General features: G+C 42.9%; 52 protein-coding genes, 1 tRNA gene and 1 pseudogene (2 of these 54 cut by a window edge). 22 read left to right on the forward strand and 32 right to left on the reverse strand.

All coding sequences use genetic code 11. The features are described from left to right. From recN to nhaA, 9 genes are all read left to right on the forward strand, one after another. Positions 1 to 148 carry the final stretch of a DNA repair protein RecN gene (gene recN / locus ACO5E4_RS04535; RefSeq protein WP_485862212.1) on the forward strand. It extends 1529 nt beyond the left edge of the window, so only the last 148 of its 1677 coding nucleotides appear in the window; the start codon falls outside the window, past its left edge; the stop codon is at positions 146 to 148. A gap of 156 nt (positions 149 to 304) precedes the next feature. After that, positions 305 to 1063, forward strand: coding sequence for a beta-methylgalactoside transporter (locus tag ACO5E4_RS04540; protein WP_485862213.1), 759 nt, complete (start codon positions 305 to 307; stop codon positions 1061 to 1063). Positions 1064 to 1070: 7 nt separating this feature from the next. Beyond that, complete coding sequence (locus tag ACO5E4_RS04545; protein WP_485862214.1) at positions 1071 to 1622, forward strand: septation protein A; 552 nt, start codon at positions 1071 to 1073, stop codon at positions 1620 to 1622. A 3-nt stretch (positions 1623 to 1625) separates the two neighbouring features. Then, entirely contained in the window at positions 1626 to 2087 is a 462-nt protein-coding gene (gene yciA / locus ACO5E4_RS04550) for an acyl-CoA thioester hydrolase YciA (RefSeq protein ID WP_314955242.1), read from the forward strand. A 19-nt stretch (positions 2088 to 2106) separates the two neighbouring features. Then, the gene (locus ACO5E4_RS04555; RefSeq protein ID WP_308665402.1) at positions 2107 to 2403 is read left to right on the forward strand and encodes a YciI family protein; all 297 of its coding nucleotides are present in this window, start codon (positions 2107 to 2109) and stop codon (positions 2401 to 2403) included. Positions 2404 to 2497: 94 nt separating this feature from the next. Next, positions 2498 to 4729, forward strand: a complete 2232-nt coding sequence (locus tag ACO5E4_RS04560; protein WP_485862215.1) for a transglycosylase SLT domain-containing protein — start codon at positions 2498 to 2500, stop codon at positions 4727 to 4729. Positions 4730 to 4761: 32 nt separating this feature from the next. Further along, complete coding sequence (gene trpR / locus ACO5E4_RS04565; RefSeq protein WP_485862216.1) at positions 4762 to 5070, forward strand: trp operon repressor; 309 nt, start codon at positions 4762 to 4764, stop codon at positions 5068 to 5070. Further along, complete coding sequence (gene mtgA, locus ACO5E4_RS04570; RefSeq protein ID WP_485862217.1) at positions 5048 to 5821, forward strand: monofunctional biosynthetic peptidoglycan transglycosylase; 774 nt, start codon at positions 5048 to 5050, stop codon at positions 5819 to 5821. Before trpR ends, mtgA begins: the two co-directional genes overlap by 23 nt. 175 nt (positions 5822 to 5996) lie before the next feature. Then, entirely contained in the window at positions 5997 to 7163 is a 1167-nt protein-coding gene (nhaA, locus tag ACO5E4_RS04575; protein ID WP_485862218.1) for a Na+/H+ antiporter NhaA, read from the forward strand. Between the two features lie 40 nt (positions 7164 to 7203). Here the strand turns inward: nhaA and ACO5E4_RS04580 are convergent, their stop codons facing one another. The 6 genes from ACO5E4_RS04580 to ACO5E4_RS04605 all read right to left on the reverse strand — a co-directional run bounded on the left by ACO5E4_RS04580 (position 7204) and on the right by ACO5E4_RS04605 (position 11141). Then, entirely contained in the window at positions 7204 to 7419 is a 216-nt protein-coding gene (locus tag ACO5E4_RS04580) for an excalibur calcium-binding domain-containing protein (protein ID WP_485862219.1), read from the reverse strand. A 152-nt stretch (positions 7420 to 7571) separates the two neighbouring features. Beyond that, positions 7572 to 7657 (reverse strand) — tRNA-Leu (locus ACO5E4_RS04585). A 15-nt stretch (positions 7658 to 7672) separates the two neighbouring features. After that, a complete protein-coding gene (gene secG / locus ACO5E4_RS04590) occupies positions 7673 to 8023 on the reverse strand; it encodes a preprotein translocase subunit SecG (protein ID WP_006717383.1) in 351 nt (116 codons plus the stop codon). A gap of 160 nt (positions 8024 to 8183) precedes the next feature. Beyond that, positions 8184 to 10106 (reverse strand): DNA topoisomerase III, encoded by a 1923-nt coding sequence (locus tag ACO5E4_RS04595; protein WP_485862220.1) that lies wholly within the window; start codon positions 10104 to 10106, stop codon positions 8184 to 8186. A 27-nt stretch (positions 10107 to 10133) separates the two neighbouring features. Then, positions 10134 to 10736: a recombination mediator RecR gene (recR, locus tag ACO5E4_RS04600; RefSeq protein ID WP_021615662.1), complete on the reverse strand. Its 603-nt coding sequence runs from the start codon at positions 10734 to 10736 to the stop codon at positions 10134 to 10136. A gap of 75 nt (positions 10737 to 10811) precedes the next feature. Further along, complete coding sequence (locus tag ACO5E4_RS04605; protein ID WP_006717376.1) at positions 10812 to 11141, reverse strand: YbaB/EbfC family nucleoid-associated protein; 330 nt, start codon at positions 11139 to 11141, stop codon at positions 10812 to 10814. Positions 11142 to 11165: 24 nt separating this feature from the next. On the opposite strand from ACO5E4_RS04605, the gene ACO5E4_RS04610 reads away from it, so the two are divergent. The 6 genes from ACO5E4_RS04610 (at position 11166) to fecE (ending at position 16135) form a co-directional block, all read left to right on the forward strand. Then, entirely contained in the window at positions 11166 to 11339 is a 174-nt protein-coding gene (locus ACO5E4_RS04610; protein ID WP_314955262.1) for a hypothetical protein, read from the forward strand. Positions 11340 to 11349: 10 nt separating this feature from the next. After that, positions 11350 to 12420 (forward strand): metallophosphoesterase, encoded by a 1071-nt coding sequence (locus tag ACO5E4_RS04615; RefSeq protein ID WP_485862221.1) that lies wholly within the window; start codon positions 11350 to 11352, stop codon positions 12418 to 12420. A gap of 82 nt (positions 12421 to 12502) precedes the next feature. Then, a complete protein-coding gene (locus tag ACO5E4_RS04620; RefSeq protein ID WP_485862222.1) occupies positions 12503 to 13396 on the forward strand; it encodes a Fe(3+) dicitrate ABC transporter substrate-binding protein FecB in 894 nt (297 codons plus the stop codon). Then, the gene (gene fecC, locus ACO5E4_RS04625; RefSeq protein ID WP_485862223.1) at positions 13396 to 14385 is read left to right on the forward strand and encodes an iron-dicitrate ABC transporter permease FecC; all 990 of its coding nucleotides are present in this window, start codon (positions 13396 to 13398) and stop codon (positions 14383 to 14385) included. Before ACO5E4_RS04620 ends, fecC begins: the two co-directional genes overlap by 1 nt. Beyond that, a complete protein-coding gene (gene fecD, locus ACO5E4_RS04630) occupies positions 14385 to 15368 on the forward strand; it encodes a Fe(3+) dicitrate ABC transporter permease subunit FecD (protein WP_109058567.1) in 984 nt (327 codons plus the stop codon). Before fecC ends, fecD begins: the two co-directional genes overlap by 1 nt. After that, on the forward strand, positions 15368 to 16135 hold the full coding sequence (gene fecE, locus ACO5E4_RS04635; protein ID WP_005703849.1) for a Fe(3+) dicitrate ABC transporter ATP-binding protein FecE: 768 nt from the start codon (positions 15368 to 15370) through the stop codon (positions 16133 to 16135). The genes fecD and fecE overlap by 1 nt, the downstream gene beginning before the upstream one ends. 82 nt (positions 16136 to 16217) lie before the next feature. Here fecE and epmA read toward each other — a convergent pair whose 3' ends face one another. Beyond that, the gene (gene epmA / locus ACO5E4_RS04640; protein WP_485862224.1) at positions 16218 to 17189 is read right to left on the reverse strand and encodes an elongation factor P--(R)-beta-lysine ligase; all 972 of its coding nucleotides are present in this window, start codon (positions 17187 to 17189) and stop codon (positions 16218 to 16220) included. Positions 17190 to 17512: 323 nt separating this feature from the next. On the opposite strand from epmA, the gene frdA reads away from it, so the two are divergent. The 7 genes from frdA to ACO5E4_RS04675 all read left to right on the forward strand — a co-directional run bounded on the left by frdA (position 17513) and on the right by ACO5E4_RS04675 (position 28528). Continuing rightward, on the forward strand, positions 17513 to 19315 hold the full coding sequence (gene frdA, locus ACO5E4_RS04645) for a fumarate reductase (quinol) flavoprotein subunit (RefSeq protein WP_485862225.1): 1803 nt from the start codon (positions 17513 to 17515) through the stop codon (positions 19313 to 19315). 4 nt (positions 19316 to 19319) lie between these two features. Beyond that, positions 19320 to 20090 carry a succinate dehydrogenase/fumarate reductase iron-sulfur subunit gene (locus ACO5E4_RS04650; RefSeq protein ID WP_212510479.1) on the forward strand — a complete coding sequence of 257 codons (771 nt, stop codon included), beginning with the start codon at positions 19320 to 19322 and terminating at the stop codon, positions 20088 to 20090. An 11-nt stretch (positions 20091 to 20101) separates the two neighbouring features. Continuing rightward, positions 20102 to 20494: a fumarate reductase subunit FrdC gene (gene frdC / locus ACO5E4_RS04655; RefSeq protein ID WP_021615989.1), complete on the forward strand. Its 393-nt coding sequence runs from the start codon at positions 20102 to 20104 to the stop codon at positions 20492 to 20494. Between the two features lie 9 nt (positions 20495 to 20503). Beyond that, positions 20504 to 20848: a fumarate reductase subunit FrdD gene (gene frdD / locus ACO5E4_RS04660; RefSeq protein WP_485862226.1), complete on the forward strand. Its 345-nt coding sequence runs from the start codon at positions 20504 to 20506 to the stop codon at positions 20846 to 20848. Between the two features lie 213 nt (positions 20849 to 21061). Next, a complete protein-coding gene (putA, locus tag ACO5E4_RS04665; protein WP_485862227.1) occupies positions 21062 to 24514 on the forward strand; it encodes a bifunctional proline dehydrogenase/L-glutamate gamma-semialdehyde dehydrogenase PutA in 3453 nt (1150 codons plus the stop codon). 12 nt (positions 24515 to 24526) lie between these two features. Beyond that, complete coding sequence (gene putP / locus ACO5E4_RS04670) at positions 24527 to 26017, forward strand: sodium/proline symporter PutP (protein WP_485862228.1); 1491 nt, start codon at positions 24527 to 24529, stop codon at positions 26015 to 26017. Between the two features lie 261 nt (positions 26018 to 26278). Beyond that, positions 26279 to 28528 carry a nitric-oxide reductase large subunit gene (locus ACO5E4_RS04675; RefSeq protein WP_485862229.1) on the forward strand — a complete coding sequence of 750 codons (2250 nt, stop codon included), beginning with the start codon at positions 26279 to 26281 and terminating at the stop codon, positions 28526 to 28528. A 99-nt stretch (positions 28529 to 28627) separates the two neighbouring features. On the opposite strand, the gene rlmKL is transcribed toward ACO5E4_RS04675, so the two are convergent. The 25 genes and pseudogenes from rlmKL to ftsI form a co-directional block, all read right to left on the reverse strand. After that, complete coding sequence (gene rlmKL / locus ACO5E4_RS04680; protein WP_485862230.1) at positions 28628 to 30775, reverse strand: bifunctional 23S rRNA (guanine(2069)-N(7))-methyltransferase RlmK/23S rRNA (guanine(2445)-N(2))-methyltransferase RlmL; 2148 nt, start codon at positions 30773 to 30775, stop codon at positions 28628 to 28630. 139 nt (positions 30776 to 30914) lie between these two features. Beyond that, the gene (gene cpdA, locus ACO5E4_RS04685; RefSeq protein ID WP_314955363.1) at positions 30915 to 31742 is read right to left on the reverse strand and encodes a 3',5'-cyclic-AMP phosphodiesterase; all 828 of its coding nucleotides are present in this window, start codon (positions 31740 to 31742) and stop codon (positions 30915 to 30917) included. A gap of 66 nt (positions 31743 to 31808) precedes the next feature. Next, entirely contained in the window at positions 31809 to 32432 is a 624-nt protein-coding gene (gene nudF, locus ACO5E4_RS04690) for an ADP-ribose diphosphatase (RefSeq protein WP_485862231.1), read from the reverse strand. A gap of 234 nt (positions 32433 to 32666) precedes the next feature. After that, the gene (locus tag ACO5E4_RS04695) at positions 32667 to 33347 is read right to left on the reverse strand and encodes a M15 family metallopeptidase (protein WP_485862232.1); all 681 of its coding nucleotides are present in this window, start codon (positions 33345 to 33347) and stop codon (positions 32667 to 32669) included. Position 33348: 1 nt separating this feature from the next. Continuing rightward, positions 33349 to 34482 carry a succinyl-diaminopimelate desuccinylase gene (dapE, locus tag ACO5E4_RS04700; protein ID WP_048748859.1) on the reverse strand — a complete coding sequence of 378 codons (1134 nt, stop codon included), beginning with the start codon at positions 34480 to 34482 and terminating at the stop codon, positions 33349 to 33351. A gap of 124 nt (positions 34483 to 34606) precedes the next feature. Continuing rightward, positions 34607 to 36562, reverse strand: a complete 1956-nt coding sequence (locus tag ACO5E4_RS04705; protein ID WP_485862233.1) for a TonB-dependent copper receptor — start codon at positions 36560 to 36562, stop codon at positions 34607 to 34609. Between the two features lie 176 nt (positions 36563 to 36738). Then, entirely contained in the window at positions 36739 to 37134 is a 396-nt protein-coding gene (locus ACO5E4_RS04710; RefSeq protein WP_048748861.1) for a hypothetical protein, read from the reverse strand. A gap of 85 nt (positions 37135 to 37219) precedes the next feature. Then, positions 37220 to 37669 (reverse strand): hypothetical protein, encoded by a 450-nt coding sequence (locus tag ACO5E4_RS04715; protein ID WP_485862234.1) that lies wholly within the window; start codon positions 37667 to 37669, stop codon positions 37220 to 37222. A 78-nt stretch (positions 37670 to 37747) separates the two neighbouring features. Then, a complete protein-coding gene (locus tag ACO5E4_RS04720) occupies positions 37748 to 38092 on the reverse strand; it encodes an ArsC family reductase (protein WP_454906761.1) in 345 nt (114 codons plus the stop codon). An 83-nt stretch (positions 38093 to 38175) separates the two neighbouring features. Next, a pseudogene (gene htpG / locus ACO5E4_RS04725) lies at positions 38176 to 40059 on the reverse strand (molecular chaperone HtpG). Positions 40060 to 40192: 133 nt separating this feature from the next. Beyond that, positions 40193 to 41356 (reverse strand): chorismate mutase, encoded by a 1164-nt coding sequence (locus tag ACO5E4_RS04730; RefSeq protein WP_485862235.1) that lies wholly within the window; start codon positions 41354 to 41356, stop codon positions 40193 to 40195. A gap of 145 nt (positions 41357 to 41501) precedes the next feature. Then, positions 41502 to 41954: a hypothetical protein gene (locus tag ACO5E4_RS04735; protein WP_485862236.1), complete on the reverse strand. Its 453-nt coding sequence runs from the start codon at positions 41952 to 41954 to the stop codon at positions 41502 to 41504. 171 nt (positions 41955 to 42125) lie between these two features. Beyond that, the gene (gene lpxC, locus ACO5E4_RS04740; RefSeq protein WP_485862237.1) at positions 42126 to 43043 is read right to left on the reverse strand and encodes a UDP-3-O-acyl-N-acetylglucosamine deacetylase; all 918 of its coding nucleotides are present in this window, start codon (positions 43041 to 43043) and stop codon (positions 42126 to 42128) included. A gap of 42 nt (positions 43044 to 43085) precedes the next feature. Beyond that, positions 43086 to 44372 (reverse strand): cell division protein FtsZ, encoded by a 1287-nt coding sequence (ftsZ, locus tag ACO5E4_RS04745; protein WP_454906654.1) that lies wholly within the window; start codon positions 44370 to 44372, stop codon positions 43086 to 43088. Between the two features lie 87 nt (positions 44373 to 44459). Continuing rightward, positions 44460 to 45740: a cell division protein FtsA gene (gene ftsA / locus ACO5E4_RS04750; RefSeq protein WP_454906656.1), complete on the reverse strand. Its 1281-nt coding sequence runs from the start codon at positions 45738 to 45740 to the stop codon at positions 44460 to 44462. Positions 45741 to 45762: 22 nt separating this feature from the next. Further along, positions 45763 to 46530 carry a cell division protein FtsQ/DivIB gene (locus tag ACO5E4_RS04755; RefSeq protein ID WP_485862238.1) on the reverse strand — a complete coding sequence of 256 codons (768 nt, stop codon included), beginning with the start codon at positions 46528 to 46530 and terminating at the stop codon, positions 45763 to 45765. Beyond that, positions 46527 to 47456 carry a D-alanine--D-alanine ligase gene (locus ACO5E4_RS04760; protein ID WP_485862239.1) on the reverse strand — a complete coding sequence of 310 codons (930 nt, stop codon included), beginning with the start codon at positions 47454 to 47456 and terminating at the stop codon, positions 46527 to 46529. The genes ACO5E4_RS04755 and ACO5E4_RS04760 overlap by 4 nt, the downstream gene beginning before the upstream one ends. A 12-nt stretch (positions 47457 to 47468) precedes the next feature. Continuing rightward, the gene (gene murC, locus ACO5E4_RS04765; protein WP_485862240.1) at positions 47469 to 48899 is read right to left on the reverse strand and encodes a UDP-N-acetylmuramate--L-alanine ligase; all 1431 of its coding nucleotides are present in this window, start codon (positions 48897 to 48899) and stop codon (positions 47469 to 47471) included. A 59-nt stretch (positions 48900 to 48958) separates the two neighbouring features. Then, on the reverse strand, positions 48959 to 50023 hold the full coding sequence (gene murG, locus ACO5E4_RS04770) for an undecaprenyldiphospho-muramoylpentapeptide beta-N-acetylglucosaminyltransferase (RefSeq protein ID WP_485862241.1): 1065 nt from the start codon (positions 50021 to 50023) through the stop codon (positions 48959 to 48961). Positions 50024 to 50068: 45 nt separating this feature from the next. Further along, complete coding sequence (ftsW, locus tag ACO5E4_RS04775) at positions 50069 to 51259, reverse strand: putative lipid II flippase FtsW (protein WP_454905498.1); 1191 nt, start codon at positions 51257 to 51259, stop codon at positions 50069 to 50071. A 15-nt stretch (positions 51260 to 51274) separates the two neighbouring features. After that, positions 51275 to 52579 carry a UDP-N-acetylmuramoyl-L-alanine--D-glutamate ligase gene (murD, locus tag ACO5E4_RS04780; protein WP_485862242.1) on the reverse strand — a complete coding sequence of 435 codons (1305 nt, stop codon included), beginning with the start codon at positions 52577 to 52579 and terminating at the stop codon, positions 51275 to 51277. Between the two features lie 39 nt (positions 52580 to 52618). Next, positions 52619 to 53704, reverse strand: a complete 1086-nt coding sequence (gene mraY / locus ACO5E4_RS04785; protein ID WP_290521063.1) for a phospho-N-acetylmuramoyl-pentapeptide-transferase — start codon at positions 53702 to 53704, stop codon at positions 52619 to 52621. Then, the gene (gene murF / locus ACO5E4_RS04790) at positions 53698 to 55077 is read right to left on the reverse strand and encodes a UDP-N-acetylmuramoyl-tripeptide--D-alanyl-D-alanine ligase (RefSeq protein ID WP_485862243.1); all 1380 of its coding nucleotides are present in this window, start codon (positions 55075 to 55077) and stop codon (positions 53698 to 53700) included. Before murF ends, mraY begins: the two co-directional genes overlap by 7 nt. 8 nt (positions 55078 to 55085) lie before the next feature. Then, positions 55086 to 56552, reverse strand: coding sequence for a UDP-N-acetylmuramoyl-L-alanyl-D-glutamate--2,6-diaminopimelate ligase (gene murE, locus ACO5E4_RS04795; protein ID WP_485862244.1), 1467 nt, complete (start codon positions 56550 to 56552; stop codon positions 55086 to 55088). A 61-nt stretch (positions 56553 to 56613) separates the two neighbouring features. Then, on the reverse strand, positions 56614 to 57671 hold the 3' portion of the coding sequence (gene ftsI / locus ACO5E4_RS04800; protein ID WP_485862245.1) for a peptidoglycan glycosyltransferase FtsI. Its footprint extends 769 nt past the window's final position; the window shows 1058 of its 1827 coding nt (coding positions 770-1827); its start codon lies beyond the right edge, outside the window; its stop codon occupies positions 56614 to 56616.

The following is a 57671-nucleotide window of genomic DNA, read 5'->3' on the forward strand; positions in this document are numbered from 1 at the left end:
ATCGACCGTCGATCAAAAAACGGAAACAAAAATGACCGCACTTTCCCCACAACAACGGGTCAAGGCATTAGCAAAATTGTTAGGCGGAAGCAAAATTACGGATGCTGTATTAGCCAATGCACAAGAAATGCTAGATGCTGCTGCATAGGTGAGGAAGACAAAAAAATTGGGCAAATGACGCCCAATTTTTATATGGAAAAAACAATAAAATTGTTTTAATACAAATTTCCGTTTTTTTATGTTTTTATCCTGAAAGGTCAGTATAATTAGGCTCTTTTCTTTCACGCTTAATTAAGTAAATGAAATGCCGATAAACTTTACCCAAATTATTAAAGATAGCTTTCATTTCATGCAAAATGAAAAGCGAAACATCATCGTCTTGTGTGCTCTTTACTTTTTTGCCGATATCATCATGGTGTTGCTGCAGTCAGTGATGTTACCAAATGAAATTATTGTTTCTCTGTCAAACAACCAAATTTCTTCCGCTATCTCGGAAGAACAAGGCATCAATTTGGTGACTTTCTTTTTTCTTAAACAGTTTATTTATATTTTTATCAGTGCATGGTGTTTAGTCACCATTCATCAAATTAGCTTGCGACAATTCAGTACCGTTTTGCAGAGTTTTTCCGCGACACTGAAACGTATTTGGGGCGCTATGTTACTGAGCTTTTTGATTTTCATCCCAATTCTTGTGGGGCTCACAGAAGCGATGATCGCTATTCAACAAAAAATACAACCTTCCATTATTTCATTATTTGCAATGGTTATCGGCATTTGGCTCTATATTCGTCTTTGCTTGGCGCCGGTACATTATTTGCTAACAAACGACAGCATAAGCCATTCCGCTAAAATCACGTGGCGTGCTGCGATGGGGCGTGTGTCTGTATTATTTATCTTCTGCTTGCTGATTTATGTGCTGATCCCATTTGTGGAAAATTTTCTCACCGCCTTTTCAAGCAATGCCATCATGGCACTCATTAGCGGTATCCTGGTTGCGCTAATCAATGTATTTGCATTGGTTGTCACATACCGTTTTTATACGTTATTTATATCAAAGGCATAACATCAATATGAAACAATTACTTGAATTTATTCCCTTAATTCTCTTTTTTGCCGTCTATAAATTAATTGGAATTCGTGAAGCGGCAATCACCTTAGTGATCGCAACTATCGTGCAATTCATTATTTTAAAAGTGAAATACGGCAAAATTGAAACGCAACAAAAATTCATGGCAGGTGCGGTTATTTTTTTCGGTACCCTCACTGCTTACTTTAACGATCTTGAGTTTTTGAAATGGAAAGTGACGATTATTTATGCGCTCTTTGCATTGGTTTTACTTATTGCTCAATTTGGTTTCAAAAAACTGTTGATAAAACAACTCCTTGGAAAAGAAATCCAATTGCCGGAACATGTTTGGAAAAACTTAAATCTAGGTTGGAGTGGCTTTTTTATTTTATGTATGTTACTTAACATTTATATCAGCCGATATTTATCGGACGACATTTGGGTCGATTTCAAGTCCTTCGGCATTATCGGTATGACGTTTGTCGCCACGATCATTACTGGTCTTTATATTTATCGCTATTTACCTCAAACACAACAAGAAAAAAACAAGGAATAATCGATGTCAGCTCAACTCACTGATAGTAAAACCGGACAACAATCTCATGGCACGCTTCTGCTCAGAACCTTAGCGATGCCCTCAAACACCAACGCCAACGGCGATATTTTCGGTGGCTGGATCATGTCTCAAATGGACATTGGCGGTGCAATTTTAGCAAAAGAAATCGCTCATGGTCGTGTTGTGACCGTTGCTGTCGAAAGCATGAATTTTATTCGCCCAGTTAGCGTAGGCGATGTGGTATGTTGCTATGGACAATGCTTATACGTTGGACGTAGCTCAATTAAAATCAAAGTAGAAGTCTGGGTAAAAAAAGTGGCAAGCGAACCTATCGGCGAGCGTTATTGCGTAACGGAAGCGCAATTTACCTTCGTTGCCGTCGATCCGGAAGGCCGGCCACGCCCAATTCCACGTGAGAATAATCATGAATTAGATATCGCTTTGGCGCATATCAACACACGATAACCAGAAAGGAGAACTTAAAATGTACTACGTTATTTTTGCTCAAGACAAACCAAATACCTTGGCTCAACGCTTAGCAGTGCGTGAACAACACCTTGCTCGTTTGAAACAACTCCAAGCGGAAGATCGTTTATTAACCGCTGGCCCAAACCCGGCTATTGATGATGAAAATCCAGGTGAGGCCGGTTTCACCGGTTCGACCGTCATTGCCAAGTTTGATAGCTTGCAAGCAGCAAAAGACTGGGCAGATCAAGATCCTTATGTCGAAGCCGGCGTGTATGGTGATGTCATCATTAAGCCGTTTAAAAAAGTATTCTAATTTTCAAACGGTAATCACAGAAACATGTTGAACTAATGATAACAAAGGCGGATCTAAGTATCCGCCTTTGATTTATGACTAATGGAAAATAGCCATGCGATACTTGCAACGAACCTCAATTTCTCTGTTAATTTTAACCGCACTTTCTTTCTCTGCCTTGGCAGCAAAAACCGAAAGCGCCGTACTCCACAAAATCAATTTAGCGCAAGAACAAGCAAAGTGGGCACAACAGCAACATGATTCGGAATTGCTTTTGATTAAGCAACGTTCAACATTCATTCAATTAGAAAGTCTGCTTAAAAGTGCGGTAAAAAATAACAACGTTTCCGATAACGCCGAGTTATATCTTAACCTCATTGAGTCTTTAAAAGACTATCCATTGAAAATGGATGCGATGACCGCCTACCTTGACGCCCGTATTAAAAGCGTGAGTAAAGAGACGCCACCTGAAGAAGTAAAAGCATTAAAACACGAAATTGAACAAGTTATCGCGCAAAATCCTACGCATTTTTTACGTAATCGATGGGAACAAAGCATTTTCACGCTCTTAATGAATGCTGATGATACGGAAGGATTAGTCCATTATGCACAACGCGTTAAGCCAAGTTCCTTAGAGATACAAATAGCTGTATTAAATGCCGAACTTCAGCTTGAACACACAAATAAAACAGATAAAAAGCAAAACTCCAATAGCTCAAGCATTATTTCCCGCTATGAACAACTTTGGTTAGCCAACAGCAAACTCCCTAATGACGCACAACTTTGGGCAAAGTGGTATTCCGATGGCAACCGAACACAAGATAAAATCTACCAAAAAGCCGAGGAACTCTTTGCCCAAAATGATGCGAACGGTATGGCGTTGCTATCATCGGAATTAAATAAAATTGATAGTGCGAAAGAAGACGAAATGGTTTTGGCGAATTTAAAACGCTTTGAGTCCCTATTAAAAAATCCGGCAACCCTGCCTGAATTGGCCGATAGACTGCCACTCATTGAGGAAAATAATAAAATCGTCACAAAATTTGCAGTAGTGCAAACCTTTCCGCGTTATTTACGCACGCTATCGGAAACAATGAAAGAGCCTAACTTTGCCCCCTATCAACAATGGGCAAAAAATTGGCAATTAACAGATGCGCAAATTCGTGAGTGGGAAATTGCTTTTCTGGGTCATTTTTTTGACAATGAAAGTCCGAATTTCCAACAATGGCGGGATGCGGAAATTCTCAAATTAAGAGCAGATAACCTCACTGAACGCCGTTTGCGTATGGCCATTTGGCAAAAGACCGATTTAACCCCATGGCTCAACGCGCTTTCAGCAGAAGGTCAGCAAAAACAAGAATGGCGTTATTGGCAGGCCAAAACAATAGCGAAACGCGATAGCAAAAAAACAAAAGAAATATTGACCGCACTTTCTGATGAACGCGGTTTTTATCCAATGTTGGCTGCCGCCAAATTACATCCGAAAACCCGTGGCAACGGTTATGATTTCGGTCAACCGGAATTACTTATTGCCCCGAGTATCTCCGATCCTTATTGGGCTGGTGAATTCAAAAAAGTAAAACCGGCATTGGAAGAAATCGCCGAACTACGTCAACTCGAAAGATTTGGCCCGGCTAAACAGCGTTGGCGTTTCTTGTTGGAAAATCTGTCCGGTAATGACAAAAAAGAGAAACAAATGGCGCTTAGTCAATATGCCAACCAACAAAACTGGTTTGATTTAGGTGTGGATGGCTCCATTATTGCTAAAGCGTTTGATTACATTCAGTTGCGCTTACCAATTGCTTATAGCGATTATTATGATATTGCTCTCAAAAGCCGCCCGCCGTTAAGCACAACCAAACCGCAAGCCGCGCTAAATACCAATGTCAGTAAAAGTTTCGCCATGGCGATTTCTCGTCAGGAAAGCGCCTGGAACCCACAAGCACAATCTTCCGCCAATGCACGGGGCTTAATGCAACTACTGCCGAGCACAGCAAAAGCCACGGCAGAAAACGCCAAATTGCCTTACGCAGGCGAGGCGGATTTATTTAAACCGCTCAATAATATTTTGTTAGGCACGGCACATTTAGCAGAGCTAAACGCCAAATATCCAAACAACCGTATTTTGATTGCCTCTGCTTATAATGCGGGCGCTCATCGCGTGGAAAAATGGTTGGCGCGTGCCAATGGCAAGTTGGAAATGGATGAATTTGTGGCCTCCATTCCGTTCTATGAAACCCGTGGTTATGTGCAAAACGTACTCACTTACGATTTTTACTATCAAATATTGCAAGAAAAAGAAGAGCCACAAACCTTTAGCAATGAGGAATATGATCGGCTATACTAGCCGGACTAGTTTAATAGTATAGGATTGTTGATATGTATATTAGTCGCAATTTAGAACAATGGAATGCCTTCCTCAATATGTTGCAAATCGCCTTTGAACAAGGTAAGGCTCAGGATGTATTAACCTTATTGCTTACCCCTGATGAGCGCGATGCGTTAGGGCTTCGCCTGCAAATTATCGCCCAACTACTTAATAAAGAGCTGCCACAACGGGAAATCCAACAAAATCTGAACACCAGTGCGGCAACCATCACTCGGGGATCTAACATGTTAAAAACCATGGATCCTGTTTTTATTGATTGGATAAAAACGCAACTCAATGCGCAAGAAAGAAATCATTAAATTTCCATTTAAACTAGCCAACCTGCGCAATCTATCCTTGCGCAGATTACCGCTTTTCAGGAAATTCCCTACTCAAAGTGCGGTACGTTTTTTATATCGTTTTTTACTTGCTACTTTATTAGTCACGTTTGCTTTTCCTTTTATTCCCATTCCCTATTCCAGTTATATGCTGGAACAAAAAATATCTCATATTTTGTCCGGTGATTTTACTTATCAAACACGTTACGATTGGGTGAGCTTAGAGGATATTTCTTGGCAAATGCAGCTGGCAGTGATTGCAGCTGAAGATCAGAATTTTCCCGAACACTACGGTTTTGATTTCACTGCAATCAAACGGGCTTTTCTGCATAATCAAAAAAGCAATCGAATCCGAGGTGCCTCCACCATTTCCCAACAAACCGCCAAAAATCTCTATTTATGGCATGGACAAAGTTGGTTACGCAAAGCAATCGAAGTGCCGGCAACCTTAATGTTAGAAACCTTGTGGTCCAAAAAACGTATTCTAGAAGTGTATTTAAACATCGCAGAATTCGGTGAAGGAATTTATGGCGTAGAGGCTGCCAGCCGTTTTTACTTCAAAAAACCGGCCAAAAATTTATCGCAAAATGAAGCCGCACTTTTAGCCGCCATTTTACCCAATCCGATCATTTATAAAGTCAATGCTCCCGGTACTTATACCAAACGCAGACAACTTTGGATTCAACATCAAATGGAACAATTAGGTAAATCATACTTGGAAACGCTAAATTAGTTCCCATTTATTTCAAAACCTATAATAAATAAATTATTCAAAAAACCTTAATTGCATACTCTTTAATTAATAAATTCGCCATTTTCTTGAAAAAAACATCAAATTAAGGTAACTTTCTTGATCTTTATCTATATTTTATTTTTTAATTATTTATCTATTTTGGGGAGTATTTACATTGATTAGGCGCATTCAAACATTTTTTCAATCAGAAGCTGTAGGTGGCATACTATTATTACTTTTTGCCTCAATGGCTATCCTGTTTGCTAACACTTCTTTTAGCGAATATTACTTTAATTTTCTCGACACACCGGTCAGCGTTCAATTCGGTGCTTTCAGCATTGCTAAACCTTTATTAATGTGGGTCAACGACGGCTTTATGGCAGTCTTTTTCGTTTTGGTTGGTATGGAAGTCAAGCGTGAAATGTTAGAAGGTTCACTGTCAAGTTATCAACAAGCGATTTTCCCTGCCATTGCGGCAATTGGTGGGATGGTGGTACCGGCATTAATCTATTTTATAGTTGCTAAAGGTACACCCGAAATTTACTCCGGCTGGGCAATCCCTATGGCCACAGATATTGCCTTTGCCATTGGTATTGTTGCTCTTTTAGGGAAACGCATCCCTTTACCACTCAAAGTCTTTTTATTGGCACTTGCCATTATTGATGACCTTGGTGCCATTATCGTCATTGCAATCTTCTACTCACATGAAATCAGCACGCCGGCACTAATTATCGCTATGGTGACCATCAGTATTTTAGTCACCATGAATCGCTTTAAAGTCAGCGCCCTCTGCGCCTATATGGTCATTGGCTTAATTTTATGGACATCCGTATTAAAATCCGGCGTACACGCTACGCTTGCCGGTGTCATTATTGGCTTTTGCATTCCAATGCAAGGTCGCAACGGTTCAAGCCCATTACACCAATTTGAACATATTCTAGCACCTTGGTGCTCTTATTTAATTCTACCGTTATTTGCTTTTTCCAACGCGGGAGTTCCTTTAGAAAACGTGGGCTTATCCAGCCTCAATTCACCTCTTACTCTCGGTATTGCACTCGGATTAATCGTCGGAAAACCATTAGGCGTATTTCTATTCAGCTACCTATCGGTCAAATTACGTCTTGCCCAGTTACCACAAGGGGTTAATTTCGCTCAAATTTTTGCTATTGCAATACTCTGCGGCATCGGTTTTACCATGTCGATGTTCCTAGCAGGTCTTGCTTTCGGTGAAACGGCATATAACAGCTTTGATACGCTATCTCGATTAGGGATTTTATTGGGATCCGGTGTGTCCGCTGTTGTTGGCTATGTTTTATTAAGAAAAACAACAGCTCAACCTTAAGCTGCAAAAAGAAAGCCTTGCTCATCAGCAAGGCTTTTTATTATCTACGACAAACATTTTCACAAGGAATCCCATCCTTATCCCGATCAAGACGCCCCTCGCCACAAACATTAAGATGGTATTTCGCTTCAGCACAAGAACGCATTTCCTTACAGTACTTCCGCTCATCACAACTAAAGTCCTCATGATGATTTGATTTCGCAACGGCAAACTGCACCAGACTAAGTACAGCAACAATGAAAAATATCTTCTGCATGATAAATTCCTTTTGGGATTTTTGAGATGAAATAAGAATCGAGTCAATTAAAATCAGTGACCATAAATGCAATTATAGGTAAATCACTTCAGAAAGGAAATTTTAGAAAGAGAGAAAAAAGAAAACCTAGCATTTATGCTAGGTTCTGTTTTTGGTGCTCTGAGCGAGACTTGAACTCGCACGACCTACGGTCACTACCCCCTCAAGATAGCGTGTCTACCAATTCCACCACCAGAGCTTAATTTGATAAATTTTATTGTTGAGGAATGTCGCTATTTTTTGTGTCTAACACAGCCGGCGCTTTTTGCTGTTGTTGCTGAATTTGCTCAGCAGTTCCGGATAAATCATCAAATGCACCTTGTTTTGCATTGTTTTTGTGCGAATTGATGTTACCAATAACGATACTAATAACAAAGAAGATAATCGCTAAAACAGCTGTTGTTCTAGAAAGGAAGTTACCCGCACCGGCAGAGCCAAAAACGGTACCGGATGCGCCACCACCAAAAGATGCGCCAGCATCTGCACCTTTACCTTGTTGTAACAGGATAAAAGCGATAAGGGCAATGGAAACGACCAAATAAATGATTAACAACGCTGAGTACATTTTATCTTCTCTGATTTAGCAAATTCTAATGAAAAATAACGGCGCAGATATTAGCGGATATCTTGGCGCTCCGCAAGCTGTTTTATGTATTTTTACGCTGTTTGGTGCAAATTCGATCAGTAAAAAACATTTTGAAAAACGACCGCACTTTTAGACCTCGTTAACTTTTCTTTGCTCTCGGCGCAGTCTTGTTCACACCTGGATTATGCCGACTCAACTCACGTAAAGCGGAAAAATTAATGTAATGCAATAATTCCGGCAAAAGCTGTGTGAGGTTTTGCATAAATTGCTGATAACTCGCCTGCTTACGGCTAATGCCATCAAGCTGTGACTCCCAATGTGCCGTCATGTCAGGCTGTGTTGCCACATCCGGCAATGCGTTAATTAAGATTCGCCCCGACTCGGTGCTGTGAATATTACGCCCTTTTTTATAGAGAAAACCACGCTTAAACAACAATTCAATAATGCCCGCACGCGTCGCTTCCGTGCCTAAACCATCGGTTTCCCGCAAGATTTTTTTCAACGCTTTGTCTTGCACGAAGCGGGCAATGCCCGTCATGGCGGAAAGCAAAGTTGCATCCGTAAAGGGTTTCGGCGGTTGCGTTTTTTTACCGATAATTTCGCCCTTTTCACAATGCAACAGTTGCCCTTTTTTGACGACCGGCAGCAACGCGTCTTGCTGTTCATCATCGCTGTCTTCTTTGCCCCAAAGCTGTTTCCAGCCGGCAATTTGCAAATTGCGAGCCTGCGCGATAAAAGTTCCTCCTGCAATATTCAAGGTGATTTTACATTTACGATATTCCGCGTCAGGACAAAACTGCATGAGATATTGGCGGGCAATCAGAAAATAAATATTTTGTTCCGCCGAACTCAAACTCACCGGACGGTTCTTTGCGGTTGGGATGATGGCATGATGTGCTTCGACTTTTTTATCATTCCAACAACGATTTTTTTGCTCAGGGTCGATAATCTCAGGCAAGGGCTGAAATGGAGCTAAGTGGGTAGAAATGGCATTCATCACCGCCATACGATCAGCAAAATGTTCTTTTGGCAAATAACGGCAATCGGAACGCGGGTAAGTAATCAATTTATGGGTTTCATACAAACGTTGACAGGTATCCAGCACTTCCTGTGCGGACATCCCGAACCGCTTGGCTGCATCAATTTGCAACGCTGACAAAGAATAGGGCAACGGTGCCGTTTCTTTTTCCCGTTTATCCGAATAATCCGTCACCTCCGCCGGTTGGTCGGTAATGCGCTTCACCACATTTTCCACCAGCGCATGAGATAAGACGCGTCCATCCTCATCCTGATAATCTTCGCAGGCTTTGCTCGGCTGCCACAACGCAGAAAAAAGTGCGGTGGATTTCTCCGATGTTTTTTCCTCTTTGGGGTTACGCAACCAAGCCAACACTTCAAAGAAATCTTTTGGTTGGAAATGTTCAATTTCCAAATCACGACGTACGATAAGGCCAAGTACGGGTGTTTGCACTCGCCCAACGGAAAGCACACCGCGATAACCTGCCTGTCTGCCTCGAATGGTATAAGCCCGTGTCATGTTAATGCCATAGAGCCAATCGGCGCGCGCACGTGCCAACGCGGAGGTGGCAAGGGGCACAAAATCACGGTTAGGTTGCAATTTTTTGATGGCTTTTTCTACCGCACTTGGGTTCAAGTCGCTGATTAAACAACGCTGGATAGCATTGCGTTTTTCCGGTGGTAAATTGAGATAACTGAACACTTCGTCCACCAGCAATTGCCCTTCACGATCCGGGTCACCTGCGTTGACGAGGATGTCCGCTTGCTGCACTAACTTTTCAACGGTTTTTAGCTGTTTATAGGTTTCTTTTTTCGGAATTAACTGCCACTTTTGCGGCACAATCGGCAAATCCTCTAAGCGCCATTGCTTGAAACGCGCATCATAGGCATCGGGTTCTGCTTGTTCCAGCAAATGCCCCACACACCACGTCACGCAGTCATTATCGCCACATTTGATAAAGCCATCACCACGTTGGTGCGGTTTCGGCAAAACATCCGCAATCGCGCGCCCAAGGCTCGGTTTTTCTGCTATAAAAAGTCGCATAAACAAGAAAATGCAGAGGAGAAAAGATTAGCCGATTTCGCGGCGACCTAAGAAAGAATGGGTCAGTGTGGTGCCATCCACCATTTCCAATTCACCGCCTACCGGAATGCCGTGGGCAATGCGGCTGACTTTGACGTTTTGTTGCAAACACAATTCTGCAATGTAATTCGCCGTGGCATCGCCTTCAACAGTGGGATTTGTCGCCAAAATCACTTCCTTGAAGGATTCTGTTTGTAAACGCTTTTGCAATAAATCCAAGCCGATCTCTCGTGGGCCAATGCCGTCCAATGGCGACAAATGCCCCATAAGCACAAAATAACGCCCGGAAAATTGCCCGGTTTGCTCAATGGCAAGAATATCTGCTGGCATTTCCACCACACAAAGCAAACCTGAATTTTGACGGCGAGGGTTGTTGCAAATATGGCAAACCTCTTCTTCCGTGAAAGTACGGCAATGCTCACAATGCCCAATTTTTGACATGGCTTCAGTCAGTCCTTGTGCCAAACGCATACCGCCACTACGATTACGTTGCAATAAATGATACGCCATACGTTGTGCGGATTTAGGGCCAACGCCCGGTAATACACGTAAGCTTTCGATCAAATTTTCTAACAAGGGACTGGTTTGCATAAGGTTCTCGGTGAATTGACTAAAAAAATAAACCGCACTTTAGAGATAAAGTGCGGTAAGTTTTACGGACGATTTTTAGAATGGCATTTTGAAGCCTGGCGGCAATGGCATGCCGGCGGTAACAGACGCCATTTTTTCTTTTTGTAACTCTTCAGCACGGCGTACTGCATCATTAAATGCCGCGGCGATTAAGTCTTCCAGCATTTCTTTGTCGTCTTCCATTAAAGAAGGATCAATGTCAATACGACGGCAGTTATGCGCACCGTTAATCGTGATTTTCACTAGCCCTGCGCCTGACTCGCCGGTCACTTCTAATTGTGCAATTTCTTCTTGCATTTTTTGCATACGATCTTGCATTTGCTGGGCTTGTTTCATCAAGTTGCCCAAACCGCCTTTTCCGAACATAAATTTTCTTCCGTTATTAAAAAGTTGAGTAAAAAAAGTGTGGGCATTTTAGCGAAAAAATTGCCGATTGGGAACGATCAATTTACCCTGCCGTTGCGCGGCGCCTTTATCCATATTATTATCCGAGCCCTCTCCTCTTCTGATAAAAAAGCACTGCTTTTTGAAGATAAACGCACAATAAAACAACCGCACTTTTAGCAGAAAAATTATGGAAACCCGACACTACATCACCATGGCCATTGCCGTGCTGGCCTTACAATTTATGTTATTCGGTTTTAGTCGTACACTCGGCTGGCTGTTTAATCTCAGCCCCCAAATGCGCACCAAGCTGACCCTCACCCTTTTTTTGTTCTTTAATGCTCTGATTGCAACCGCCCCTTTGCGTCTGTATGCCGAAAGTTTTCGCGTCAGTGCCTTGCTTCTCACCTTACTGCTCTTTTCCACGTTTAGCAGTGCCATCATGGGCATACTGCATCGCTTTTTTAAGTCGTGGGATAAGGCACTAAAATTACTCTACCCGATACTCTTTTTAGGATTTATTGGAATAGGTTTATATAACGCTTACACACCGGTGATCCGCCATTATCAAGTCAAGCTGGATAAACCCATGCAACCTTTACGCATTGGCATGGCAAGCGATTTGCATTTAGGGCGTTTGTTTGGCTCAACACAGTTAGATACGTTGGCTGACATCATGCGGCAGGAAAAGGTAGATATTATTTTGCTCCCCGGCGACATTATGGATGATAACGTCAACGCCTATTTAGCAGAAAAAATGCAACCGCACTTTGCCAAACTGCAAGCTCCGCTTGGCGTGTATGCTACACTGGGAAACCATGATTTCTTTGGCGATCAACAACGCATTGAAGCGGAAATGCGCAAGGCAGGGATCATTCCCGTGATGGATGAAAGTGTCTTGATTGATGGACGTTTTACCCTCATTGGGCGCAATGACGACCTCGTGAAAAACAGACCAACGACGGCGCAGTTACTGAAAGGCGTCAACACTGCATTACCAGTGATTCTAATGGATCATCGTCCAACAGAGATTGAACAACACGCCAATTTGCCGATTGATATTCAACTTTCCGGTCACGCCCATAATGGACAAATTTTCCCGGCAAATTTTGTTGTAAAACTGATTTATCGCTTAAGTTACGGCTATGAAAAAATCAATCAAGGGCATTTTTTTGTCACATCAGGTTATGGCTTTTGGGGCGTGCCGATGCGATTAGGGTCGCAATCGGAAGTGATGATTATCGACCTGGTCGGACATTAAAAAAGAACTATTCTCAATACCGAGTCCTGTGTATAATTTACCCAATTACACTTATGTTTTTATGATGACAGAGGACTCGAAAATGAAAAAATTCGTCAACGCAACCCTTACTTCTCTTTTCCTTATGGCATCTGTGACGGCAAGTGCTGTGACCGTCACCGATGCTAAAGGTGAATTCACTATAGATAAAACCCCAAGTCGCATTGTCGCGTTAGAATATTCTTTCGTTGATGCCCTTGCTCAAGTTGGTGTTAGCCCAGTCGGCGTTGCCGATGACAACGATAAAACCCGCATTTTGCAAGAAGTGCGCGATAAGATTCAACCTTGGGAATCTGTCGGTACCCGTTCGCAACCTAGTCTTGAAGCCATTGCCGCATTAAAACCCGATTTAATTATCGCTGATCCTTCTCGCCATACAGCAGTGTATGAAGAATTAAAAAAAATTGCCCCGACCATGATGTTTGACTCCCGCCATGAAAGCTATCAGGAGAATCTTGATACAGCACAAAAAATCGGCGATGTTGTCGGTAAAGGCAGTGAAATGAAATTGCAAATTGATAAACACAATAAAATTATCGAAAGCATTGCGCAAAATATCAATGTGAAAGGCAAAAAAGGGATTTTCGGTACCTCTCGCGAAGACAAATTCAATTTACAAAATGACAGTGGTTATGTCGCCAGTTTCCTTGGTGTTCTGGGTTTTAACTCGCCAAAATTACCAAACGCTACTCAAGCCTTTGCTGAAATCAATCTTGAGCAATTAGTGATGGAAAAACCGGACTATATGTTTATCGCCCACTATCGCCAAGAAAGTATCGCCCGCAAATGGGAAGCAGAACCATTATGGCAAGCCATTCCTGCCGTAAAAGCCAAACATGTATTTAGCGTCAATGCCGATATGTGGGCGCGCGGACGCGGCATTACGGCCAGCGAGATCATGGCAAAACAAGTTGAACAATTCGTTAATCAAAAATAATGTTTGGCAAAGCTTTTCGTTGGGGCTTCCCCCTGATAGGACTGGCTTTCCTGTTGTGGGGAAGTCTGTTTTTATACTACCCTATTGAAATTTCACCATTAGATGCGCTAAACGCCTTTTTCCCCAATGGCGATGAATTGACCAAGATCACCGTGGTCGATTTACGTTTCCCTCGGGCGTTAGTGGCGATCGCATTAGGCGCCAATTTGGCGGTAGCCGGGGCATTATTACAAACCATCACCCGCAACCCACTAGCCTCACCAACGCTATTAAGCGTTAACTCCGGCGCAAGTTTGGCCATGGTAACGGCGAGTGCCATTAGCCCGGCCTTATTATCAGGCTATAGCATTGCCTTGGTGGCAAGTATCGGCGGTGGAATCAGTTGGTTGGTTGTAATGTTGATCAGCAACGCGTGGAAAGACAGTAGCGGCGATCGCAGCCGCGTGATTTTGGCAGGGATTGCCGTGTCGTTGTTGTGTACTGCTCTCACCAAATTAGCCTTAATTATGTCGGAAGATCACGCTTTTGGCGTAATGAGTTGGCTTGCCGGCGGCATTTCTCACGCCCGCTGGAACGAATGGCACGCTATTTGGCCGTTTCTGCTATCGAGCGCACTCTTTTGCCTCTTCTTTGCCAGCCGTTTAAATTTACTCAATTTGAGCGACGAATCCGCTCAATCCTTGGGAATTAACCTGTTCCGTCTGCGTTGGTATGCCAATATCATAGCATTATTAATTGTGGGTTCAGCCGTTAGCGTAGCCGGCCCGGTCGCCTTTATCGGTTTGTTAATTCCACACTTAGCGCGTTATTGGATCGGCTATGACCTACGAAAATCATTACCCATGTCCATGTTATTAGGCGCTATTTTAATGTTGGCGGCGGATACCGTTGCCCGTGCTGTTGATTTCCCAAGTGAAGTACCTGCCGGCGCCATTTTGGCCTTAATCGGTGCGCCAATCTTTGTATTATTTGCCAGAGGAAAACACTAATGCGCCGTTCTCATTCAGGATTCCGTGCAATCGGCTTTTACTTATCGGCACTCTGTACGGTTGCGCTATTATTTGTATTAAGCATTCGCTACGGCACTTACACGCTATCCTTTGATGAAATTAGCCAGGCTTTTCACCCTGACGATAAAAACTACTTCACTTTAATGGAATACCGTCTGCCACGCGCGCTACTGGCCATTATTATCGGCGGTGCATTGGCCATTTCCGGGGTATTGGTGCAAAGTGTCGTGCGTAATCCGTTGGCCTCTCCTGATATTTTAGGAATCAATAACGCCGCCGGTTTAGTCGCCGTCACCGTATTAATCTTCCTACCGAATTTAGCCTTTTACTGGCTACCGATTTTCGCCTTTATCGGCGGTGTCCTGTCTTTCATTTTGTTATGGATGATATGTGGTTTTAACTTCCGCCCGATCAAAATGGCCATTATCGGCGTGGCGCTTTCTGCCCTATGGGCGGCAATCAGCCATTATTTAATGCTAACCAATCCGGTAGAAATCAACACGGCTATGCTTTGGCTAACCGGAAGTTTGTGGGGCAGAAGTTGGGCTTATGTCAATGTCGTTTTGCCTTGGTTGTTGGTGTTATTGCCGTTACCGTTTATTTTCTGTCGAGATTTGGACACCTTAGGTTTAGGTGAAAACAAAGCGGCCACCTTGGGAGTAAGCGTAAATAAAACGCAAATCTTGGTATTAGTGCTGGCTGTTGCGCTTTCCACAACAGCCGTCGCCATTTGCGGCCCCATCGCATTTCTCGGCTTAGTTGCACCGCACTTAGCACGCAAATTGGTCGGTGGACGTCACCGCACATTATTGCCGGCAGCCATGCTAATCGGCACGTTGTTGTTACAGATTTCCGATATTTTAGCGCGGGTTATCGATCCGCCGACAGAACTGCCCGCCGGTATTCTCACAGCCATTATCGGCGCCCCTTACTTCTTCTATTTATTGATGAGAACGAAATAATGAGCATTGAGATCAATAAGTTACAATTAGGCTATCAAGATAAAACTATCGTACGGGATTTATCTCTCACCTTTCCGAGCAACCAAATTATTGCCTTAATTGGCCCGAACGGGTGTGGCAAATCCACAACACTGAAAGCAGTGGCCCGTTTGCTCAAGCCTCGTCTAGGCACAATTACTCACAAAGGCAAAGATATTTGGCAAAGCACCCCGAAAGAATACGCCAAACAATTGGCGTTCTTGCCACAACAACATTTGGTGCCGGAAGGCATTAAGGTACGCGAATTAATTGCTTACGGCCGTTCGCCTTATTTGAATTTGTGGGGCAAATTAAGTGATAAAGATGAGCAATTAGTGGCTTGGGCTATGGAACAAACCCACACCGCGGAACTGGCGGAACATTTAGTATCGGATTTATCCGGCGGGCAACAACAACGGGTTTTCTTAGCCATGACATTAGCGCAAGATGCAGAACTTGTTCTGTTGGATGAACCAACCACTTATTTGGATCTCAACCGACAGGCGGAACTCATGGGCATGATGCGTCAAATGCAACAAAACGGAAAAACCGTCATTACCGTACTCCATGATCTAAATCAGGCTTGTCGTTATTGTGATTATTTAATCGTTCTCAAAGACGGTAACCTTATGGCCCAAGGGACGCCTGACGAAGTGATGACAGAGCGGCTATTAAAAGAGGTATTTGATTTAGAGGTGGTAATACACCGCGATCCGATTAGCCAAACACCAATGTTTATTTTGAAGTAAACAAAAGTGCGGTCATAAAAAACATTTTATTTTTCGACCGCACTTTTAGCATTTAAAAAATATCGCCATTTATGACCGCACTTTACGCATTGTCTATCGCAAAGGAAATCACCTCTTTAATACTCTCCGCGTCCATGGCAATCATGAGCAAGCGATCCACACCGAGAGCGACGCCCGAACAATCCGGGATTCCGGCTTGTAACGCTCCCAACAAACGTTTATCAATATCACGCACCGGCAGACCGGCTTTTTCCCGTTGACGATTATCCAACTCGAAGCGATGTAATTGTTCCCGCACATCCGCCAATTCATGGAAACCATTAGCAAGCTCTAGCCCTTTGTAATAAAACTCAAAACGCTCTGCAACGCGCAGATCCTCCGAGCTAATTTGTGCCAACGCCGCTTGGCTTGCCGGAAAATGATATACCACGACTGGGCTGTCATGCCCAATTCGTGGTTCCACCACCGCACTGAAAAGAAATTGCAACAACGTATCACGATTCTCTTTTTCAGCATCAACTAACTGATATTTTTTCGCTTTTTCTACAAGATCAGATAATTCTGCCGACAATGGATCCAAACCGACATATTGCTGAAACGCGAATTGATAACTCATACTTTCTGCTGGTGGACATTCCAATATTTGTTGTAATAAATCGTCTACTTCATTGATTAAGCGGTACATATCAAAGTGCGGTCGATACCATTCCAACATTGTAAATTCCGGATTATGGCGATTCCCTGCCTCTTCGTTACGAAATACTTTGCTAATTTGAAATATCGGACCACTGCCTGCGGCCAACAAACGCTTCATGTGATATTCGGGACTAGTGGAAAGCCACAACGTTTTGGATTGCTCTCCAAAAGGAGAAACAAATTCTGTGCTGAACGTAGCGAGATGAAGATCTGTCACCCCAAATTCACTTAAAACCGGAGTTTCCACTTCCAGCAAACCGCGATCAGTAAAAAATTGACGAATTTCTGCCATTAATTTCGCACGGGCAAGCAAGTTTTTAATGGATGCCGTTGGTTGCCACGCTTCTTGTTCAAACATAAATATGCCTTTGCTAAAGATAATTTGAAAAATTTGCCGCTTATTCTAAAACAAGTGAATCAAAATTCATAAATGAATCCTTTTTTCTACCGCACTTTTATGTACTTTTTAGTTAACCCAACGTTAATGACTTGTTAACAATAAGACAAAATGTAAACAACTGGTTCTGTTTGTTAACTTTTTTGAGGTAGATCACGAAATCGCGACAAAGTTTGAGAAAAAAGGTTCTAATCACAAAAAATAATGGCAAAATGACTTCACCCTAACAGTACCAAAAATCTATTTGGTGTTTTTATTATCATCCCTTTACTTGGAGGAATATCGTGCAAACTGTTAACGTCGATATCGCTATTGTTGGCGCAGGTGGCGGTGGTTTACGTGCGGCGATTGCTGCAGCCCAAGCTAATCCAAATCTTAAAATTGCTTTAGTATCAAAAGTTTATCCAATGCGCAGTCATACTGTTGCGGCTGAAGGTGGTGCTGCGGCAGTGATTAAAGAAGAAGACTCCTACGATAAACACTTCCACGATACCGTTGCTGGTGGCGACTGGTTGTGTGAGCAAGATGTCGTGGAGTATTTCGTGGAACACTCTCCGGTGGAAATGACTCAACTTGAACGCTGGGGCTGCCCTTGGAGCCGTAAAACCGATGGCGATGTAAACGTACGCCGTTTCGGTGGGATGAAAATCGAACGTACTTGGTTCGCTGCCGATAAAACCGGTTTCCACTTACTTCACACGTTATTCCAAACCTCCATTCAATACCCACAAATCATTCGTTTCGATGAACACTTTGTATTAGACATTTTAGTGGATGACGGTCATGCACGTGGTATGGTTGCCATGAATATGATGGAAGGTTCTTTAATACAAATTAATGCTAATGCCGTTGTTATCGCAACTGGTGGTGGTTGCCGCGCTTTCCGTTTTAACACGAATGGTGGTATTGTAACCGGAGACGGTTTATCAATGGCGTATCGTCATGGTGTGCCATTGCGTGATATGGAATTCGTGCAATATCACCCAACCGGTTTACCAAACACCGGCATCTTAATGACCGAAGGTTGCCGTGGTGAAGGTGGCATTTTAGTCAATAAAGATGGCTATCGCTATTTACAAGACTACGGTTTGGGACCGGAAACACCAATCGGCAAACCGGAAAACAAATACATGGAATTAGGCCCTCGTGATAAAGTATCACAAGCATTCTGGCAAGAATGGCGTAAAGGTAACACCTTAAAAACAGCTAAAGGCGTTGATGTGGTGCACCTGGACTTACGTCACCTTGGTGAAAAATACTTACACGAACGTTTACCATTCATTTGTGAATTAGCGAAAGCTTATGAAGGTGTCGATCCGGCGAAAGCGCCAATTCCCGTACGCCCGGTAGTTCACTACACCATGGGAGGAATTGAAGTTGACTTCAACAGTGAAACTCGTATTAAAGGTTTATTTGCGGTAGGCGAATGCGCTTCTTCCGGTTTACATGGCGCGAACCGCTTAGGTTCCAACTCCTTGGCTGAATTAGTCGTATTAGGCCGAGTTGCGGGTGAATATGCTGCACAACGTGCACTTGAAGCCACCCCGGCTAACCAAACTGCGCTTGATGCTCAGGCACAAGATGTTGTAAAACGTTTGACTGACCTCTATAGCCAGGAAGGTACTGAGTCTTGGTCTGAAATTCGTGACGAAATGGGTCAAGCTATGGAAGAAGGTTGCGGCATCTATCGTACCCAAGAAAGTATGCAACAAGCCGTTGATAAAATTGCAGAACTTAAAGAGCGCTACAAACACATTCGTATTACTGACCGCTCTAGCGTATTTAATACAAACTTATTATATACCGTTGAATTGGGTTACATTTTAGATGTAGCACAGTCTATTGCGAACTCTGCGATTGAACGTAAAGAGTCTCGTGGTGCGCACCAACGTTTAGATTACACCGAACGTGATGATGTGAACTACTTGAAACATACCTTGGCGTTCTATAATGAAAACGGTGCACCACGCATTGAATACAGCCCGGTGAAAATCACTAAATCACAACCGGCAAAACGTGTTTACGGTGCAGAAGCAGAAGCTGCAGAAGCCGCCGCAAAGGCAAAAGAACAAGCGGGTAAGGAGTAATTATATGGCCGAACAATCAATCATGAACGTTGAAATTCTACGTTACAATCCGGAAGTTGACAAAGAGCCACACTTGAAAACTTATCAAGTGCCTTATGACAGCCAAACCTCCTTACTTGATGCGTTAGGTTACATTAAAGACAAGCTTGAACCGGAACTTTCTTATCGTTGGTCATGCCGTATGGCAATCTGCGGTTCTTGCGGCATGATGGTAAACAACATTCCAAAATTGGCGTGCAAAACTTTCTTACGTGACTACAGTGGCCACATGCGTATTGAAGCCCTAGCCAACTTCCCGATTGAACGGGATTTAATTGTGGACTTAAGCCATTTCATCGAAAGCTTAGAAGCCATCAAACCTTATGTTATCGGCAACCAAGCACCTGAGTTAGATGGCAAGCCACATCCGTCTAAAGAATTAGCGAAAAGCCGTACCAAACAAACACCGGCGCAATTGGAAAAATACCGCCAGTTCTCTATGTGTATCAACTGTGGCCTATGCTATGCCGCCTGCCCACAATTCGGTTTAAACCCGGAATTCGTTGGCCCGGCCGTATTAACTTTAGGTCATCGTTATAACTTAGATAACCGCGATCACGGTAAAGCAGAACGAATGAAAATTATGAATGGCAAAAATGGGGTTTGGTCTTGTACCTTCGTAGGTGCCTGCTCTGAAGTATGTCCAAAACACGTAGGCCCTGCCACCGCCATTAACCAGGGCAAATTAGAAAGCGCCAAAGATTACCTCATTTCCATGCTTAAACCGAAGGCGTAAGGGGAAAGATTATGACTACAACAGTAAGTAAACGTAAAAAATACGTTCGTGAAATTACGCCGACTTGGTGGAAAAGTTGGGATTTCTACAAATTCTATATGCTACGTGAAGCCACAGCGGTGCCAACAGTTTGGTTCAGCTTAGTATTGCTTTACGGTGTGATTTGTTTAGGCAAGGCAGATGGATTTGTCATGAATTTCATTCCGTTCCTACAAAATCCAATTGTCGTGATTCTTAACATTATCTCACTGGCCGCTTTATTGCTCCACGCTGTCACATTATTTGATATGACAGGCGAAGTGATGTCAGGCACCACCGGTTTGCCGGCAAAACTCATTAAAAATGCTTTACGTGGCGCATTTGTCGCCGTCACCGTATTGGCTTTAGTGTTAGTCTTTATCTAGGGGGAAGTTATGGTTAATCAAAATCCAAAACGTTCAAACGAACCACCTGTCTGGTTAATGTTCAGTGCCGGCGGCATGGTAAGTGCTTTGGCTTTCCCAGTATTAATTCTTATCCTTGGTTTGCTATTGCCTTTCGGTATCATTAGCCCAGAGAGTATTATTGTCTTTGCACACCACTGGGTAGGGAAATTAGTTATTCTCGTTCTCACAATTTTCCCAATGTGGGGAGGTTTACACCGCATTCATCACGGTATGCATGATATTAAAGTTCATGTACCGGCCGGAGGATTTATTTTCTACGGTTTGGCAACACTTTATAGCATCATCGTGTTATTTGCCGTGTTCAACCTATAATCTCTTATCCCCAATAAAAAACTCCCTCGCCGTAGGGAGTTTTTTATTTCTTCTCTTTCTTTTCAGTCTATAAAACTCGCAATTCGTACATATTACGAACAATAAAACCTTATTTTTTATGTGACTTCAATCACAGATCACCAAAAAAGTCATTTACTAATAAATATACCGTCTATATTTTGATAACAATTATATAACAAAAGGAGACTTCTCATGCAATTCACACTATCAAAACAATATAGCCCTATTCGCCAAGCAATCACTGCAAACTATCGTTTAGATGAGAAAAGTGCGGTCGATTCTTTAATGAAAACATTAGATTTTACTCCTGAACAAGAACAGCGCATCACAGACAATACTATTAAGTTAATTAAAAAATTACGTCAACTTAAACAAAAACAATATGGCGCAGATGCCTTAATGCAAGAGTTTTCATTAAGCAGTGAAGAAGGGGTTGCGTTAATGTGCTTGGCTGAAGCCTTGTTACGTATTCCTGATGCACAAACCCGTGATGATTTAATTTACGAAAAATTGAAAGAAGGGAACTGGAAATCTCACATAGGCAATTCCAATTCATTCTTCATCAACGCTGCAAGTTATGGTTTGCTCTTTGGTAAAAAAATTAGCGAAACGCTTGATGAAAACAGTTTATCAAATGCGCTCACTCGTAGTTTCTCCCGTTTGTCTGCACCCATTATGCGCATGGCAATTATCAAATCTATGCAGATTTTGGGTAAACAGTTCGTTACCGGCATGACTATGCAAGAGGCACTACAAAACATTAGACCGCGTTATGAAAAAGGCTTTACGTTCTCTTTTGATATGTTGGGCGAAGCTGCAATGACAGAAGCTGATGCACAACGTTATTTCAACGACTATTTACACGCGATTGAAGAAGTGGGCAAAGACGCAGCCGGACGTACCATTTATAACGGCAACAGTGTTTCCGTTAAACTTTCTGCAATTCACCCGAAATATAGTCGTTCTAAATATGATCGTACCATCAATGAGCTTTACCCACGCTTAAAAGAACTCTTTTTATTAGCGAAGAAATACAACATCAGTATCAATATTGATGCGGAAGAGGCCAGCCGTTTAGAGCTTTCCCTCGATCTTGTGGAAAAATTATTAGATGAACCGGAATTACAAGGCTATAAAGGCATTGGTTTCGTGGTACAGGCTTACTCTAAACGTTGTCCATTTGTATTGGATTATTTAATTAATTTAGCCCGAGAAAAACAAGGCTATTTGATGATTCGCCTTGTTAAAGGTGCTTATTGGGACAGCGAAATCAAATGGGCACAAGCGGATGGTTTGGACGGTTTTCCACTTTACACACGTAAAAATCATACCGATATTTCTTATATTGCTTGTGCGAAAAAATTATTTGCCGCACAAGATGTCATTTATCCGCAATTTGCCACCCATAACGTGCAAACCATGTGCACGATTCACGAATTAGGACAAGGTAAAAACTTTGAATTCCAATGCCTACACGGCATGGGGGAATCTCTTTATGACAATATTGTGGGGAAAGAAAATCTGAACCGACAAGTTCGTGTCTATGCACCGGTGGGGACTCATGCCACCTTGTTAGCCTATTTAGTCCGCCGTCTCTTAGAAAACGGTGCAAACTCCTCTTTCGTTCACCAGCTGGTTGATGAAAACATTCCGGTCGAACAACTTGTTACGCCGCCATGGAAACTTTATGCCAAATCTCATGGTGAGCCGAATAAATCTGTTCTCAAACCGCTAGAATTATTTAAAAACCGTAAAAACTCCGCCGGTTTCGATCTGAGCAATGAACTGGAATTAACAAGATTAGAACAAGCACTTAATACGGCAACCATTGAAAATGCAGTGTCTTTAGTTGCATTTGAAAATGCCGAAAATGAGCCGGCACATCAAGTGACTAATCCGGCCAATCTCAATGAAACAATTGCAGAAGTTGCTTTTTTAGCCGTAAATCAGGCGGAAAAAGTGTTTACCGCTGCTGACAATACCCAATGGAAAGCTAAAAGTGCGGTGGAAAAAGCCAACGTTTTACGCAATGCTGCCGACTTATATGAAGAACATTTCGGCTTGTTGATGAAACTCGCTGTGGTTGAAGCGGGCAAAACCTTGCCAAACGCCATTGCAGAATTACGTGAAGCCGTGGATTTCTTACGCTATTACGCTGTTCAATTAGAACAGCTCGCAACACAAAATCACCTTGCCGAGCCTCGTGGAAAAGTGCTTTGTATTTCTCCATGGAACTTCCCGTTAGCCATCTTTACCGGCCAAATTGCCGCCTCTTTAGCGGCTGGCAATGCAGTGATTGCAAAACCGGCTGAACAAACCTCATTAATTGCGTATGCCGCCGTGAAACTCTTACACCAAGCCGGTATCCCGAAAGAAACCCTACAACTGGTGTTAGGGGCAGGGGATTTAGGGGCTGCGTTAGTCCAACAACCTTTTGATGGGGTGGTATTTACCGGTTCAACAGAAGTGGCCAAACTCATTGAGCAACGTCTGACACTCGCAGATAACGATCCTGTGTTGATTGCGGAAACCGGCGGTCAAAACGTCCTTGTTGTTGATTCTTCAGCCTTACCGGAACAAGTCGTTGCTGATGTTCTCAGCTCAGCCTTTGACTCGGCAGGTCAGCGTTGTTCCGCATTACGCATCTTATTATTACAAGAAGATGTGGCAGATCACTATTACAAGATGATCACTGAAGCCATTAAAGAATTGAGTTTGGGCGATCCACGTTTATTGGAAACCGACATCGGTCCGGTAATTGATGAAGAAGCCAAACAAAATCTTGAAAACCACAAGGCAACCATGCGCAAAGTTGCCCGTGCTTATGCGGAAATCGACACGCCAACCCAAGGGCATTTCGTGGCGCCGAGCGTGTATTTGTTGGATAACCTCGATCAAGTACAGCGTGAAGTCTTCGGTCCGATTCTACACATTGTACGTTATAAAAAAGATAACTTACTCAATGTCCTCAAAGCGGTAAATGAAAAAGGTTATGCGCTGACCGGAGGTTGCCATACCCGTATTCGCAAACATATGGATATTGTAGAACGCCACTTAAACTGCGGTAACTTCTATATCAACCGTAATATTGTAGGTGCGGTGGTTGGTGTTCAACCATTCGGTGGACACGGATTATCCGGCACAGGACCAAAAGCCGGCGGTGAGTTCTATTTGCAACGCTTAACTCGTACACCTCGCTATTACAGCCAATTTGGCGATGAAAATACGCTAGGCACAACCAAACCGGTATTAGAAAGTATCACCGGTGAACACAACTCCTTAGCTTATCTGCCTTGTGAAGTGGCGATTCTAAACGGCGACTTAGCTGCAGCAGAAAAAGCGGCAGAAAAACTGATTGCCAAAGGTTTTACCATTTTAGTAGAGCCACAGCATCCATTAGCCGCCAAAGCCAAACCGGGTATTCGTGTTGATACGAAGTTAGGTCACTGTCAAAAAGGTATTTATTTGACCGCACTTGATAAAGCCAAACGCCAATGGCTGGCTGAAAACAGTAAAGCCATTTTCAAATGTTACGACTGGCAAGATACCCAAGATTTACTGCCATTGTATGATGAATTTTCCCGCAGTTATAACACCACTGCGGCAGGTGGAAACACCTCATTAATGTCCTCTCAAGAAGAATAAAAGGAGTGTTTTATGCAAATCTACATCACCTTTGGCCTCTATTTGGCAATTATTTTAGGCATTGGGTTATACGCCTATCGTTCCACCAAAAATTTTGACGATTACATTTTGGGTGGTCGAAAAATGGGAAGTTTTGTGACCGCCATGTCTGCCGGCGCTTCCGACATGTCCGGCTGGCTATTAATGGGGTTACCCGGCGCTATTTTCTTATCAGGCCTTTCCGAAGCATGGATTGCTGTCGGCTTAACCGTTGGTGCCTATTTGAACTATCGCGTTGTGGCAGGACGTTTGCGGATTTTCACTGAGAAATATAGTAATGCGCTGACCTTACCGGAATTTTTTGCACAACGTTTTCCTCGTCAGAAAAAAGCATTAAAAATTATTTCTTCTGGCATTATTCTCTTTTTCTTTACCATTTACTGCGCTTCCGGCGTGGTTGCGGGAGCGAAATTATTCCAAAGCTTATTGGGATTGGAATACTCCACCGCACTTTGGTTAGGGGCATTAGCGACTATTACTTACACCTTTATTGGTGGCTATTTAGCGGTTTCATGGAGTGATACTATCCAAGCCTCATTAATGATTTTCGCCCTGATTCTTGCGCCGGTTATGGTATTGCTCAACATCAGCTGGGATGAAATCACAATGTCTTTGGAAGCTAAATCTACCGTCACCGGCATTCCATACAGCAACTGGCTACACAATGTTTCCGGTATCGGTGTTATCTCTGCATTGGCTTGGGGCTTGGGTTATTTCGGACAACCACACATTCTTGCCCGTTTCATGGCAGCAGACTCTGTCGCCTCTCTCGAAAAAGCCCGTCGAATCGGAATTTCTTGGATGTTCCTCTGCCTTGGTGGTGCCGTTGCAGTGGGCTATTTTGGATTGGCCTATTTCACCACCCAAAATATTGAACTATACAATGCAGAAGCAGTTTTCATTGAGTTAAGTAAAGCAATGTTTAACCCTTGGATTGTCGGCATCGTATTATCCGCGATCTTAGCAGCGGTCATGAGTACCCTGTCCGCCCAATTATTAATGTGCTCTGCCGCAATTACGGAGGATTTCTATAAAGGTTTCTTCCGTAAAGGAGCCTCAAGCCTTGAATTGGTCTGGGTCGGTCGTTTAATGGTATTGTTAATCTCGGTGGTTGCCATCGCTATCGCACAAGATCCAAACTCTAAAGTAATGGGCTTGGTTTCCTATGCATGGGCAGGTTTTGGTGCCGCATTCGGGCCGGTTGTCATTCTGTCTTTATTCAACCGCAATATTAGCTCCAAAGCTGCATTGTGGGGAATGTTATCCGGTGCTATCACCGTGGTTGCCTGGAGTCCATTAATGAAATACTTGGGCTGGGAAGATTTATCTCATCTCTATGAAATCGTCCCAGGTTTCTTGGTATGTTCTTTCATCACCATTACTTCTTCCGTGTTTGCACCTGTGCATCCGAAAGTGATGGAACAATTTGATGAAGCTTTAGCCGAATTTGACTCAAGACGCTAAAAGTGCGGTCATTTTTAAACATAAAATAGGGCGGGGTTTCCGCCCTTATCTTTTTGATTCTCTTCACATTATTCCTATCTAAATCACATTTCTCAATTTATACCCATCCCCACCCCATAACATTTACCTACTATTAGGTAATATATCGCCTTTTTAAATCCGATATAATTAGTCAGGTATTTTACTTAAATCGTAAAATCTCAATGTGTCTGACACAAATTATTAAGTTATCAATATTTCATTTTCTCAAGGAGTGATCAAATGGGACAGTACAAAAAGTTCTGGTACCTGTTAGTCGCCGTATTAATAGGGGCATTCTCTATTCTCGGTTACTACGGATTTGAAATCTACCGTGAAGCGCCACCGATTCCAAAACAATATGTGACGGAAAAAGGCGAACCGGTGATTACACATGACGATATTTTACACGGGCAAACCGCATGGCAAACCACCGGTGGTATGCAGTTGGGTTCTGTTTGGGGCCATGGTGCCTACCAAGCACCGGACTGGACCGCTGACTGGTTACATCGTGAGTTAACCAACTGGTTAGATATTGTTGCAAATCAAGAGTACGGTAAAAACTTTGCCGACTTAAATGATGACCAACAAACCCTCTTAAAAAGCCGTTTAACTAAAGAATATCGCGGCAGTAAAGTTGACGAAAACGGCACTGTTGTGCTTTCCGCTAATCGTCTAGCCGCCATGGATAAAACGGCGCAATACTATATTTCTTTATATGGTGATGATCCTGCGAGCAAAGTAACGCGTGAACACTTCGCCATGAAAGACAATACGTTGCCAAGCTTGGAAGCGCGTAAAGATTTAGCGAAATTCTTCTTCTGGACAGCATGGACTGCCTCTGCAGAACGTCCTAATACCCATGCGACGTACACCAACAACTGGCCGCATGAGCCGTTAATCAATAACGTGCCAACACCGGAAAACGTCATTTGGTCTATCGCGAGCGTTGTTTTCCTTATTGCCGGTATCGGTTTTGTGGTGTGGATTTGGTCATTTAAACGTCGTGAAGATGAAAAAGATCCTGTTGCACCGGAAGTTGACCCGTTAACCAAATTGCAATTAACGCCATCACAAAAAGCCTTAGGTAAATATTTATTTACCGTACTTGCGCTTTTCTTCGTGCAAGTGAATTTAGGTGCCGTTGTTGCACACTACACGGTTGAAGGTCAGGAATTCTATGGTTTAGATATTTCTCAATATCTTCCATACTCCTTGGTGCGTACTTGGCATATTCAAGCAGCATTATTCTGGATCGCCATGGCATTCTTGGCCGGTGGTTTATTCCTTGCGCCGATTATCAACGGTGGTAAAGATCCGAAATACCAAAAACTTGGTGTAGATATTCTCTTCTGGGCGTTAGTCGTCTTGGTTGTTGGCTCCTTCACCGGTAGCTATTTGGCCATCGCGCACATCATCCCTGAAGAATGGAGCTTCTTATTCGGTCACCAAGGTTATGAATTCATCGACCTAGGTCGTTTCTGGCAAGCAGTGAAATTCGCAGGTATCTTGTTCTGGTTAGTGTTAATGCTACGCGGCACCGTGAATGCATTCAAACAACCGGGTGACAAAAACCTACTTGCCTTGTTCTTCGCTTCTGTTATCGCTATCGGCTTATTCTATGGTCCGGCATTATTCTACGGCGAACACACACACTTATCCGTAATGGAATACTGGCGTTGGTGGGTAGTTCACCTTTGGGTAGAAGGCTTCTTTGAAGTATTCTCCGTGGCGGCACTCTCTTTCATCTTCGTAAGTTTAGGTTTAGTTTCTCGCCGAACAGCAACTGTGGCAACCATCACCGAAGCGGCATTGTTCTTAATCGGTGGTATTCCGGGAACCTTCCACCACTTATACTTCGCCGGTGCGACAACGCCAATTATCGCTGTAGGTGCCTCCTTCTCCGCACTTGAAGTTGTACCATTAGTGCTACTTGGCCACGAAGCGTGGGAACACTGGGCAATGAAACAAAAAGCGCCGTGGATGGAACGCTTAAAATGGCCTATCTACTGCTTCGTTGCTGTTGCCTTCTGGAATATGTTGGGTGCGGGTGTATTCGGTTTCTTAATCAATCCACCAATTTCTCTCTACTATATCCAAGGGTTAAACACCACCGCAGTACACGCCCACGCGGCATTGTTCGGGGTATATGGTTTCTTGGCATTAGGTTTCGTATTCTTAATCGCACGTTACTTACGTCCAAATACACCATTCAACGACAAATTGATGAAATGGGGCTTCTGGTTGCTTAACGGCGGTTTGATCTTAATGATCGTCTCCAGCCTATTGCCAATCGGTATCATCCAAGGTTACGCAAGTATCTCTGAAGGCTTATGGTATGCTCGTAGCGAAGACTTCATGCAACAACCGTTATTCGACACCTTACGTTGGGTTCGTTTAGTGGGTGACGTTGTATTCATCTTTGGTGCGCTTGCTTTCTTCTGGCAAATTTTCACCATGGTTTTCTTCAAACCAAAACATGTTGCCAATTAAGTAAATTGAGCAAAAAACAAAGCTGCTAATTTTAAATTAACAGCTTTTCATATAAAGACATACAAAAATAGGGCGGAATTTCCGCCCTATTTTGTTTTCTTATTTTAACGTCACCAGCCAACAATTATGAATTTGCTTATTGCGTTCAAAATCCAACGGCAAGGTTTTATGAGAAATTTCCACCGCACTTAAGCCTAATTCTTCCAACTTCGCAAAATCCATTTTGAAACCGCGTTTGTTGTTAGAAAACACGATGGTGCCGTTCGGGCGCAGAATACGTTTTAAATTCGTCATTAACTTAATATGATCCCGTTGCACGTCCCAACTGTCTTCCATGCGTTTGGAGTTAGAAAATGTCGGTGGGTCAACAAAAATCAAATCAAACTGACGATCGCATTTTTCTAACCATTGCAGGCAATCCGCTTGAATCAGTTTGTGCTGTTTACCTTCAATGTCGTTCAACAACAAATTCTGTTCTGCCCAGTTGAGATAGGTATTTGACATATCCACGGTCGTGGTAGATTTTGCCTTACCCAACGCTGCATGCACCGTTGCCGAACCGGTGTAAGCAAACAAATTGAGGAAATCTTTGCCTTGCGCCATTTCGCCGAGCATTTTACGGGTTAGACGGTGATCCAAAAACAAGCCGGTATCCAAATAATCTGTTAAGTTCACCCACAACTTCGCGCCGTATTCGTTTACATAAAAATACTCGCCTTTGTTCGCTAATTTTTCATATTGATTGGTGCCTTTTTGTTTTTGACGCACTTTTAAAATCAACTTATTGGTTTCAATGCCGGTAACGTTCAACGTAGCATTCACCGCATCCAACAAACGTTGGCGCGCTTTATTTTCATTAATATTTTTCGGCGCGGCATATTCCTGCACCACAATGTGATCGGCATAACGATCCACCGCCAAATTGTATTCAGGCAAATCCGCATCATATAAACGATAAGCGTCTAGCCTCTGCTGCTTCGCCCATTTCTCAATTTTCTTGATATTTTTTTGCAGACGATTCGCAAAATCCACCGCGACGTCAGAAGACACCGAAGAAGTGTGGTCAAATTCTAGGGCGTTTTCTACCGCACTTTGCTCTGCGCGTTCGGCTATTTGATAATTTTTCTGTACACAATCTAACGGGCCATTTTTCGCTTTAAACTGACGGTGAGAACGTAAACGCAAGCAATCTAATAGACTTGGTTCACCGCTAAAAATGGACGCATTCCAGCCGGCAAATTGTTGTTTTAAGCGTTGCCCAAACACAGAATATAAGGCAATCAGCGCCGGCGTTGTGCCTAAACGTTCGCCGTACGGCGGGTTACAAATCACCGTGCCTGCTACGTTCGGACTTGGATTTTTTATCGCCGCCACATCGCCCTGTTGCCATTGCATCAAATGCGCCACGCCCGCATTTTTAGCGTTTTGTTTAGCTTTTTGCAACACACGATGATCCAAATCGAAGCCATAAAAGTGCGGTGAGTTTTCACGTTGTTTTTCGTCTTCCGCCAAGGCTAAAGCCTCTTCCTTCACCTTTTCCCACGCTGCCTGATTATGCCCCTGCCAAAAATCAAAGCCCCAATGCAGACGATATAATTGCGGTGCGATTTGTGCTTCCATTTGTGCCGCTTCAATCAATAGCGTACCGGAGCCACACATCGGATCCACCAACGGCGTGCCTCTTTGCCAACCGGAACGCAACACAATCGCAGCTGCCAAGGTTTCACGCAATGGCGCTTTGCCGGTGTCTTCGCGATAACCGCGCATGTGCAACGCATCGCCGCTTAAATCAAGCGACAGCACCACGTCATCACGATTCAAATACGCATGAATACGAATATCCGGTTGCTCTTTGTCCACGTTTGGGCGAGTGCGACCATGGCGTTCAAAATAATCCACAATTCCGTCTTTCACACGCATTGCGCCGAATTGGGTATGACGAATCTCTTGGTTCGTACCGTTAAAATCTACGAAAAAATGGACTTTTTCATCAAAATAATCCAACCAATTCACGCCCACCACAGCAGAATATAAATCCAAATCGCTAAAGACTTTCGCTTGCACGATAGGCAATAAAATGCGTGAACTCAAACGGCTCCAAAGCAAAGTGCGATACAAGGTTTCATCATCCGCCCAATAATGCACGCCGCCTTGCGCGACTTTGGCATCCTGCGCGCCTAACTCGGTCAATTCGGATTTTAAAAGCTCTTCAAACCCACGGGCTGTGGTGGCAAAAAGTTGTTTCATAAGGTCTCAATGGTTGGTAAAAATTGGCGGGGATTATAGCAGTTTTAAGCGACTCAGTGCGTTGAAGTGCGGTGGATTCAAATAAAAAATAAAGGGGATAAAAAAATCCCCTTTAAAAAATGGCCGCACTTTTCAACAATTAATAACCTTCAACCTGCAAGTTCGGTAAAAAAGAGGCCTGTTGAATGCGTTTTACACGGGTTTCAATATGCCCGTCAGCATGTAAATCTATTTCGCGCCAGCCGGGCTGAGCAACATCCAGTGCAAAAGTGTTGCTGTCCGCTTTAAATTGAATACAGGTGGAAGGCGTTGCCATCACTTGATAGCCGAGCCATTCACTATCCACTTGTTGGTGAATGTGTCCGTATAGTAAGGCTTTGACATGCTTAAATGGCGCTAATACTTCAGCCAATTCATTGGCATTGCGCAAGTTATGTTGATCCAACCAAGCAGAACCGGTGGAAAGAAGATGATGATGCAATACCACTAAAGAATAGCGTTCTGGGTGTTCCTGCAATTTTAGCTTTAACCAATCCAGTTCTTCCGCTTCTAATTGCCCGTGTGGCACGCCTTGCACTTGGCTGTCCAAAAGCAAAATTTGCCACTTATCCCCTAACAAAATATGCTTTTTCGCACTGACGGTCTCTTCCTTTAGAATTTCAAACATTTTCGGCTGAAAATCATGATTTCCGGGGATCCAAAACACCATTTTGTTATTGAGCGCTTTCACTTCTTGACGAAAACGCAAATAGCCTTCATCACTATTATCCTGTACTAAATCGCCCGTTGCTAACACAAGATCATAGTCGTATTGCTGTTGTTGAATTTCACTTAAAACTTGGGAAAAACTTGCTTGCGTATTGATGCCCAACAACTCACCGTTAGTGTCTTTAAAAAGATGCGGATCCGTAATTTGAATTATACGGAACACGTCTTGTTGGGTGTTATATTGATAGGTATTTAACAAAGTAAACTCCTACTGCTTAATATTAAACTTAGTCTAAATTACCTATGTCGTCAGATAATAAAATGCTTACAGCCACTGATCTTTCAATTTTCGGTAATTTAACTCTAGCCATTGTAATCCGATTACCGCAATGCCATTATCAATCTTACCCTCACAAAGCCATTGATATGCTGTTTCCCTACTCACGACATGAACACGAATATCTTCATTCTCTTCTGCTAAACCGTGTAATCCGCCGACTGTGGTGCTATCCACTTTACCGACAAAAACGTGAATACGCTCAAGCACACCACCGGGGCTATCCCATACGCTCAAACAATGTTGCATATGAGAAATCTTCGCGCCGGCTTCTTCTTCACTTTCCCGTAACGCCACAGATTCCGGGGTTTCACCTTCCTCCACCATGCCGGCAATAAGTTCTAAAAGCCAAGGTGATTGAGTTGATGTCGGATCATAAGCCCCGATACGCACCTGCTCTACCAACACCACGTTATCTAACACCGGGTCGTAGGCAACCATAGCAGAGGCAGCGCCTTTGATGAGCAGTTCACGGGTCACCGTGCCGCTCCAACCGCCGGCAAAAAGTTTATGTTTGAATTGAACTTTATTTAGCTTAAAAAAACCTTGATAAATCGTTTCATTCTTCAAAATTTCAATATCTTTTTGAGTAAACTGCTGAAACTGATACATCTTTATCTCCCTAAATTACAGCCAGCGAGTAGGATACTTTCATTCAGTACAAAAAAAAATGTAATTCTTTGTAAAATTTCTAGATTTTTGAAGTAGCTCACAAAAGTCTAAGAGAAGAAAAGAGATGTGATAGAAATGTAACAACACATAAATCAAAAAAAAGTGCGGTAGGTTTTTAACATATTTTTCACTACTGAAAAGTTCACTAAAAACACACCGCACTTTTTAATCAATCTATACAAAATACTGTTCAAAAATTTGAGGCAAATGCTGCTGTAATGTCGCCTTACCACCAATTTCCTCCTTTTCCCATGCCTGCAACAACACCTCAGCGGAAAAAAGTTGTTTTGCTTTCTCCGCCAATGGCATGTAACTAATATGCCAAGGCTCACGCCCGATTTTTTTCTCTGCCGGCATTTGCATAAAAGGCAAATTAAAATCAAAGTGCGGTAGGTTTTCGATGAGAAATTCACTCAATTCGAAGAAATAACCACCTTTTTCATATTCCCAAGGCTCAAGCTGTAAGGATTGACCTTGAGGCAAAAGATCAGGATCGAAAATATCAATTTCCGTGCCCCAATGATGACGGCTTGCCCCCGGTAGCGCTGACCAGCGTAAAATTGCTTGCGATTTTTGCCAATCATCCAATCGGCTCAAATCTAACGCATTGCCTGCATCATCGTGCACTTTACGTTCACCGTTAAATTTGCCGTTCCAAATAAGTTGTTGGCGCGCAAAATCACGAAAACTACTCGCAGGCTGTAAATTAAAGCCATTTTTGACCGCACTTTGTTGCAGCCCTTGAAAGGCTTTTGCCGCTTCCGCCTGCAAAAAATGATGAGGCGAATACGGTGTTGGCAAATTCACCAAATGTTCCCGCGATTTGCCGGTCAACATGTCAGGGGTTAATTTCATCTTATTTATCCAATAAATTGACTAACATTTGATGATAAATCTGACCGCACTTGGCAAGATCCTCTACGCTCACACACTCATTGACTTTATGAATAGTCGTATTAAGCGGCCCAAATTCCACCACTTCAGCTCCCATTAGCGCAATAAAACGACCGTCAGAGGTGCCGCCACCGGTTTCCGCTTGTGGCGTAATGCCTGTGGTTCGTTCGATAGCGGCAGTTAGCGCATCTAATAATTTACCCGGTTTGGTTAAAAACGGTTTGCCGGAAAGATTCCACTCAATGCGGTATTTTAATCCATGTTTTTCCAGCATTTCAGTGACTTTCTGTTTGATGATTTCATCGGTAACTTCCGTGCAATAACGCAAATTAAATTGCACGTAAAGCTCGCCCGGAATCACGTTATTGCTGCCCGTACCGGCATGAATATTGGCGATTTGCAAACTGGTCGGTGGGAAAAATTCATTGCCGCTGTCCCATTGATAGGTTGTTAGCTCTTGTAGGAAGGGAGCCGCTTTGTGAATCGGATTTTCTGCTAAATGTGGATATGCCACATGGCCTTGAACGCCTTGAATATAAAGATTGCCTGTAATCGAACCACGACGACCATTTTTGACCACATCGCCCAAGGTTTTCGAACTAGACGGCTCGCCCACCATGCAATACGTGATTTTCTCACCGCGCGCCATTAAAGTTTCTACCACACGTACCGTACCATCTTTCGCTGCCGCCTCCTCATCGGAAGTAATCAACAAGGCAATCGTGCCCGCGTGATTTGGATTGGCTTTCACATATTCTTCCGCTGCCACAATCATCGCGGCTAATGAGCCTTTCATATCGGCGGCACCACGTCCGTAAAGCATGCCATCCACAATCTCGGCAGAAAACGGCGGATAAGTCCATTGGCTTTCATCCCCTGTTGATACCACATCCGTATGCCCGGCAAAGGCAATCACAGGCTCACCAACACCATGCTTTGCCCACAAGTTTAAGGTGTCGTTAAAAGGCATCCATTCAATTTGAAAGCCTAATTTTTCTAAACGTTCGGCAATCAGTTGCTGACAGCCTTCGTCATTCGGGCTGATCGAGGGACGGCGGATAAGCGATTGAGATAATTGAATAATATGGTGTTTCATAGCATTGAGGAAACTGGCAGAATAAGTAAAAGTGCGGTGTAATTTAACAAAATTTCTTTTTTATTTAAATCTTATTGAATAAAAAATGGATAGCTAAGCTATCCATTTTGTTATTTTCACGACATCAAAATTGAACTTGTAATCGCATCCAATATTGACGGCCCGGTTCATTCACCCGCGTGGTTTGCACCCCGGCAGAAGGATCGGCACCTTTGCTGACGAATTCGGCATAGGATTTATCAAAGAGATTATCAATACCGCCCTGTAAGGTCACATATTTGTTAATCTTCCATCCTGCGTTTAAGGACAATGTACCAAATCCGGCTGATGGGCCAATGTCTTGCCCAACAATATTACCTTGCCCTTCGGCATAACGTTTTTGGGCAGAAACCAAGCGCCATAAAAGACCTGCGCTTAAGGTATCGTTATCCCAAGTTAATGCATTTTTCCATTCTAACGGAGGCGTTTGAGCCAGCGGACGATCATCGGTACGGTTTTTACCGTAAGTGTAAGCAAGGCTACTGCCGATTTCCCAGTGTTCGGCAAATTTCCATTTCCCCTCAACCTCACCGCCTAAACGGGTCGCTTTCACATTGCGGGCTGTCGCATTGTTATTTATGCTTTCTAGCATAATAAAATTATGCACATCACTGCCAAAAAACGAGACGGAAAGATCAAAAACATCATTTTTCCAAATTAGTCCCGTATCAATTTGACGGTTCTGTTCTTTATTCAACACTTGGCTTACTCGGCGCTCCCAATAATCCGGCGCACGCTCGGCAACGCCAAGACCGGCATAATATTTAATGCCATTGATTTCTTCTTCCCAACGGAAGAAACCCGCATGTAAATCATAGCTGCGTTTTTTATTTGGATGATTTGCCATTAAGGTATCGTATTCCGCCTTCACTTCATCATAACGATAACCTACTATGAACTTACGGCTATCATTTACCGTCCATGCTCCTTCTGCAAATCCGCCCCATTGGGTGAAGTTTTGTTGCGGCTGATAAGGTTTATGCGTATAGCCTTCACCGCGCATTTCCATGCGAGCAAGGTGTTTGTCGCGCATATAATCAATGCCGGTTTGCAAATTAATATCCGACCAATCAAAGGTCGCTTTTAGGTGTCCTGTGTCTGTTTCACGTTTTGGATTCATTGCTTTTTTGACTTGATTTCCCATCATTCGTAAATAGCGCAGGCTATAAGTATCCATCACATGATCGATCTTGCTTTGACCGTAGCGCAACTCAAGCTCGGTAAACCATGGCGCAATATTACGTTGCACAAAACGCACATTCCATGCATCGCGGTCAAATTTACTGCCGTCCATCATACGATCCGCATAAGCCGCTTCACCTCGGCTACGCTCATAGGTTCCTGTCAGCAATGTATTTTCTGTCGGGGTGAGGCCAAGTTGTAACATTTGGTTACGAAGCTCAAAGGAAGAATGAATGCGATTACCATCGCCATCTTTGTAATTGCCTGCTTCATTATGTGACACACTGGTACGTAAATAACCATATTTGCCACCGGCCATCGCATCAAAATAAGCATCACGACGTTTATTCCCACCAAGGGTTAGGCTGCCGTTTAAATACGTGTTTTGCGTATCAAATTCAGGTTCTTTCCGCACAAAACGCACCGCGCCGGCAACCAACCCCGTCCCTTGTGTCACCGTTTGCGGCCCTTTGGTCACCACCACTTCATCATAAGCCGATGGGAAAATATACGCTGTTGGCGGATCCATTCGGTTGCTACAACCGCCGTGAATAAATTGGTCATCTGCCTGAATACTCAAACGGGAGCCGCCCAATCCCCGAAATAAAGGATCACCTGAACTCCCGCCTTTACGAATCACACTCATATTTGCAACGGATTGCAATAAATCCGCCCCATCACCGGCCGGCAACGGTTGAAGCGTCGTTTTAGGGTTAAGTTTTATCGTATTCGCACTCTTTTGCGACACACCGGTCACAACAATTGGGGCAAGTGAGGTGGTAGATTGAGGCTCTTCCGCAAACGCATTGGATAAAAAGAACGGAAGAGGAAGGAGGGCAAAATAAGATTTGTTATTCATAAGCAATCCTTTGTTTCTTTAATTAACGGGAATGGATTACAAAATCCAAGTATATTAAATATTTCAAACAACCAAGCTACATGAAACATTTATCACATCAATGATTGAGATTGTAACAATACTGTAATGAATCTTATTTTTATTAAGTGCGAAAGGCAAGGTTAAAAGATGACTATTTACTTATGCATTTCTGGTAAACATACTACTGCCAGCACCAATTGAACTATCCCCAAAATAGTACAAGGAAGACCTAATAAAAAATAAGTACCTATAATTGTATCAATAGTGCTATCCCAGTTTAAATCAACAAAATGCAAAGATAATCCGACGATAATAGGGATTAAAAAAGGCATAAAAAATGCCACCAATAAATACCGCCCATAATAGTGACTTGCTTTTTCCCAGGTAACAAAAAGGATAAGTGTTGTCATCACCCCAGGTATAAATGAAATAAGAAAAGAAAGAAAAAATGCCTCTCCAACAAACTCAGAAATAATGACTGCACATAATAATGCAATAAAAAAGCTCCCAATAAAAAAACGTGGTATAGTCTTTTGTAATGCATTATTCATCTTTATATTTCCTTTCAAATAAAATTAATAACTCCAATAAGCAGAAAAAAAACCTCCAGCTTTAATAAAGAATAAGGTTAAGCGGTTACTGTGTGTCCCATATTTTTATAAAACACGCTTGTGCTAACACCAGTTGAGCTACTCCCAATATACAAGCCAAAATACCGTGCGTTAGATAATACTCTACAAGCGTATCAATAGCATCATGCCAACTGTTTAAATAAATCAAATCGAATAATGTGGCCAGGATCGGAATTAAAAAGGGCGGCATCAAAAGTGCCAGTACCAAATACCGCGAATAGTAGCTACTTGCTTTTTTCTGAGTGATGTAAAAAACAAACGTTGTAATCGCACTAGGTATAAATACGATAAAAAAAGTATAAAAAAATACCCATACCACGTCATCTGATGAGCTGCCATCCATTGAAGCAAGAAATAAATCAACGACGACTGCGCATAATAATGCAATAAAAAAACTCCCAATAAAAAAACGTCGTATAGCTTTTTGCTGTTCACTTTTTTGTTCATTATTCATTTTTATATTTCCTTTTAAACAAAATTAATAGCTCTAAGAAGTAGATAAACAAGTAAAAATAAATTCCCTACTTTAATACTACTTAAATGCTGCAATATATTCTTTTTCGTTGAAGCCAATCAATGCCTTACCATCTTGCAAAATAATCGGGCGTTTGATTAACGTCGGATTTTCAGCTAATACGGAAAGTGCGGTAGATTTCGAGAGTGTATTTTTCACATTTTCATCAAGATTACGCCAAGTTGTGCTACGTTTATTGACCAAGTTTTCCCAACCGAATTGTGCTTCGGCTTGCTGTAAAAAAGCGGTATCTAGACCGTCCACTCGATAATCATGGAGTTTATGTTCGATGTTGTGATCCGCAAGCCATTTCAACGCTTTCTTCACGGTGTCACAGTTTTTAATGCCGTAAACGGTAATCATATTTTCACCTCAAAAAAATAAAAAATCCTCAATCTTATTCAGACTGAGGATTTTAACCATTACATTAATCAATCACAAATAGATTAACCCAATAACTTATTGATGCGCTTAATAAACGCCGCCGGATTTTCTAACGAACCGCGCTCTGCAAGCATGGCTTGCTCTAGCAACAATTCTACCCAATCGGCAAATTCCGCTTCATCGGCAATGTCAGCCGCCTTTTTCACCAAGTGATGTTCCGGATTTAATTCAAACGTGTATTTCACTTCCGGTACGGGTTGACCTGCCGCAGCAAAAAGTTTTGCCATTTGCGTGGTCATTTGGTCATTACCGGTAGAAACCACTGCCGGCGTGTCTGTTAAGCGGTGAGTTAAACGTACTTCTTTCACGCGTTCGCCCAGCAAGGTTTTTACGCGCTCAATAAAACTATCAAAGGCTTTGTCTTGTTCTTTTTGCGCTTCGTTTTCTTCTTTGTCCGCCAAATCACCTAAATCCAAATCCGCTTTCGTAATAGTTTGAAGTGCTTTGCCGTCAAACTCGGTTAAGTAACTTAACATCCATTCATCAATACGATCGGAAAGCAATAAGACTTCAATGCCTTTTTTATTGAACAATTCCAAATGCGGGCTATTTTTTGCCGCCACATAGCTGTCTGCCGTAATGTAGTAAATCGCCTTTTGCCCTTCTTTCATACGGGAAACGTAGTCTTCTAATGACACGGTTTGTTCACTACTGTCGTTGTGTGTAGAAGCAAAGCGCAATAATTTCGCAATGGTTTCTTTATTGCCAAAATCTTCTGCCGGGCCTTCTTTTAGCACTAAGCCAAATTCTTTCCAAAACTGCTGATATTTGTCGGCATCCTCTTTCGCCAATTTCTCTAACATTTGCAACGAACGTTTGGTTAACGCTTTGCGCAATGCCGCCGTAGTTTTGTTATCCTGCAAAATTTCACGGGACACATTTAACGGCAAGTCATTGCTATCGATTAAACCACGCATGAAACGCAGATAATTCGGCATGAATTGCTCCGCATCATCCATGATAAACACGCGTTGTACATAGAGTTTCAAGCCGTGTTTATGTTCACGGTTAAATAAATCCCAAGGCGCTTTAGACGGCACATAAAGCAAACTGGTGTACTCTTGGTTGCCTTCCACTTTGTTGTGCGCCCACAATAACGGATCCGCAAAATCATGGCTTAAATGTTTATAAAACTCTTTGTATTCCTCATCGGAAATGTCGTTTTTAGAACGTGTCCAAAGGGCATCCGATTTATTGATTTTTTCCCATTTTTCACCGGTTTCTTTGCCTTCGTCATCATATTCTTTGGTGAGCATTTCCACCGGCAAACCAATATGATCGGAATATTTACCGATAATTTCACGCAAACGCCAATCGTTTAAGAATTCTTTTTCATCTTCGCGTAAATGTAAAATCACGTCAGTGCCACGGGATTTTTTCTCAATATCCGCCACGGAATACTCGCCTTCCCCGGCAGATTCCCAAAGCACGCCTTTATCCGTTGCCTCACCTGCCGCACGGGTTTACACCGTCACTTTATCAGCAACGATAAACGCCGAATAGAAACCCACACCGAATTGACCGATAAGCTGACTATCTTTCGCTTGATCTTGCCCAAGTGCGGTCAAAAATTCTTTTGTTCCGGATTTGGCAATCGTGCCCAAATGATCGATCACTTGTTCACGGGTCATCCCAATCCCGTTATCGCTGATGGTAAGTGTACCTTTATCCGTATCAAAACTAACACGCACACGCAATTCGCCGTCACCTTCATATAAAGCCGGATTAGACAGGGCTTTGAAACGGAGTTTATCCGCCGCATCGGAGGCATTTGAAATCAGCTCGCGCAAGAAAATTTCTTTATTGGAATATAAAGAATGAATCATTAACTGGAGAAGTTGTTTGACTTCCGATTGGAAGCCACGGGTTTCTTGATTTGTACTCATATTCTTCCTACCTATGTTGAATAAATTGAAAACGTTATGGATATAAGTGCGGAAGATGAAATTTCAAGAGCAGGAAAGAAGAAAAGTGCGGTGGAAAATTTATCTGTTTTTCCACCGCACTTTCTTTAGATATTTATTTCGGCAAGGCTGTTGGCTTTATAATTTCACTAGGATAACAACCTAAAATTTTCAGGTAGTTGCTGAATTGTTGTAACTCGTCCAACGCTGCCTGTGTATCAGGATGATGAATATTAGCTTCGATTTCTAAATAAAACATTTCTTCCCAAGGCTTGCCATAAATCGGACGGGACTCCAATTTTGTCATGTTGATATGGTGTTTTTTAAACACCAACAACGCATCCACCAAGGATCCTGCCTGTTGTCCCGTACTCATTAACAACAGCGTTTTTGCATGAATTTGCGGAGAAACATTATGCGGTTCTTTCGCAATGACAATAAAACGGGTGATATTGTTTTCTTGATTGGCTATATTGCGTCTCAGCACTTTTAAACCATATAACTTGCCACCCTCTTCATTGCCCAATGCGGCAATATTCGGTTTATTCAACCCGGCAATCAATTGCATGGCGTGAGAGCTACTTTCACAATATTCAATATGCACGCGTTCTAAGCCATGAATAAATTGACTACATTGCTGAATCACTTGCGGATGACTATATAGCGTATCAATTTTACTTAAATCATCCTGATCATTCACCAAAACGCAGTGTTGAATAGGGTAAGCCAATTCACCTATTAGAAACAAATCGGTGTGCTGCAATAGGTCATAAACTTCGTTTATGGCACCGGATGTCGTATTTTCTAATGGAAGAACCCCATAATCGGCTTCACCATTTTGTACTTTAGCAAAAACCTCATCAAAACTGGCACAACTTATTTCCACTAATTCTTCTTGGTATCGAGTGGCATAATTACGCGCGGCCAAATGAGAATAAGACCCTCGCTTGCCTAAAAATGCAATGTGAATATTCCGTTCTCGCTGTTCATTCAATTTTTTCTGCAAATAAACTTGTTGCGTCAACACCGAATCTTCAATGATTTTTTGGAAAATTGACGTAATGTATTGCGGTTCAAGTTGATAATTCTCATTTTGGGCAAATTGCACCAACTCTTGTAACAGCTGTTCTTCACGCGCAGCATCACGCAACGGCTTCTGTGTAATTTCTTTACTACGCACCACATCAAACGCTAAGCGATGACGCTCGGAAAGCAGCTTCAACAAACTGCGATCAATTTGGGTAATTTGCTGTCGAATTTCACTTAAATCCAATGACATAAGCTTTCCTTTATTTAAATACTAAGACATCTTTCTCTATTCACATTTAGTGATGTCAATAAAGCCCGTATTCATTCATAAACGACTTAGTTATTCTGAAATGGGCATAGGAAACATTGCTATTTTTAACCGCACTTTAAGCCTGTTATTGATGCATTAGACTCTCAATATTTTCAGGCACTTCCCTACCATCTGCGGAAAATTCCATCAACATGGACGAAATCGTTTCTTTTTTACATTGATAACGTTTAATCAATTTTCCACTCTGATCTTGACGAATATCCAAAGAAACGTTGGTATAGCCTGTTTTATCCGAAGCATCTTCCCTGACCAGAAACCAACGATTATCACCGGATTTAGGAGGAAAATATATTGTACTTTCCGTTGCATAGGGTTGAAGGTAAATATTATCTATTGTTGTTTCAACCACTACAGCATTATCAAGAGATAAACTAAACAACTGACTTTCCGGAACAAAAATGAGTTTTAAATCCTTTCCCTCAAATGTCTTGCAAGTAACGGCATCAAAAATAACATCACTTGCAGCAAAAGTCACATTGGATAAGATTAATAGAAATAGAAAGAAGAATTTTTTCATTTGGTTTTCTCTGTTAGGTTATAGATTATCGGTATTCATTAAATTGAAAGACAAACAAAAACATTTTAATTTCTGACCGCACTTTTTATAAGCCACACTAATAAAATGCCTTTTAAAGGATAAAAAAAAAAGCTATATTTCATTGAAATATAGCTTTTAAGAAAATATTTTTTAAATCAAGATTTGAGCTGGCGCAGCATAACCTTGCGGAATTTGTTGTTTGTCTTCAAAGGTGACAAATTCCCAGGCTTCTTGATTATCTAATACCGCTCTTAACAATTTATTATTCAAACCATGACCTGATTTATATGCTTTGAAATCACCGATTATGTTATAACCACACATATACAAATCACCGATCGCATCTAGCATTTTGTGACGAACCAATTCATCTTTAAAACGTAAACCGTCTTCATTCAAAATGCGGTAATCATCAAGCACAATGGCATTATCCAAGCTACCGCCTAAAGCCAAACCTTGAGACTGAAGATATTCAATATCTTTCATAAAACCAAAGGTTCTGGCACGACTAATTTGCTGTACAAAGGCTTGTGCAGAAAAATCCATCACATAATTACGCACATCTTTGCTAATGGCAGGATGATTAAAATCAATGGTAAAGTTCAAACGGAAACCATTATAAGGGGAAAACTCCGCCCACTTATCACCATCTTCTACGCGTACTTTTTGTTTAATACGAATAAATTTCTTCGGTGCATTTTGCTCTTCAATGCCTGCATCAAGTAATAAATAAATAAACGGACTTGCACTACCATCCATAATTGGAATTTCCGGCGCATCCACTTCAACAATAATATTGTCAATACCTAAACCCGCTAACGCCGCGTTTAGATGCTCAACAGTTGAAATACGTACACCTTCTTCGTTCACTAAGCAAGTACAAAGCATGGTATCACGCACCGAATTTGCATTAGCAGGAAATGTCACCGGTGGGTTTAAATCAGTACGGCAATAAACAACGCCGGTATTTGGCATTGCTGGGCGTAGAATCAATGTCACTTTGTTACCGCTGTGTAATCCTACACCTGTTACTTTTATGCTTTGTTTTAATGTTCTTTGCTTAATCATAATCTGTCTCTTAACGTATTGTTACACAACAAACAACCTTCTTTATTTGTCGTTGTTACGCATAAATCCTTGAACGTTAAATAAATTCGTATCTTTCAAGCGTTCAGTAATTGGAGTATCCAAATCATCTCTACGATGATTTTGAACATTCTGTTGATGATTTTCATCTTGCGGATGTTGACTATAACTTTGCGGACGAGTTCCTAAACCACCAAAAGAAGTATTTACCGGTTGAAGTCCTGATTGTGAATTTTGTGCAACTTGTGGACGAGGTGAAATTTGAATTTCAGGTGCATCAGGCTCACCAATACCGGTTGCTACAATAGTTACGCGAATTTCATCAACCATGTCCGGTACAAGTGTCGTACCAATAACAACCGTCGCCTCTTCAGATGCAAATGCTTTAACAGTATCACCAACCGCGTAAAACTCAGATAATCCTAAATCCATTCCGGCAGTAATATTGACTAACACACCTTTTGCGCCGGACAAATCAACGCGTTCTAATAAATCACTTTTCACAGCGATCTTAGCTGCATCTTCTGCACGACCTTCCCCAGGCGCACTTTTAGCGGACCCAAAACCAATCATTGCCTGCCCCATCTCCGACATGACAGTTCGCACGTCAGCAAAGTCAACGTTAATTAATCCCGGAGAAGTAATCATATCTGAGATACCGGTAACGGAATTACGTAGAACATCATTTGCAGCAGAAAATGCTTGCATGAGTGTCGCGTTCTTAGGCATAACCTTGGCTAACTGCTCATTCGGAATAATAATCAAGGAGTCTACATGTTTTGATAATTCTTTAATTCCCATTTCAGCGAACATCATTCGTTTTTTACCTTCAAAGGAAAACGGTTTTGTTACAACTGCAACAGTAAGAATACCTAATTCTTTTGCAATTTGCGCGACAATTGGTGCAGCCCCTGTACCAGTACCGCCGCCCATTCCGGCAGCGATAAACACCATATCGGCACCTTCTAGCATCTTACGAATAGCATCCTGGTCATCTTCTGCCGCTTTACGTCCAACATTAGGGTTTGCACCGGCCCCTAGACCTTTCGTCGTTTCTGCTCCAATCTGAACTGTTTGCTGGGCTTGGCTTTTACGAAGAGCTTGGGCATCAGTATTTACTGAATAAAATTCAATCTTGCCATGTTCATCCGTATTTATAATGGATTCATCAATTAGAGTACCGCCAACTTCTTTTTCTAAAATACTGGCAACCATATGGTTAATAGCATTACCGCCACCACCACCGACACCAACAACTTTAATCAGCGCGCCATTCATTTCACCAAGATCGTACTCTACTGGCTCAAACATAATTATCTATTCTCCGTTAATGCCGACATATTATCAGCATAAATTAAAGCCCAAATTTTTCATATTGTAGATGAAAAATCAAAATTATCAAAATTCTGACCGCACTTTATTAAAGATTTTTTTCAGCACATTACCGCAGGAATTTAGGAAATTACTTCCTGAGTTTTCTTCATGAATGAACCCATCATCTTCATTGCTATGTTCATACTGAAGCAAACCAATAACAGTTGAATATTGAGGTTTATTCACATAATCCGTTAAACCTGCAATGTTTAAAGGACTACCTATTCTTACTTGATGATTAGAACCAAAAACCTCTTCTGCACATTCTTTTAAATCTTCAATTTGAGCGCCACCACCAGTAATAACAATACCCGCAATAAGCTCACATTTCATATTTTTAGACTCTAAATCAGCTTTTAAACGTAACCATTCGTTTTTGACTAACCCAAGTAATTCTTTGTAACGAGCTGATGTTACAAACGACAATTGTTCTTTTGTTAATACGCGAGGGCCACGACCGCCAATACCGGAGACTTCAATTCTCTTATCTGCATGATATTTTGGAGGCATTAATGCACTACCGTGGTTAACTTTGATACTTTCCGCTTCCATTCTAGAAGCTGCACAAGCATAGGCAATATCATCGGTAACGCGATTTCCGGCGTAAGGAATCACCTTACTAAAACGCAAAGCTCCATTGATATACACCATGATATCCATCGTACCTGCACCAAAATCAACTAAACAAACCCCTAAATCCTTTTCATCCTCTGTTAATACGGAATAACTTGAAGCCAAACCGGAGAATACTATTTTATCGACTTTTAATTTACAGCGTTCTACCGCTTTTTTCAGGTTATTCAACCAATCCTGGTGACAAGCAATTAAATGAGTTTGTGCTTTCAAACGAACACCTTGTAACCCCAACGGATTTTTAATATTTATTTGTTTATCAACAGCAAACTCTTGCGGAATAATATGAAGCAAAGACAAGCCTTCCGGCATTTTTACCGAACTTGCCGTATGGATCGCAGAATCAATTTCATCTTGAGTTACTTCGCCTTCAGCGATAGGCACAAAACCATTCTCATTAAGACTCTGAATATGTTCTCCGGTAATAGCTAGCGTCACGCTCATGATACGACAGTCAGCAACTGATTCTGCAGCTTCAATCGCACGCTGGATAGAAGTGACCACCGCATTTAAATCAGTAATGCTTCCTTTATCTATCCCCTTTGAAGGACAGCTGCCGACCCCAAGGACATTTACCACACCGTCAGGCAATACTTCACCAACGACTGCAACAACTTTAGAAGTGCCTACTTCTAAACCAACAATGGTCTTTGATTCCACAATTTTAGACATATTCTAACTTCACACTTAATAATTAATTTAAATCAACCATACCCACTGTAGCACCGGAGGCATAACGCAAATCGACATAGGAGATTTTCTTATTTTCAGGCACTTCAATTTGCGGGTAAATCGTAACAAAACGATCCAGTTTTGTTTTCCATTCACCACGTCCTAACTTCAGCACCACATCATTATCCAGCACGATTTGCCAAGCACCGCGAGCATCAATGGCTACCGCCTTAAGCGTTAAACCTTTCTGTTTTAAATCGGCATAAATTCTATTCCAAGCGTCCAATACTTTTTCACTTTGAAAATCAGGTCCGGCTAAACGAGGTAAATGAGTTTCTTTTAATTTACTCATTGGTAATTGAAAAACCTCACCATCCTTGGACAAAAAGTCGCTTTCATTCCAAATGGCAATCGGTTTATATTCCGTTACCCAAATACTCAATCTGTTCGGCCACATTTTGCGAACAACCGCCCCTTTTACCCAAGGCATTGTTTCAATTTGTTCACGAATGACATCAATATCTTGACCAAAAAAACCTTTTAAATCGCCCATTTTTAACAAAGCATCTCGCACATCTGCATCTGTCGTGAAGTTGGGGGAACCAATCAAAGCAAAAGCACTGATAGGCTTACTATCTAATTTTTCTAGGAAATTTTGCCAATTTGAATAAGAATAGAACACTATGCCAACGCATAATAGCACAAGTAATAATTTAATTTGCACAAAAACTTTGGGTTTTGGCTCACCATATCTTATATTTTGTGTAGTTTTGCGTTTTAGTAAATTCATTCCACACTCAACTCTAAAATTTTCTCAACCAACTGTTCAAAAGAATAACCGACCGTTGCGGCTGATTTTGGGAACAAACTATGGCTCGTCATACCAGGATTCGTGTTCACCTCTACTAAACGGAACTTTCCTTCCGCATCTGCCATCACATCAATACGGCTCCAACCGCGACACCCCACCACATCATAAGCCTGCTTCACCAAACGGCGTAATTCCTGCTCACGCGCTTCAGTTAAGCCAGCCGGACAAAAATACTGCGTATTATCAGAAATATATTTCGCCTCATAATCATAGAACTCACCTTCCGGCACGATTTTTATGGAAGGTAACACTTCACCATCCAACACCGGTACAGTGAATTCATCGCCGGCAAGCCATTCTTCGATAAGTACGGTGCGATCAAATTTAAGCGCAAAATCCACCGCACTTTCCAATTCTTCCATCGTTTTCACTTTGGTTAACCCTACGCTCGAGCCTTCCAAAGAGGGCTTTACCATCAACGGCAAGCCTAATTTTTTGACCACTACCTCAGGGTTTAAGGTTGCTCGATTTTCCACTGTCACGATTTCCATCTCAGCGACAGGCAGACCAAAGGCTTTCCATAACATTTTCGTGCGCATTTTATCCATGGTCAGCGCAGACGCCATCACGCCGCAACCGGTGTAAGGAATACCGATTTGCTCCAACAACCCTTGCATCGTGCCGTCTTCACCACCGCGACCATGTAAAATATTAAACACCCGATCAAAGCCTTGTTCTTTTAGTGTTGCCACCGGAAAAGTTTTCGGATCAATCGGGTGAGCATCATACCCTTGTTTACGCAACGCGTTTAATACGGCTGTTCCTGAATTTAAAGACACCTCACGTTCGGCTGAGGTTCCGCCCAATAATACGGCAATTTTTTCTTGTTTTAAGGTTTTACTCATCTCGCTATCCACTTATTCTTTTGTCCAACATTCGACTAACTGGCGTGAAAGCTTGCTCACGCTGCCTGCACCTTGCGCCAAAATTAAATCGCCATTTTGAATAATTTGATCAAGCACGTCTCCTAATTGTGTCGTATCAGACACCAAAATCGGATCCACTTTGCCAAGATTGCGAATGGAACGACATAATGCTTTACTATCTGCCCCCACAATCGGCGCCTCGCCGGCGGGATACACATCCAACATAATCAAGGCATCGACTTGAGACAATACTTGCACAAAATCATCAAATAAATCACGGGTGCGGGAATAGCGGTGCGGTTGGAAAATCATCACAATCCGCTTATTTTCCCAGCCCTGGCGTGCGGCTTGAATGGTGACGCCCACTTCGGTCGGATGATGACCATAATCGTCCACCAGCATCACTTTACCGTTCGGACGAATAAATTGCCCTAACTGATCAAAACGACGCCCTGCCCCTTGGAAATCGGCTAACGCGGCTAAAATCGCTTCGTTTTTGATGCCTTCCTCTTTAGCTACCGCCAACGCAGCCGTCGCATTTAAAGCATTATGGCGTCCCGGCACATTCAGTAACACATCAATACGTTCACCGTTCGGGCAAATCACCGTGTAATGACCTTGGAAACCGGTTTGTTGATAATCCTCAATGCGATAATCGGCATTCTCACTGAAACCGTAAGTAATCACCTGACGCCCAACTTGTGGCACTAAACTCATTAAATCGGCATCATCGGCACATAACACGGCGAGACCATAAAACGGCAAATTATGTAAGAAATTCACATAGGTTTGCTTCATTTCATCAAAATCACCGTGATAGGTATCCATGTGATCCGGCTCAACGTTGGTCACGATAGAAATCATTGGCTGCAAATGCAAGAAAGAGGCATCGCTTTCATCAGCCTCGGCAATCAAATAACGGCTACGCCCTAAATGCGCATTTGTCCCGGCAGATTTCACCAAACCGCCATTAACAAAAGTCGGATCCAAACCTGCTTCTGCATAAATCATAGAAACCATCGCGGTGGTCGTCGTTTTACCGTGCGTACCCGCCACGGCAATACCATGACGAAAACGCATTAATTCCGCCAACATTTGCGCGCGTTGAATCACCGGAATGCGTGCTTCTTTTGCCGCCACCACTTCAGGGTTATCATTACGAATCGCGGAAGAAATCACCACCACGCTGGCACCGGTAATATTTTCTGCTTTGTGTCCAATAAAAACTTTGGCGCCGGCACAAGTTAAACGCTGAGTTACCGCACTTTCAGCAATATCCGAGCCGGAAATATGATATCCCTCATTCAATAAAATTTCGGCAATACCACACATCCCTGCGCCACCGATACCGATAAAATGAATTTGTTTCACTCGGCGCATTTCCGGAATGATGTTTCTAATCTGTTGATGATAGTTATCCATGAATCTGTCCTTTTTACTCGGCCGCGTAAAACAGTTAAAAAAACGACCGCACTTTTAATTTAATTTGCCACGTCTTCAATCACGTCAGCGACCCGCTTAGCCGCTAATGGTGTTGCCTTACTTTTTGCCTTTAACGCCATGGTTAATAATGTTTCACGCTCTGCTAACAGCAGAGTTAACGCGTTTAAGAGACACTCTTCGGTAAATTCCGGTTGCTCAATGATCAGCGCCGCCCCTGCATCCGCTAAATATTTGGCATTCAAAAATTGCTGACGGTCTTTATGTTGGAAAGGCACGAAAATAGCAGGTACACCAACTGCCGCCAATTCGCACACCGTCAATGCGCCCGAGCGACAAATCACAATGTCCGCCCAAGCATAAGCCTCTGCCATGTCATCAATAAATTCAGTCGCCACGCCATTTTTGTTTGCCTGATAAATTTCCTCAATACCAGCTAAATTGCCCTTGCCTACTTGGTGACGCACATAAATCTCCAAACCTTGGGCGCTGAGTTTCTCTGCGACCTTTGGCACAGTTTGATTTAACACGCGCGCCCCTTGGCTACCACCGACGACTAAAATACGCAAAGTTTTATCACGCTTTGCAAAACGCACTTCCGGTGATTCGGTTTGGAATAAATCACGGCGTACCGGATTTCCCACCACTTCGGCATGAGGAAAGGCATTTGGGAAGGCTTGCAACACCCGTGCCGCAATTTTGGATAACCAATGATTGGTTAACCCCGCAATGGCATTTTGTTCATGCAATACTATCGGCACGCCGCAAAGTTTTGCCGCAATACCGCCTGGGCCCGAAACATAGCCACCCATGCCTAATACCGCATTAGGTTGGTATTGTTGAATAATCTTACGCGCCTGACACACCGCGCGCAAAATAGCAAAAGGCGCCAATAATAAACTCTTGATGCCCTTGCCGCGTAAACCTGAAATTTGGATAAATTCAATGGGAATGCCATGTTTTGGTACTAATTGGGCTTCCATACGATCTTTGGTGCCCAGCCAGCAAATTTCCCAACCTTGCTGTTGTAATTCTTGTGCAACGGCAATGGCAGGAAAAACATGTCCGCCTGTTCCACCTGCCATCACTAATAATTTTTTACCCATATCTTTTCTCTAAAAACACTCAAAAAATCGACCGCACTTTGGTTCTTAGTCATCCCGCAATCTTGCTTGGCCACCGCGCATGAGGCGATTTTCGTGGTCAATGCGCAATAATATGCCGACAGTCACCGACATAATGATAATACTCGAACCACCGTAACTGATAAGCGGGAAGGTTAAGCCTTTCGTTGGTAACATCCCGAGTGCCATACCGAGGTTTACAAAACCTTGGAAGAAAATCCAAAAGCTAATACCGAAAGCCAAAAAGCCTTTAAAACGTTGCTCTAATATTAGGGATTCTCGTCCTATTTTCATGGCGCGGAAAACCAATAAACCAAGCAAAATAATAATCACTAAAATACCAAAAAAGCCAAATTCTTCACCCACAATAGCCATAACAAAGTCTGTGTGAGCTTCCGGTAAATATTCTAGTTTTAGTACGGAATTGCCTAACCCTTCACCAAAAAATCCACCTCGGCCGAATGCCATTAACGAGTTGGATAATTGGAAACCGGTACCGTAAGGATCTTTGAAGGGGTCCATAAAGCCGGTGATACGTTTCAGACGATAAGCAGAAGAAAGTACCAACCACACGAACATCAATGCAGCAAAACCAAATAAGAGAAGGAATTGTCCAAATTTTGCACCAATAATAAATAACAACCCAAAGGTAATCACAAATAAAACAACGGTACTACCTAAATCCGGCTGCATCAATAAGAAACAACCTAACAATCCCATAACCAAAAATGGTTTGACCGCACTTAACTTACGACTACGCACTTCATCATAACGACGAGTAAAATAACTGGCCAGGAAACAAGTTAAGGCTAACTTAGCAAATTCTGCAGGCTGGAAATTAAATAAAACCATGGGGATCCAACGACGGGCACCATTCACCTCTCGTCCAATTCCTGGAATCATCACAAGGAAAAGCAAAACCAGCGCAATGCCAAATAACCTAACATGCCATTTTTCCCACTTATTCATGGAAATTTGTAAAGTGGCATAACAGGTTGCACAGGAAAGAAAAATATAAATCATATCTCGCTTGGCAAAATAAAACGGATCGTCGTGTAAACGTGTTCCTACCGGAATGGAAGCGGAAGACACTGCCAGTAAACCGATAAGCAATAGCACGAGATACAACCACAATAATGCGCGATCATATAACAAGCTTGCCGGCGTAATCGTCGTTGTTTGTTGCCAAGTTGTTTTCAGTTTAGCCCAAAATTCCATGAATAAAATCCGTCTTTAACTTAAACGAGCTAAACGCGTGAATTCCTCACCGCGTGCTTCAAAACACGGAAATTGATCCAAACTGGCACACGCCGGTGATAACAACACCATGTCGCCTGCTTGTAATTGCGGACGAATTGCCGCGATAGCTTGTTCCATGGTGTCGAATAAACGACTTTGTGAGGTAAGATCTGCTAACGCTTTGCCATCACGGCCAAAGCAATAACAATAAATATGCGGCTGATTGATTAAGGTTGCCAGCGTTGAGAAATCGGCGCCTTTGCCATCGCCACCGAGCAATAAATAGAGTTTCCCGGCGACCTGTAAACCGGTTAATGCAGCAACCGTACTACCGACATTGGTTGCTTTTGAATCATTGATCCAACGCACCCCATTCGCCATATGCGCCACTTGGAAACGATGTTCCAAGCCACCGAACTCGCGAAGTGCGGTCTGAATTCCTAGCAAATTAATGCCGGCAGCTTGTGCCAAGGCAATCGCGGCTAAAGCATTCATGTAATTATGGCGGCCGGTTAATTTCATTTCATCACAGGCTAAAATCACCTCATCACGCGCCATTAAATAGGTTTTCCGGTTTTCATTTTTCAGCCAATAATCCGCATGATGTTCCGCAAAACTCACTTGTTTTTCCGGGTGTTGGGTGGTTGGCTGGGTGAGCGGGTCTTCTCCGTTAACCACGGCTGTTTGGCAATTGTCGTAAATTTTTAATTTCGCCTGGCGATAATCCTGTAAATCTACGTAACGATTCATATGATCTTCAGTCACGTTTAACACCGTTGCCGCCACAGTTTTTAGTGAATAGGTGGTTTCTAACTGGAAGCTGGAAAGCTCCAAAACGTAAATATCATGTGATTGATTTAAGAGAGAAAGGGCAGGAATGCCAATATTCCCGCCCATGCCAACGCTCAAACCGGCGGCTTTTGCCATTTCGGCGACCAATGTGGTCACAGTACTTTTTCCATTAGAACCGGTAATGGCCACAATCGGTTTATCCGCTTCGCGACAAAATAATTCAATGTCACCGACGACTTCGACACCGGCTTGAAGTGCGGTCTGAATTTCGGGTGTTTTTACCGCAAGCCCCGGGCTAATCACGATCAAATCGCTTTCTAAGAGCCATTGCTGGTTTAAACTGCCGGTATGCAGAGGAATGGTTTTATCAAGTTGATCTGCGCCCGCCGGTGCATTGCGCGTATCCATGACACGAACTTCCGCGTGCTTAGCGCGCAGAAAATCAACACAGGATAACCCGGTTTTACCCAGTCCGATAACCGTGACTTTTTTATCTTGATATTGCATGAAATTCTCTCTCAAAAATGACCGCGCTTTTGGGGCTGATTAACGTAGTTTTAAGGTCACTAAACCAATTAATACCAGCATTAAGGAAATGATCCAGAAACGCACAATAACACGCGGCTCCGGCCAGCCTTTTTTCTCGAAATGATGATGAATCGGTGCCATCAGGAAAATGCGTTGTTTGTTACGTAATTTGTAAGAACCCACTTGTAAAATCACGGACAGCGTTTCCATGACGAACACGCCGCCCATGATCAGTAATAGAAATTCTTGGCGAACTAAGACGGCAATCACCCCTAACGCGCCACCCAACGCTAATGAGCCGACATCGCCCATAAACACTTGTGCCGGATAAGTGTTAAACCACAAGAAGCCAAGACCGGCGCCCACAATGGCAGTACAGAATACCACTAATTCAGCACTAAATTTAATGTACGGAATGTGTAAATATTCAGCGAAGTTAATGTTCCCGGTTGCCCATGCAACTAATGCAAATGCACCGGCGACCATGACGGTCGGCACAATCGCTAGACCATCTAACCCATCCGTTAAATTCACGGCATTACTGGAACCGACAATCACAAAATAAGCTAATACAATATAGAAAATGCCTAGTTGAGGCATCACCGTTTTAAAGAACGGCACGACAAGGCGTGTCGCATCGGTATCTTGGCCCATGGCATACATACCAAACACGGCCACCAATGCTACCACAGACAGCCAAAAATATTTCCAACGCGCCACTAAGCCATCTGTGCTTTTACGGGTAATTTTGCGGTAGTCGTCCACAAAGCCGACAGCGCCGTAGCCGAATAAAACGAACAAGCTAAACCAAACATATGGGTTTCTTAAATCCGCCCATAATAATGTACTCACGCCAATGGCGAAGAGAATCATGACACCGCCCATGGTCGGTGTCCCTTTTTTGGCGAAGTGACTTTCAGGACCGTCATTGCGCACGACTTGACCAAACTTTAATAATTGCAAGCGACGAATAACCTTCGGGCCGATCCATAAGGACAATAAAAGTGCCGTGAGTAAGGCTAAAATAGCACGCACGGTAATGTAGGAAATAACATGGAAATCAGAATTGTATTTGGTGAGAAACTCAGCAATCCAAACTAACATAAAAAATTATCCTTTAATAAATCGATCACGTCTTCCATTTTCATACTGCGTGATCCCTTCACCAAAACAACGACTTTTTGTTGTGTTAATTGTTGTTTAATGATTGGTGTTAAATAAGCGACAAGTTCTTTTTTATCGGTAAAATGACGCCCCAAATTGACCGCACTTATGGCGGCACTGTCACGTCCAAATGAAATCACCAAATCCAATTTGGCAGCGCGGGCGAACTCGCCCACGTCTTGATGACAAAGCGGTGTATTATCGCCTAATTCTGCCATATCACCAACAACAAAGACGCGAAATGCCGAATATTTTTGCAACACAGAAATCGCTGATTTCATGGAGCCTACGTTCGCATTATAGCTATCATCGAGGAGCAAAAGATTTTTACAAGGGACAATCGGGAACAAACGCCCTTTCACCAACGATGGCGTTTCCAACCCTTTTTTGACCTGCGCTAGCGTCGCACCTACATTCATTGCCAGCGCCGTCGCGGCTAAGGCATTAGATACGTTATGTTCGCCTAAATATGGTGAGTGAATCTGCACATTGCCTTGTGGCGTGTGTAAGACGAAAGCCGCCCCTTGTTCGGAAAATACAATGTTTTCAGCATAATAATCGGCTTGCGGATCATCGTAAGCAAAATATTGCACCGCATGATCACCAATATCTGTCTGCCATTTTTGTGAATAGTTATGTGCCTTGTTAATAATAGCAACGCCATGATGGGTTAATCCGCGGAAAATTTCACCTTTGGCGGTGGCAACGCCCTCAAGTGAACCAAAACCTTCCAAATGGGCTGCCATGACATTATTGACTAACGCCACATCGGGCTGCGCCAAGGCGGTGGTATAGGCGATTTCACCAATATGATTGGCGCCAAGTTCAATCACTGCAAATTTATGTTTTTCAGTTAAACGTAATAACGTTAGCGGAACACCGATGTCGTTATTAAAATTGCCTTGGGTAAATAAAACGTCATCAAAATCCACCGCACTTTGTTGCAAGATAGCCGCCGTCATTTCTTTTACCGTGGTTTTGCCCGAAGACCCCGTCATCGCCACCACTTTCGGATTGATTTTTTCACGCAACCACTTGGCAAGCTGCCCTAAGGCAAGACGGCTGTCTTTCACAATTAATTGGGCAATATTGCCGTCTATTGGATGTTCAACTACGGCGGCAACACAACCTTGTTCAGCCGCTTTCATAACGTAGTCATGTGCATCAAAATTTTCGCCTTTCAACGCAAAAAACAACCCTTTGTTGACGGCTTTACGGCTGTCTGTACTCACGTTTTCAACAGTCACGTTGCCATCACCGATAAGTTGTGCCTCTAAAATGGAGGCGATTTGAGAGAGAGATAATGTAATCATAGTTTTCGTTACTGAGATAAATAATGGCGGGCAACTTCCTGATCGGAAAAATGATGCTTCGTTTTGCCAATAATTTGATAGTCTTCATGCCCTTTGCCGGCAATTAAAATTACGTCATTTTCCACCGCACTTTGAATCGCAGTGGCAATGGCCTCTTCCCGTTGGTGTATCACTTGCACGGCTTGCGGATGCATAAACCCTTTTAAAATATCCGCCATAATTTGCGTATGATCTTCGGTACGCGGATTATCATCCGTCGCAATCACCTTATCCGCCAACTGTTCGGCAATTTTCGCCATCAGCGGACGTTTACCACTATCACGATCGCCACCGCAGCCGAAAATACACCAAAGCTTACCATGACAATGTAACCGTGCTGCCTGTAAGGCTTTCTCCAACGCATCCGGTGTATGGGCGTAATCCACGATCACGGTCGGTTTATGGGGAGCGTGCAACATTTCCATTCGCCCGCATACGCCGGTTAATTGATGTGCACTACGAAGGAGTTCGGCTAAGTCATAACCAAGCGCTAACAAGGTTGCCATGACCAACAATAAATTACTGACGTTAAATGCGCCAATAAGCGCGCTTTGTAACTCGCCATTGCCCCAAGATGATTCAAATTGAATACTGGCACCTTTGTGATTAAAGGTGACGTTTACCGCTTTCAACCATTTGGCTTGTTGTGGCACAAAATCTGCGTTGCTACTGACCGCAACGGCTTCCGGCATCTCGGCTAACCAGGCTGCCCCAACCGAATCATCCGCATCAATGATGTGGTGGCGAACATCCAATTCGCTGAATAAACGTTTTTTCGCCGCGGCATAATTTTCCATCGTGTGATGGTAATCCAGATGATCGCGACTTAAATTCGTGAACACCGCGGCACTGAAATGTACCGCCTCTACACGATGTTGTACCAAACCGTGAGAGGACACTTCAATCGCCGCAAAATCTGCGCCTTGTGCCACAAACTCCGCCAGTGATGCTTGAATTTCTATGGCGGATCCTGTGGTATTGGTTGCTTCTTTAACTCGACCATATAGTCCATTACCAATAGTGCCCATTACGGCGCTGGTATGGCCTAAAATCTGTGTCCACTGTGCCAAGAGTTGCGCGGTTGTCGTTTTGCCGTTGGTACCGGTTACCCCAATCAACGTTAAACGCTTGGAAGGCTGTCCATAAAACACATCCGCAAGATGGGATAAATGTTCGCTTAAACGGTAAAACGCAATGACTGGAACCTGTTGCTCGTAGCGCACCTGAAGATGTTGCGCCTCAGAATCAGCCTCAAAAATGACCGCACTTGCGCCATTTTGCAACGCTTGCGGAATATATTGACGACCATCGGTTTGATGTCCTTTAATTGCAACAAAAAGACAGCCGGCCTTTGCAGTTCGACTGTCTAATGTCATTTCGGTGAGATTCACATTTTCTGCTATGTGAATCCCGAGAAGATGAGTTAATCGATACATAATGTTTTCTCAATGAATGAGTGAAAAACGCTTTATTTACGCACCGCACTTTATGTTGAATTTAGTTGACTTCACTTGATTTTTTACTATTCAAACGAACAGTGCGTTTCGTTGTTTTATCTGTTTCAATGCCATCCGGCGGTACATTGTTGCTACGCAACGCATAGCTCATGATGCTGGAAAATACCGGGGCGGAAATTGCCCCACCATAGTACTGCCCCGCTTTCGGATCATTAATCAACACCACCAAAGCATAACGTGGGTCGGTAATTGGTGCGATACCTGCGGTATAAGCCACATATTTATCTACATAGCGACCATTTTCCAATTTCTTCGCCGTACCGGTTTTGATGCCGACACGATAGCCTTCGACCATCGCACGGCCATTTTTAATTGCGACTTTTTCCATCATGTTGACGACTTCGCGTGTGATTTTTTCAGAGAAAACACGATGACCAATTACCGGCGGATCGACTTTTGTAATAGATAGTGGGCGATAAATACCAAAGCTACCTAAAGTGACATAAGCACGAGCAATTTGTAATGGCGTTGCATTCAAACCATAACCATAGGCTACGTTAGCACGCTCAATATCAGACCAACGAGCACGGTTAGCATTCAACAAACCGGATTGTTCGCCAATCAAACCTAAATCTGTCGGCTTACCTAAACCGGCATTTTGATAGGTTTCCATTAAAGCACTCGGTGGCATACGTAACGCTAAACGGCTCACACCGCGGTTACTGGAGTTTTCTAAAATTCCATCTAAACTTAACTGATCACGCGGTGCCACATCTTTGACTTCATGGCCGTTCAAGATTAACGGGCCGGTATTAATAATTTCATCACGACGCACTACGCCACGTTGAAGTGCGGTTAAAACCACGAACGGTTTTACCGTTGATCCCGGCTCAAAGGTATCAGTAATCGCGCGGTTACGCATTAACTCGGATTTAACTCCCACACGATTATTTGGGTTATAAGAAGGGGCATTCGCCATTGCTAAAACTTCACCGGTGCGCACATCCACCAACACCGCCGTACCGGATTCGGCTTTATTCTCGGCGACCGCTTTCTTAATTTCGCGATAAACCATGGATTGTAATTTTTCATCAATGC

The organism is Aggregatibacter sp. (assembly GCF_057314075.1).

What these genes read in the sequence shown, in the direction of transcription:
- ACO5E4_RS04540 (WP_485862213.1), top strand. Translation starts at nt 305, where the DNA reads ATGCCGATAAACTTTACCCAAATTATTAAAGATAGCTTTCATTTCATG.
- ACO5E4_RS04545 (WP_485862214.1), top strand. Translation starts at nt 1,071, where the DNA reads ATGAAACAATTACTTGAATTTATTCCCTTAATTCTCTTTTTTGCCGTC.
- yciA (WP_314955242.1), top strand. Translation starts at nt 1,626, where the DNA reads ATGTCAGCTCAACTCACTGATAGTAAAACCGGACAACAATCTCATGGC.
- ACO5E4_RS04555 (WP_308665402.1), top strand. Translation starts at nt 2,107, where the DNA reads ATGTACTACGTTATTTTTGCTCAAGACAAACCAAATACCTTGGCTCAA.
- ACO5E4_RS04560 (WP_485862215.1), top strand. Translation starts at nt 2,498, where the DNA reads ATGCGATACTTGCAACGAACCTCAATTTCTCTGTTAATTTTAACCGCA.
- trpR (WP_485862216.1), top strand. Translation starts at nt 4,762, where the DNA reads ATGTATATTAGTCGCAATTTAGAACAATGGAATGCCTTCCTCAATATG.
- mtgA (WP_485862217.1), top strand. Translation starts at nt 5,048, where the DNA reads ATGCGCAAGAAAGAAATCATTAAATTTCCATTTAAACTAGCCAACCTG.
- ACO5E4_RS04580 (WP_485862219.1), bottom strand. Translation starts at nt 7,419, where the DNA reads ATGCAGAAGATATTTTTCATTGTTGCTGTACTTAGTCTGGTGCAGTTT.
- secG (WP_006717383.1), bottom strand. Translation starts at nt 8,023, where the DNA reads ATGTACTCAGCGTTGTTAATCATTTATTTGGTCGTTTCCATTGCCCTT.
- ACO5E4_RS04595 (WP_485862220.1), bottom strand. Translation starts at nt 10,106, where the DNA reads ATGCGACTTTTTATAGCAGAAAAACCGAGCCTTGGGCGCGCGATTGCG.
- recR (WP_021615662.1), bottom strand. Translation starts at nt 10,736, where the DNA reads ATGCAAACCAGTCCCTTGTTAGAAAATTTGATCGAAAGCTTACGTGTA.
- ACO5E4_RS04605 (WP_006717376.1), bottom strand. Translation starts at nt 11,141, where the DNA reads ATGTTCGGAAAAGGCGGTTTGGGCAACTTGATGAAACAAGCCCAGCAA.
- ACO5E4_RS04615 (WP_485862221.1), top strand. Translation starts at nt 11,350, where the DNA reads ATGGAAACCCGACACTACATCACCATGGCCATTGCCGTGCTGGCCTTA.
- ACO5E4_RS04620 (WP_485862222.1), top strand. Translation starts at nt 12,503, where the DNA reads ATGAAAAAATTCGTCAACGCAACCCTTACTTCTCTTTTCCTTATGGCA.
- fecC (WP_485862223.1), top strand. Translation starts at nt 13,396, where the DNA reads ATGTTTGGCAAAGCTTTTCGTTGGGGCTTCCCCCTGATAGGACTGGCT.
- fecD (WP_109058567.1), top strand. Translation starts at nt 14,385, where the DNA reads ATGCGCCGTTCTCATTCAGGATTCCGTGCAATCGGCTTTTACTTATCG.
- fecE (WP_005703849.1), top strand. Translation starts at nt 15,368, where the DNA reads ATGAGCATTGAGATCAATAAGTTACAATTAGGCTATCAAGATAAAACT.
- epmA (WP_485862224.1), bottom strand. Translation starts at nt 17,189, where the DNA reads ATGTTTGAACAAGAAGCGTGGCAACCAACGGCATCCATTAAAAACTTG.
- ACO5E4_RS04650 (WP_212510479.1), top strand. Translation starts at nt 19,320, where the DNA reads ATGGCCGAACAATCAATCATGAACGTTGAAATTCTACGTTACAATCCG.
- frdC (WP_021615989.1), top strand. Translation starts at nt 20,102, where the DNA reads ATGACTACAACAGTAAGTAAACGTAAAAAATACGTTCGTGAAATTACG.
- frdD (WP_485862226.1), top strand. Translation starts at nt 20,504, where the DNA reads ATGGTTAATCAAAATCCAAAACGTTCAAACGAACCACCTGTCTGGTTA.
- putA (WP_485862227.1), top strand. Translation starts at nt 21,062, where the DNA reads ATGCAATTCACACTATCAAAACAATATAGCCCTATTCGCCAAGCAATC.
- putP (WP_485862228.1), top strand. Translation starts at nt 24,527, where the DNA reads ATGCAAATCTACATCACCTTTGGCCTCTATTTGGCAATTATTTTAGGC.
- ACO5E4_RS04675 (WP_485862229.1), top strand. Translation starts at nt 26,279, where the DNA reads ATGGGACAGTACAAAAAGTTCTGGTACCTGTTAGTCGCCGTATTAATA.
- rlmKL (WP_485862230.1), bottom strand. Translation starts at nt 30,775, where the DNA reads ATGAAACAACTTTTTGCCACCACAGCCCGTGGGTTTGAAGAGCTTTTA.
- nudF (WP_485862231.1), bottom strand. Translation starts at nt 32,432, where the DNA reads ATGTATCAGTTTCAGCAGTTTACTCAAAAAGATATTGAAATTTTGAAG.
- ACO5E4_RS04695 (WP_485862232.1), bottom strand. Translation starts at nt 33,347, where the DNA reads ATGAAATTAACCCCTGACATGTTGACCGGCAAATCGCGGGAACATTTG.
- dapE (WP_048748859.1), bottom strand. Translation starts at nt 34,482, where the DNA reads ATGAAACACCATATTATTCAATTATCTCAATCGCTTATCCGCCGTCCC.
- ACO5E4_RS04705 (WP_485862233.1), bottom strand. Translation starts at nt 36,562, where the DNA reads ATGAATAACAAATCTTATTTTGCCCTCCTTCCTCTTCCGTTCTTTTTA.
- ACO5E4_RS04710 (WP_048748861.1), bottom strand. Translation starts at nt 37,134, where the DNA reads ATGAATAATGCATTACAAAAGACTATACCACGTTTTTTTATTGGGAGC.
- ACO5E4_RS04715 (WP_485862234.1), bottom strand. Translation starts at nt 37,669, where the DNA reads ATGAATAATGAACAAAAAAGTGAACAGCAAAAAGCTATACGACGTTTT.
- ACO5E4_RS04720 (WP_454906761.1), bottom strand. Translation starts at nt 38,092, where the DNA reads ATGATTACCGTTTACGGCATTAAAAACTGTGACACCGTGAAGAAAGCG.
- ACO5E4_RS04730 (WP_485862235.1), bottom strand. Translation starts at nt 41,356, where the DNA reads ATGTCATTGGATTTAAGTGAAATTCGACAGCAAATTACCCAAATTGAT.
- ACO5E4_RS04735 (WP_485862236.1), bottom strand. Translation starts at nt 41,954, where the DNA reads ATGAAAAAATTCTTCTTTCTATTTCTATTAATCTTATCCAATGTGACT.
- lpxC (WP_485862237.1), bottom strand. Translation starts at nt 43,043, where the DNA reads ATGATTAAGCAAAGAACATTAAAACAAAGCATAAAAGTAACAGGTGTA.
- ftsZ (WP_454906654.1), bottom strand. Translation starts at nt 44,372, where the DNA reads ATGTTTGAGCCAGTAGAGTACGATCTTGGTGAAATGAATGGCGCGCTG.
- ftsA (WP_454906656.1), bottom strand. Translation starts at nt 45,740, where the DNA reads ATGTCTAAAATTGTGGAATCAAAGACCATTGTTGGTTTAGAAGTAGGC.
- ACO5E4_RS04755 (WP_485862238.1), bottom strand. Translation starts at nt 46,530, where the DNA reads ATGAATTTACTAAAACGCAAAACTACACAAAATATAAGATATGGTGAG.
- ACO5E4_RS04760 (WP_485862239.1), bottom strand. Translation starts at nt 47,456, where the DNA reads ATGAGTAAAACCTTAAAACAAGAAAAAATTGCCGTATTATTGGGCGGA.
- murC (WP_485862240.1), bottom strand. Translation starts at nt 48,899, where the DNA reads ATGGATAACTATCATCAACAGATTAGAAACATCATTCCGGAAATGCGC.
- murG (WP_485862241.1), bottom strand. Translation starts at nt 50,023, where the DNA reads ATGGGTAAAAAATTATTAGTGATGGCAGGTGGAACAGGCGGACATGTT.
- ftsW (WP_454905498.1), bottom strand. Translation starts at nt 51,259, where the DNA reads ATGGAATTTTGGGCTAAACTGAAAACAACTTGGCAACAAACAACGACG.
- murD (WP_485862242.1), bottom strand. Translation starts at nt 52,579, where the DNA reads ATGCAATATCAAGATAAAAAAGTCACGGTTATCGGACTGGGTAAAACC.
- mraY (WP_290521063.1), bottom strand. Translation starts at nt 53,704, where the DNA reads ATGTTAGTTTGGATTGCTGAGTTTCTCACCAAATACAATTCTGATTTC.
- murF (WP_485862243.1), bottom strand. Translation starts at nt 55,077, where the DNA reads ATGATTACATTATCTCTCTCTCAAATCGCCTCCATTTTAGAGGCACAA.
- murE (WP_485862244.1), bottom strand. Translation starts at nt 56,552, where the DNA reads ATGTATCGATTAACTCATCTTCTCGGGATTCACATAGCAGAAAATGTG.